Origin of the sequence: Streptomyces sp. NPDC059917, assembly GCF_042730635.1 — a bacterium.
GTDB lineage: Bacteria > Actinomycetota > Actinomycetes > Streptomycetales > Streptomycetaceae > Streptomyces.
This window is the reverse complement of record NZ_JBHWLC010000013.1, coordinates 56,599-112,570: the sequence shown is the minus strand read 5'-3', so window position 1 is coordinate 112,570 and position 55,972 is coordinate 56,599. Positions and strand designations below refer to the sequence as shown.

The window sequence follows — 55,972 nt, the reverse complement described above, 5'->3', positions numbered from 1 at the left end:
GCGTCGCCGCGTGGTCGAGTCGGGGGAAGCGGTACCGGGCCCCCTGCGACCCGGCGGGGATCAGTGCCAGGGGGACCAGGCAACGCTGGCTCAGCAGCCAGTTCCTGATGTGCACGCAGAGCGGGCACTGGGCGTCGTAGAGGACGACGAGCTTCTGTACGGGTGCACTCGGGACGCCGGCGGTGAGCATCGGTCAGGCTCCGGCCGGGGCGGTCCAGCCCTGCGGCGCGACGGGCGGGGTCTGCTGGCGCTCCATGATGCCCCGGCGGCGGATCTTGTTCAGCACCCACACGTTGCCGAGGTGCATGACGCCGAGGACGAGCAGGACGACGCCGAGCTTGACCGAGAGGGCCTCGAAGATCCCGCGGGGCTCGGTGATGGCGTAGTCGGCCTGGAGGTAGAGGGCCACGAAGCCGAGGTTCACGAGGTAGAACCCGACGACCAGCAGGTGGTTGACCGCGTCGGCGAGCTTCTCGTTGCCCTGGAGCACGTCGGCGATGAAGGTGCGGCCGTTGCGGGTGAGGGTGCGGGCCACCCAGACGGTGAGGCCGACGCTGACCAGCAGGTAGATGACATAGGTGAGGACGGTGAGATCCATTGCCCCGGCTCCTTGAACGTGTTCAACTGCTTGACGTTGATGACTGTAGACCGAGTTTTGAACACGTTCAAGCGAATGGCGCGAGGAATCTTCGGCCGGTCGGGGGTCCGCCGACGCCCTACGGGGTTCGGGGTGCCTGACGTACGATCCGCCCATGGGGGAGCTGTTGACGACGGGCACGACCCTGGCCCAGGGCCGTTACCGCATAGAGGGGTTCATCGGCGGCGGCGGGATGGCCCAGGTGTACCGGGCCCGCGACGAGCGGCTCGCGCGCACCGTGGCGCTCAAGGCGATGCGCGGGGACCTGCCGCACGACCCGGGCTGGGCGGCCCGGTTCCGGCGCGAGGCGCAGGCGATGGCCGCGCTCAGCCACCCCAACGTCGTGGCGGTCCACGACACCGGGGAGGAACCCGGCCCCGGCGGGGGCGAACCCGTCCCCTTCATCGTCATGGAACTGGTCCCCGGCCGCAGCCTCGGCGAGCACCTGCGCGAGCGCGGCCCGCTCCCGGCGGCCGAGGCCCTGGACCTCGCCGCCCAGGTGCTCGCGGCCCTGGCCGCCGCCCACGCGCAGGCGCTGGTGCACCGGGACATCAAGCCGGCCAACGTCCTGCTGACCGGCGACGGCACGGCCAAGGTCGCCGACTTCGGCATCGCCTCGACGGCGGAGAGCGCGGACGCGGGCCTGACCCGGACCGGCACGGCCATCGGCACCCCGTCCTACATGTCCCCGGAGCAGGTGGAGGGCAGGCGGGGCGTGGACGGGCGCTCCGACCTCTACTCGCTGGGCGTCGTCCTCTTCCAGATGCTGTCCGGGCGGCTGCCGTTCGAGGCCGAGTCGGGGTACGCCGTCGGCTACCTCCACGTCCACGCCCCGCCGCCGACGCTGGCCGAGGTCGGCATCGAGGTGCCGCGGCCCGTCCAGGGGCTCTTGGACGCGGCGCTGGCGAAGCGGCCGCAGGACCGCTTCCCGGACGCGGCGACCATGCGGGCCGCGGTGCTGGCGGCGGCCCGCGCCCACCCGCCGACGGAGGTGCTGCGGACCTCCGTGCTCGGGGAGCAGGCCCCGGCGCCCGCGCGGTCCGCACCGCCCCGCCCGCTGCCCGCGCTGCCCGCCACGGCCCTGTTCGCGGACCGGCGGGCCCCGTACCCGCCCATGGCCCCGGAAGGCCGCCTACGGGGCGCCCTGCGCTTCCTGCGCGGCATGCCGAAGCCTTCGCGCGGTGCGGTCAAGTTCCTTTGCTTCGCGGCCTCTTACCTGATCGCCTGGCGCTGCGTGGCGATCGTGCAGGCGGGCGGCTGGCCGCCGCTGGTCGTGGTGGCGGTCGGGGTCGGCTGCCTCTGGTACGGCGGCGCGAAACGGGGCGACCGCATCCGGGGGCCGGTCTCCTTCTTCCACGAGCTGCTCACGGCGGTCGGCTGGCTCTTCTACGGGGGCGGCGCGCTGGTCATCGCGGCGACGTCGCTGATGCGGAAGTAGCGGGAGGCGGCCGGAACCGGCGGGCCCTCAGATGCTGAGCGAGCGGGCGTAGTTGAGCTGGTTCATGACCCAGGGGAAGGTGTTCATGTCGACGGCCGGGATCATCGTGGCGTGGTGGCGACCGCCGCTGGTCACCGTCACCTGGATGTAGCCGCTGGTGACCTTCTCCTTCATCAGGAGGAAGAGCAGGCCGAGCAGGCAGAAGACGGCGAAGACGACCGCGAGCACGATGGACGAGGTGGGGATCTTCTCCTCGGTGCGCGAGAAGTCCGTGGCGTTCCACATCGCGCCCTTGAGCGGCATGGTCCCGCTCGGGGTGATGATCTGGTCCCCGGCGACGGTGATGTCCCCGAGGGCGAAGGACGCCATGCCGGGCGCCGCGTACGGGACGCCCTGACCGCCGAGCGTGGGCTGCTGGTAGGGCGGGGCGTCGGGATAGGGCTGGGGGTATCCGTACCCCGGGTTGCCGGGCTCCCACTTGGGCTCGCCCGATCCACCCTGCCCGGGACCGCCTGCGTACGGGTTCGGCTGCTGCTCACTCATACGGCCGATCTTTCCACAGTCCCCGCACGGGGCCCACGGGAATGCGACCCGGCATCAGGCCCCGGTGAGCTCCCCGGTGATCTTCATGCCCCTGGCCGGCCCGTCGGGGATCGTGACGGGGGTGCCGTAGCCGACGCGCGTCCTCGACCGGTACGCGCCCTCGGCCGGGTCGGGCGAGCTGAAGACGGTCACCGTGCCCTCGTTGTCGAAGTCGTCGATGACGAGGTAGACGGGCACGCCGGCCTGGGCGTACCAGCGCTGCTTGCGGATGTGGTCCCGACGGTGGGCCTCCTTGCCGGGGGAGACGACCTCCGCGACGAGCGGGACGCGGGTGGCGTCCACGCCCAGTCCGTCCTCGTCGGGGATCTCGTCCAGGTCGCCAGGGCCCAGGAACAGGTCGGGGATGCAGACCTTCCTGCCGTGGATGACGTTCATGTCTTGGTAGACGTCGAGATCGCTGTCGGCCAGACGGGCCTCCAGGACCCTGCGCAGGCGGTGGATCAGTACGCCGTGGCGGCGACGGCCGGTGGGAGACACCTCGATGGACCCTTCGATGATCTCGGCCCGGTAGCCCTCCGGAAGGTCCATCGCCTTCCAGGCCTGCCAAAGGACCTCATCGAGCCCCGGGTCGTACGGGATCTCATGGGCGAGAGCGGACATGGGAAGCACCTCCTTCTCTCAGTGTGGGTGCGGACAGCGCTTCGGTTCAAGCGACGTCGGGGACCGTACCGCCGTTCGCGTGCCGCCCCGCTCCGATGAAAGGTTCATCCGGACGGTATCCACTCCCGGGGGTGAAACGCGCGAAGGCCCCGCCCCCCGGTGCGAACACCGGGGGGCGGGGCCCTCGTACGAGCACGGACCCGGGGGTCAGAAGCGGCGCGTGATCAGGGCGCGCTTGACTTCCTGGATGGCCTTCGTGACCTCGATGCCGCGGGGGCACGCGTCGGTGCAGTTGAAGGTCGTGCGGCAACGCCACACGCCGTCCTTGTCGTTCAGGATCTCCAGGCGCTGCTCACCGGCCTCGTCGCGCGAGTCGAAGATGAAGCGGTGCGCGTTGACGATCGCCGCCGGGCCGAAGTACTGGCCGTCGTTCCAGAACACCGGGCACGAGGACGTGCACGCGGCGCACAGGATGCACTTGGTGGTGTCGTCGAAGCGCTCGCGGTCCTCGGCGGACTGCAGGCGCTCGCGCGTCGGCTCGTTGCCCTTGGTGACCAGGAACGGCATGACGTCCCGGTACGCCTGGAAGAAGGGCTCCATGTCGACGATGAGGTCCTTCATCACCGTGAGGCCCTTGATGGCCTCGACCGTGATGGGCTTCTCCGGGTTGATGTCCTTGATCAGCGTCTTGCAGGCGAGCCTGTTCTTGCCGTTGATCCGCATCGCGTCGGAGCCGCAGATGCCGTGCGCGCAGGACCGGCGGAAGGTCAGCGTGCCGTCGAGGTCCCACTTGATCTTGTGGAGACCGTCGAGCACGCGCTCCTTCGGGTCGATCTCGACCTGGAAGTCCTGCCAGGTCGACTCCTCCGAGATCTCCGGGTTGAACCGGCGGATCCGGAAGGTGACCGTGATGAACGGGGAGGCCGCGGCCGCCGCTTCCATCTCGTCCGTCTTGGACATGGTCGGGGTGGCCATCAGTACTTACGCTCCATCGGCTGGTAGCGGGTGACGACGACGGGCTTGTAGTCCAGCCGGACCGTGTCCTTGCCGTCGGCGCCGACCTCGCGGTACGCCATGGTGTGGCGCATGAAGTTGACGTCGTCGCGGTTCGGGTAGTCCTCGCGGTAGTGACCGCCGCGGGACTCCTTGCGCGCCAGGGCCGAGACGGCCATGACCTCGGCGAGGTCGAGCAGGTTGCCCAGCTCGATGGCCTCCAGCAGGTCCGTGTTGAACCGCTTGCCCTTGTCCTGGACGGAGACGTTCAGGTACCGCTCGCGCAGCTCCGCGATCTTCTCGACCGCGGTCTTGATCGTCTGCTCGGTGCGGAACACCATCACGCAGGCGTCCATCGTCTCCTGGAGCTCCAGGCGCAGGTCGGCGACCCGCTCCTTGCCCGTGGAGTTGCGCAGCCGCTCGACCTGCTCGACCACGAGCTCCGCCGGGTTCTCCGGCAGGGCGACGTAGTCGTTCTCGGCCGCGTACTTGGCCGCCGCGATGCCCGAGCGCTTGCCGAAGACGTTGATGTCCAGCAGCGAGTTGGTGCCCAGGCGGTTGGCGCCGTGCACGGAGACGCAGGCGACCTCGCCGGCCGCGTACAGGCCCGGGACGACGGTGGTGTTGTCCGAGAGGACCTCACCCTCGACGTTGGTCGGGATGCCGCCCATGGCGTAGTGCGCGGTGGGCTGGATCGGGATCGGGTCCGTGTAGGGCTCGATGCCGAGGTAGGTGCGCGCGAACTCCGTGATGTCGGGCAGCTTGGCGTCCAGCTGCTCCGGCGGGAGGTGCGTCAGGTCCAGGTACACGTGGTCACCGGCCGGACCGCAGCCGCGGCCCTCGCGGATCTCGGTGTAGATGGAGCGCGAGACGACGTCACGGGACGCGAGGTCCTTCATGACCGGCGCGTACTTCTCCATGAAGCGCTCGCCGTCCTTGTTGCGGAGGATGCCGCCCTCACCGCGGGCGCCCTCCGTCAGCAGGATGCCCATGCGCCAGATGCCCGTCGGGTGGAACTGGAAGAACTCCATGTCCTCCAGCGGCAGACCGCGCCGGTAGCAGGCCGCCTGGCCGTCACCGGTGAGGGTGTGCGCGTTGGAGGTCACCTTGAAGAACTTGCCCGTGCCGCCGGAGGCGTAGATGACGGACTTCGCCTGGAAGACGTGGATCTCGCCGGTCGCCAGCTCGTAGGCGACGACGCCGGCCGACTTCTGGACCCCGTCCTCCTCCACGAGGAGCTGGTCCAGGACGTAGAACTCGTTGAAGAACTCCACGCCCTCCTTGACGCAGTTCTGGTACAGCGTCTGGAGGATCATGTGGCCGGTGCGGTCCGCGGCGTAGCAGGACCGGCGGACCGGGGCCTCGCCGTGGTTGCGCGAGTGGCCGCCGAAGCGGCGCTGGTCGATGGTGCCGTCCGGCGTGCGGTTGAACGGCAGGCCCATCTTCTCCAGGTCGAGGACGGCGTCGATGGCCTCCTTCGCCAGGATCTCGGCGGCGTCCTGGTCGACCAGGTAGTCACCGCCCTTGACCGTGTCGAAGGTGTGCCACTCCCAGTTGTCGTCCTCCACGTTGGCGAGCGCGGCGGCCATGCCGCCCTGCGCGGCGCCCGTGTGGGAGCGGGTCGGGTACAGCTTCGTGAGCACCGCGGTGCGGCTGCGCTTCGTCGACTCGATGGCCGCGCGCATGCCCGCGCCACCGGCGCCGACGATGACGGTGTCGTACTTGTGGATCTTCATCAGGAATCGCCTCAGCCCGTGCCGCGGATGTTCGGGTCGAAGGTGAAGATCACCAGCGTGCCCAGAAGGATGGTGAACACCGTGGCGGTGTAGAGCAGGCCCTTCAGCCACAGCCGCGTGTTGGCGCGCTCCGCGTAGTCGTTGATGACGGTACGCAGACCGTTGGCGCCGTGCAGCATCGCCAGCCACAGCATCAACAGGTCCCAGACCTGCCAGAACGGCGAGGCCCAGCGGCCCGCCACGAAGGCGAAGCCGATCTTGGACACGCCGCCGTCCAGCACGAGCTGGATCAGCAGGTGGCCGATGACCAGGACGACGAGCACGATGCCCGAGAGGCGCATGAAGAGCCACGCGACCATCTCGAAGTTGCCGCGGGTCGCGCGCGGGGTCTTGCCGGTGCGCTTGCGCGGGGCCTCGATGTACGGCGCCGGGTTGTCGACGTCGTAGAGGCTCACGCCCTCCACGTCGCTGATGGCCTGGGCGGAAGAAGTGTCAGAAGACATGCGTGTCACTTCCCGAACAGTGTGAGGTAGGCGTGGTGCAGGACGGGGTACACGGCCCCGGCCATCAGCACGACCCAAACGCCCACCACGGACCAGAGCATCTGCTTCTGGTAGCGGGGGCCCTTGGACCAGAAGTCCACGGCGATGACACGGAGACCGTTGAGCGCGTGGAAGAGGATTGCGGCGACGAGGCCGTACTCCAGCAGCGCGACGATCGGTGTCTTGTAGGTAGCCACGACATCGTCGTACGCCTCGGGGGAGACGCGGACGAGAGCGGTGTCGAGGACGTGTACGAACAGGAAGAAGAAGATGAGGACGCCGGTGACTCGATGAGCCACCCAGGACCACATTCCTTCCCGGCCGCGGTACAACGTTCCAGCCGGCACGGAAAACCCTCCGGAAGCGGGGCGGGGGCCAGCCGGCTTCTTTGTCGGTCGGGCCCGGCCGGGTACGGTCCTCCGGCCCCGGACATCGTAGCGACGCTTTGTCGGTTCCCTTGCGCGGGGGCCATCGGTGTGATCAAACAGGCACGGACGGACTATCCCACAGGAGCGAAACGCCCCAATTCAGGCGCGCCATCGGTGGTCCCGAGGTCGGCCCCGCCCGACATGTGCCGGAATCCCACGAGCTGGGCGAGTCGTGAACCCGCGACCCGGCGCAGCTCGTCGGCCGACGTGGCCCGCTCCTCGTCCACCTCGTGCGCCATCCGCCGCCGGATCGCGGCCAGCACCTGGTGCGCGTGCTCCTCGGCCGGATGCCCGTCGAGGCAGATGACGAAGGCGTGGCCGAATTTCCGTTCGTACTCGGCGTGCGCCGCGCCCAGCGCGAGGTGCGCGGCGTACGGGGCGTCGGGGTCCAGCTCCGCCGAGGACTCCTGGGCGAGCGCCTGGGCCAGGTCCGCCTGGCGCAGGTCGTACGCCGCCTCGTCCGCGGCGGCCAGCAGCGCGTCCAGGTCCGGGTACGGCCGGTGCTCGGCCACCCGGTGCGCCCAGCGGTCGCTGCCGCAGCAGCGCAGCAGGGCCTCCCGGGCGGACTCGGCCGACGCCGCGTTGAACCGTGCCAGCGCGCTGCCGCGGACCTGCGCCGGAAGGTGGCTGGACAGCGTGGGGCTCCTCGGGATGCCGGTGGGGTGTCACGCCACGCTATCGACGTGGAGGCCGGGGCGACGTACGCAACCGCGGATTTCACCCGGAAGAGAGCCGAAAGGAGGAGATGGGGCGGGTTGTGCGCAGTTGTGGAGGGGAAGGCGGCCGAGACCGCCACCCCCCACAGGAGAGGCCCCGGCCGCCATCCGTTACGGGCTCGTGCGACAAGCCCGTACCCCTGTCAGCGCCGCAAGTGCGTTTTGTGTCACACCTCGCTTCGCGCACGGTTGGTTGCAGGTTGTACAACGCGTGGACGGGAGCCGCGACACGCCGTAACGTGCTGATTTGCGCCAGACGTACAGGACAGTGAACGGGTTGGGGACTTTGCTGGGGGACGACGCGGAGCTGACCGCCGCGGTGCTCGCGGCACAGGACGGCGACGAGAGCGCGTTCCGTACTGTGTACCGCGCGGTGCACCCGCGCCTGCTGGGGTATGTCCGCACGCTCGTCGGGGACGGCGACGCCGAGGACGTGACCTCCGAGGCCTGGCTGCAGATCTCCCGCGACCTCGACTCCTTCACCGGCGACGCCGACCGCTTCCGCGGCTGGGCCGCGCGCATCGCGCGCAACCGCGCCCTCGACCACATGCGGATGCGCGGCCGACGCCCCGCCATCGGCGGCGACGAGAGCGAACTCACCGGCCGCGCCGCCGACTGCGACACCGCGGGCGAGGCGATGGAAGCCCTCTCCACCGGCCGCACCATGGCCCTGATCGCCCAGCTCCCGCAGGACCAGGCGGAGGCCGTCGTGCTGCGCGTGGTCGTCGGCCTCGACGCCAAGAGCGCGGCCGAGACCCTGGGCAAGCGGCCCGGCGCCGTGCGCACGGCCGCGCACCGCGGGCTCAAGCGGCTCGCCGAGCTGATCGTGAGCGAGAACGACCCCGGCTCGGGCACGGGCACGGGCGCGGGCGGCGGGGCGGGCGGCGGGCGCACCGTGGGCCTCGGGGATAATCGGCCGGGCCGCACCGGTGACGCAAGCGGCGGCGGAGCCTCCGGGGACACCGGTGGCGGCCGGGATCTGGACGCCGTACCCGCCCAGCGGGGCCGGTTCGGGGGACTCGCGGAGCGAACCGGTGTGACGCATTCACGTTGGCGGACGCAGAAGGACATGTGATGGCCGACGATCGCACCAGGTGGCTGGACAAAGCCGCGGCGGACAGACTGCTGCGCGGTGAACCGGTGGACCCGAGCGGCGACTTCCGCACCCGCGCGGACGCCGCCCGGCTGCGCGACGCCCTGGACTCCCTCGCTCCGCGCGCGGCCGCCACCACCGAACTGCCCGGAGAGGCCGCCGCGCTGGCCGCCTTCCGCGCGGCGCGCCCGGACCGTGCGGCGGGCACCGCCGCCGTGGGGGGCGCCCTTGGCGGCACCGCGGCTGCCGCCGCCGGTGCGGAGCCGCTGGTCGCCATCGTTCCCGTACCGACCCCGACCGCGGCCGGGGGTGCGGGCGGGACGCCCCGTGCCCCGCGCCGGGTCGGGGCCTGGCGCCTCGGCCTCGCGGCCGCCGTCGCCAGCGTGGCCATCGGTGGCGTCGCGGCCAGCGCGGCCACCGGCCTCTTCGACCGCGCCCTGCACCTGAACGCCGGTCCCCTGCCCACGGCCGAAATCAGCGTCGAGGCCACCCCGGAGCCGGTCGGCGGCACCGCCCCGCCCAGCGTCGAGGCCCCCCGGTGGTCGCGGCCGTCGGACGCGGGCAGCACCCCGGGCGGCCCGCACACCCCCGGCCCGGAGGGCCGCGCCACCCCGGGCGCCACCGGCGCCGCGGCGAGCGGCGGGAACAACGGCGGAGCGGGCGGTACGGACGGCACGGGCGCCACCACGGGCAACGGTGCGGGCAAGGACAACCGCGAGCACTTCGGGATCACCGAGGGCGGTGGCGCCGGCGAGGGCAAGGACGCCCTGCGCGGGGCGGCCGACCTGTGCCGCGACTTCAATTCCGGGCGGCTCAGCGGCGACCGCGAGAACCGGTTGAACCTGCTGGCCAAGGGCCGGCAAAAGGTCCAGCGCTACTGCGACGAGCTGCTGCGGACCACCCCGGGCACCCCGCCGAAGGGGACCGGCCCGACGGACACGCTGCCCGTTCCCGGCCCCGGACCGGGCCCGGGCACCGGGGACCCGTCGGGTGCGGCGGGCTCGCTGGGCCTGCGCCTGCGCCGCTGAAACGCGTCGCGCACACCTGCTCTGACCTGGCTGTAACACTTTTCGAACCACCGGCGCAGTAACAAGTGAGCCGACTGGTCATCGGCCGCGCATGAGCCGGGGTTCCCCCCGTACCCCTGGGCTCTGCGCAACCTGGCGCGGGCGGGGTTCGTTCCCCCGGCCCTGCCCGCGCCTCTTACTTCCCGTCTCCCGGCCACCGCCCCGCGGTCACCGGCGCCGGTCACCAGTAGACGACGACCTTGTCGCCGACCTTCACCTGGTCGTAGAGCGCCGACAGCTTCGCCTTGTCGCGCACGTTCACGCAGCCGTGCGAGGCACCCGCGTAGCCGCGGGCCGCGAAGTCCGACGAGTAGTGCACGGCCTGGCCCTCGCTGAAGAACATCGAGTACGGCATCGGCGTGTGGTAGATCGTCGAGACCCAGTCCTTCGCCTTCCAGCCCACCGCGAACTCGCCCTCGCGGGTCGGGGTGTTCTCCGAGCCGAAGCGCACGTCCATCGACGAGACGACCTTGCCGTCGATCATCCAGGCCAGGGTGCGGCTCTCCTTGCTGATGCACATCACCCGGCCCTTCATGCAGCGCGGGTCCGGCGCGTCGACCTGGTTCGTCGTCGGCGACATCTCCTCGGCGGTGGGCTTCTTGCTGACGCTCTGGACCTTCTTCCAGGTGGCGTCGTCCACCGAGCCGGACACGGTCAGCTGGTGCTTCGTCTGGAAGGACTTGACCGCCGCGATCGTCTTGGAACCGTAGAAACCGGTGGGGGTCGCGCCGAAGATGCCGAGCTGCTTGAGCCGCGCCTGGAGCTCGCGCACCGTGTCGTCCTCCGTGCCCTCGGCCATCAGGTACTTGACCTGCGAGGCCGGGGAGGCGGAAGCGGAGGGGGAAGCGGACGCCGAAGCGGACGCCGAGGGCGAGCCGTCGCCCGGCTTGTTGTCCTGGGGCGTGGCCGGGGCCGAGGCGGCCGGGCTGGAGGCGGCCGGACCCTTCGATTCCGACTTCCCCGGCCCACAGGCGGTGGCGGTGGCGGCGAGAGCCACCGCGGTGGCCACTCCGAGCGTGCGGATGACGACTCTCTGGCGGTTCAGGCGGTGCATGGCAGGTCCCCCGGTTTCTATGACGTGTAACTAGACGATGCCTCGCGGGCGCGGATAGTTGCGGGCGCTCCCGGGATGTTGCGCCTTTGTGACCGGAGGCCGCTGCGGAGACGTTCTACCAGGCCGGGCCCCCTCCTCGCGGCGGGCAGCGGGGCGTGTACGGGCACTATGTTTCGGCCACCTGGTTCTGAGACACTCCGGACATGTATGGCGTCACAGACCTTCCGACCTACCTCGCCGGCCTCGTCCTGATCATCCTGCTGCCCGGCCCGAATTCCCTGTACGTGCTGTCCGTGGCCGCCCGGCGCGGCATACGCACCGGATACAAGGCCGCCGCCGGGGTGTGGACCGGGGACACCGTGCTGATGACCCTGGCGGCGGTGGGCGCGGCCTCGCTGCTCCAGGCCAGCCCGGTGGTGTTCGGGGTGGTGAAGGTGCTGGGCGCCGGCTACCTGTCGTGGCTGGCGGTGGGGATGCTGCGGGGGGCCTGGGCGATGTGGCGCGCGCGGGGGGCGGAGCCCGCGACGGTTGCCGCCGCTGCCGCGGGGGCTCCCGCCGGTCCGGAGCGGCCGTACCGCCGGGCGCTGCTGATCAGCCTGCTCAACCCGAAGGCCATCCTGTTCCTGATGTCCTTCTTCGTGCAGTTCGTCGACCCCGCGTACCCCTACCGGGGGCTGTCGTTCCTGCTGCTGGGCTCGCTGCTGCAGTTCGGGAGCTTCCTGTACCTGACGCTGCTGATCTTCGGCGGCACGAAGCTCTCGGAGGCGTTCACCCGCCGCCGCCGCCTCTCGGCCGGCGCCACCTCCCTGGCGGGCGTCCTCTTCCTCGGCTTCGCGGCGAAACTGGCGACGAGCTGAAAGCCCCGTCCGGTCGTGCTCAGGCCGCTGGCCAGCCACTGAGGGAGACCGCTGTGCCGCCGCCCAAGTAGTGGCGGAGGGCGTCGGCCGTGGTGTCGACGAAGGCTTCGGGGATCGAGGCGGCGTCGATCCAGCGGACCTGGGAGTGCTTTCGGGGTTCGCGGTTCTCGGGTTCGCCGGTCCATTCGTGGGTCGCGAAGACGACCGTGAGGAAGCCGTTGGGGGCCTCGACGCCCCATGCGCCGTGGATGACGTGGGCGACCTTGAGGGACTCGGGCTTCACCGTGAGGCCCGTCTCCTCGTAGAGCTCGCGGACCGCGGTCTCGGTGATGGGCTCGCCCGGCTCGTTCTTGCCGACGGGGAGGTCCCACATGCCCCGGGCGAACTTGGCGTTCTCGCTCCGCTGGAGCAAGACGACTCGGTGGCGGCCTGGTCGTGGACGATGACCGGCTGCACCGGCCAGGCCATCGAGGCCCCGGCAGGGTCACGGCGTGCGCGTTGACATTGGCCCGGCACGCCGCGATGGCAGTGCAGGTACGTCAGGCGAGGGATTCGCGAGCGCGGCGGGCTAGGTCCGCAGCGCCCGGGACTTTGCGGCGCTGGTAGATCGCCAGGGTGGGACGGATCGAGGTAATCGCTTTACGGGTGCGGTCAGACGTCATGCCCTCCATGAGGCTGAGCGACTGGGCCCAGGCGGCGACGGCTTCGTCTGCACGGGCCTGGGCGGCGAGGCTGTCCGCGAGGTCGGCGTAGGTCAGGGCATGTACGCGCTTGAACTTGACCGGGTCCCAGCGAGTCAGGGCGTCGCGGTGCTGTCGTTCAGTGCCGATGAAGTCCTTCATTTCCGTCAGCGCCTTGGCAGTGTGGCTGGCCACGGTGCCGGCTGCCGGGCCGCTCAGCAGGGAGAAACTGGGCTGTGCGCCGCCCTCCCGAAGGAGGGCGTCCTCAGCAGCGAGCAGAGCGCGGCTGGCAGGAGCCTTCTCGCCGACGGCCGCCCATGCACGGGCATGGGTGATGTGGAGCAGTGCCTCCGTCTGTCCGTCAACATGGCCGAGTCCGCGGGCGAGGGCGCCTTCGACAAGGTCGACACAGTGGCGAGGCTGCTTGAGCTTCAGGGCTTGGTGAGCCAACGAGCGCATCATCCAGGCGGCATGACCGTGCGGATCGGCCTCGTAAGCGAGCTGGTAGCCCACGTGGTAGTAGTGCTGGGCTGCGCCCTCCTGGCCCAGGTCGTGGTGTTTCCACCCGGCCAGGTAGGCGAGTTCGGCGACGGCCCCGAAGGCAGCCCGCCTCAGCAGCTCCGAGGGGAAGCGTCCGCGGAGCATCGGGGCTGCCGTGTCTGCGAGATAGGCGGTGACCGTAGTCAGGCCGTGGCCACCGCCGAGGCGTTCGTCGGCGGCGCTGAAGGCTGCCGTGATCTGCCGTACGACGTCGATGTCGTCGCTACCGACCAGGGAGCGGGCGGTACGGGCGCGGAGCATCCGGGAAGTGGCTTCGTGGTCGTGCAGGAGCGGCATGGCCACGCCGGCCGTGGTGAAGGCGGCGATGGCCAGGAAGCGTCGGCGTTCGACGTCCGCCCGGCCGAGGTCCGTGACGGCGGTGACCGGGTCGGCGTCCGGCCGCGACTGCGCGTCGGTCGATCGGAGGCCGAGCTGGGCCCGGGTGACGACGCGTCCCAGCCGGCGGGAGAGGGCCTCGGCGAGGTACTGGCCAGCTTGGCCGGACGGCGAGCGGGTGCCGTTCACCCAATGGGAGATCGCCGACTTGTTGGTCTGGAGCAGCTCGCCGTTCTCGGCTGCGATGCGGCGGACCTCCCTGGCGAGTGCGTCGTACGTGCACCCGGCGGCGTCGATCGTGTCGCGCAGGCGGGGGTTGGGGGTGCTCGGCGCTCGCACGATCGCCTCCGGTCCGGAGCTGTAAACCGCGTATACCGCTTGGCCTCGGTCACACCGTACCCACTCTGCGTAGCGGGCTGTTCACTTATCGATAGCTGCCCCCACCTTCGGGTCGGCGACCCTCAAGTTCCGTACGCCCCAAGGGGCTCGGGCATCCCCATGCCCGGACCCGGACGATCAGAGACGGAGACACGGTGACCACCATCGACACCATCGGCGCGGCAACCATCACGGTCGAGTTGCCCGACGCCTTCGATCCCCGCTGGAGCCGCTTGCCCGGCATCCGGGTGGACGGTCGACGCATCAGCATCGACCCGGCCGAGTACTTCTTCCGCTTCGAGTCCAACAGCTGGCTCGTCGCCGATTGGGAACTGGTCAAGTCCCGGTTCCTGGACGTGGACGAGACGACCGAGAGCGCGGTCGAACAGCTCGCGCTCGACTTCGTCAAGAAGCACTGCGCGTCCACGTCGGATGCCGCCCGCGTCCTGGCGACGGCGTACGGGGTCTACTCGTACCTCTTCCGCGAGGAGCACCTGGCCGGCCTCGGCCTGCCGCAGATCACCGCCGACCACCTGCGCATGCTGCGCGAGGCGGCCACGCTGATGGCGCTCAACAAGGTCGAGCTGGACGGGCACATCTCCAACGTCGGCCCGTGCTGGTTCTTCCCCGCCGCCACCTCCGTCGTCTTCGACCTCGACGAGGGGACGGGCGGGATGCTGGACGAGGTCTACCACGGTGGCTGGTTCAACGAGCGCCGGCGGATCGAGTCCATCAAGGCCCACGCCGCGCTCGGCGGCCGGCTCGTGCACGGCTGCCAGTCCGTGCCGGACCAGACCGGTGGCGTCGTCGCGCCTTACGGCGCCTCGATGGCGCACTTCCGCGACGAGCTGGCCGAGTTCAAGGCGGGCTGGATCGAGCAGGTCTACGCCCACCGCGTGACCGCAGCCGAGTAACCCCAACCCCGTACGGCGCCGGGGCGGACTGACCCGCTCGCCCGCCTCGGCGCCCACCAGCCCATTGGAGTCACCCCCCCCATGGACCAGAGTCTGACCGCCGCCCTGCTGGACGACCTGTGCACCCTCGTGGGCAAGCCCCTCCCCAAACGCTCCGAGATCCGTGTCTGGGGCATGTCCGGGGTCGAACGCGTCGTGTTCCCCGACGGCACCACGGCCGTCTTCAAGTACGCGAAGGAGCCCTTCGACCGTGAAGCCCAGGCGCTGCGGCTGGCCCACCGGCGCGGGCTCCCGGTTCCTGAACTCCACGCCACCGCGATGCAGGACAAGTGGCTCGGGATGCTCATGGACGACCTCGGTGCCCCGGGACGGGATGCCGATGACCTCGACGGTGTCGCCGCCGCCGTGATGCTCCACGCCGCCCGCCCGGCGGGCGGCCTTCCCCTTCTCGACGGCGAGGGCCTCGCTGCTCTGCCCGGCCGGGCCCTCGATCACCTCCAGCGGCTGCGGCAGTCCGACCGGTGGACGGACTGCGACGACATCGAGACCAGTCTGGGGAAGATCTCTGCTGCGGCTGAGGCCCGCGTCCAGGGGACGACGCTCGGCCCGTTCGGGTGGGTGCACTCGGAGTTCCACCCCACGAGCATCCACATCGGGGAGAACGGATGGCGCCTCCTCGACTTCGCCCGGGCCTTCACCGGACCCGGCCTGATCGACCTCGCCTCCTACCACGGCACCACCGCCGCGCCGAGCCCTGTGCGGTTGCGGGTGTTCTTGGAGCAGTACGTCGCCGCGGGCGGCCACGTGGACACCCTCGCCGCCCGGGGCGGCCTGGCCGCGGAGGCGTGGGCCCTGGGCTGGCACCGGATGTGGGTGGTCGAGTGGTTCATGGAGCAGGCCGTCCGCTGGATCGACGACCCGGCCAGGGACCCCGCGTACATCTCGGTCGTCCGCCGCCACTTGAGCGACGTGGTCCGATTCCTGGAGGTCTAGGTGTTCGCCCAGGTCTCCCCGTGGTACGCCCATGCCGCCCAGCGCCTCGCCGCCGGCCCGGCCCAGGCGCTTCCCGCACCGGCTCGGATGCAGTGGAGCACACACCCGGGTCTCGGCCCGGGCGCCGAGATCCTCGGCCCTGACCTGCGCGGCAAGCTGATTCTGGAACTGGGCTGCGGCTCGGGCCGCAACGTGGCCCACCTCGCCAAGCATCACCGGGCCCGCACCCTCGGTGTCGACCTCGTCGGACTCCAGGTACGCCGTGCCCGCTCCCAGTACGGTCACATCGCCGGCGCCACGTTCGCGGCGGGCCACGCCCTGCACCACCTCCGGGCGACCGGCCGGACCTTCGACGCGATCTACTCCGTCTTCGGGGCGGTCGGCCTCGTCGCCCCTGAGCTGCTGCTCGCCGCCGTTTCCCGACGTCTGGGGCCGGGCGGAGTCCTGGCCTTCTCCGTTCCGCACCCGGCCCGGGCCGGAAGACATCCGTCCACGGACGACCGTCCGCGCGAGGACTACGTCACCATGCCCGATCAGCGACGGCTGCCCATCGCCCGCTGGGAGTTCGACGCCCGCCGCTGGGGTGCCCATCTCGCCCGGAACGGTCTCCGCATCACCGCTGTATGGGAACTCCGCCACCCGAGTCGCGACCCGTGGCCCACCACCCTGCTGATCACCGCCCGCAAACGCTGACCCCGGAGGAACCGATGCCCCGTCCCTACCTGCTCCTGGACATCGACGGCGTCCTCATACCGTTCCCGGCAGGAGACGGCAGCACCCCGGCCACCCATGTCCGCCACACCGTCCTGCCCGCGGGGAGGCGGCCGGCCGAACCCGTGTCCGTCTGGCTCGACCCTAGCCACGGCCCACTGCTCGCCGGCCTCGTGACCAGCGGTCTCGTCACTCCGCTGTGGTGTACGAGTTGGCGCGGGGACGCCACCACGATCATCGGGGCGCTCTTGGGTCTGCCGGTCTTCCCCCACCTCGACCTCCCTCGGCCCCAGATCACCACGAGCCACCCCAACGGCTACCTCTGGAAACGCGATCACGTCGCCCAATGGCTCGGTGGAGCCCCCGTGGCCTGGATCGACGACGACTTCACCGACCTCGACCACATCTGGGCTGCCGAGCGCACAGCCGGCGGCAGCGCCACCCTCCTCGTCCAGCCGGACCCCTACGCGGGCCTCCAGCCGAGCGACGTCGCCGCTGTCCTGGAATGGGCGCGCCTTCGGCTCACTGGCGCACGAGGTGCCGGCGCATGCGGAGGGCGGCGCGGCGCAGGCGGCGGAGGGTGCGGTTCGTGGTGAGGGGGGTCAGGCGGGGCGGGACGGCGCCGCCCGGGAGGGCGAGGGCGGTCAGGCGGCGGCGGGTGAAGTACGGGCGGGTGCGCGGGGTCAGGTGCGCCGCCAGGTACGCCTCGGCTTCCGCGCGCCGCCGCGCCAGCACCTTCGGCTGCATCGTGAAGCCGACCGCCGTGAGGAGGGCCGCGAGGTCGGGGACCGGGGCCGCCGGGTCCGTGAGGTCCGGGACCAGGGCGTCCACCAGCACCAGCGGGATGCGGTTGCTGTTCTGGTACGGGGTGAGGCGGGCCAGGACCCGTTCCGTGCCGGTGCGGGCCACCGGGAGTCCGTACAGGGTGGCGGCCGTGAGCAGGGCGGTGGAGAAGCAGCCCACCACCAGGGCGGGGCGGACGCTCGCGTACAGGGTCTCGGCGAGCAGGGTCGCGGGCAGCACCCGCAGCGTCACGCCGAGCCGGGCCGCCTCCTCCCGCGCCCGCCGGGAGTAGTCGGCCGGGGCGCCGGGGTGCGGCTTGAACAACAGGCGCCGGTGCCCCCGGGCATGGGCGCCCCGCACCATCGCCGCGTGGAGCTCCTCCTCCTCGGCGGCCGTGAGCAGGTCGAGCGCGGACAGGTACTGGCCGAGGAGCAGGGCCGGGGGCTCGGGCTCGCTGTCGGCGTCGGCGTCGGCGTCGGGGGCCGCGCCCGGGTCCGGGTCCGGGGCGGTGAGTTCCGCCAGGACCTTCAGGAAGGCCTCCGTCGGGACCGCACGGGCCGGTACTCCGAACTCGGTGAGCAGCAGGGGCGCCAGCCCCGGTACGAGGTCCAGGTGCAGGACGCGCCGGACCCGCGAGCCGAGCGCGGGGTCGAGCCGGAAGCGGGTCGGGCCGTAGCTCATCAGGCCGTCGGCGTAGACCTCGACGGCCGCGCCGGGGAAGAGTCGGCACAGCGCCTGGGCCGGGGCGACCTGGACGGACTCGACGTACAGCTCGATCCGGTCGTCGCCCAGGCCCCACAGCGCGCGCAACTGCCGCTCCCACAGCGGTGCGTCCTCGGGGCGCGGGGTCCAGACCCCCGGGTGGAAGGGGGCGATCGTCTCGTTCCAGTCGATGACCCCGTCGAAGCGGGCGCGCAGCTCCGCGAAGCCGGGCGTCGCGGCGAGGCCGGGGGAGACCTCGGGGATCGGGGAGTTGTCGCTGGTCAGCAGGATCCGGCGGACCGGCGAGGGCGCGGGCGGGTCGCAGGCTCCGGAGTCGATGGCGGCGGCGAGGGTGGCCGTGCCGTACGCGGTGGACGCGAGGAAGAGCTGGGTGAGGCGCGCTTCCGCGGCCGCGCTCACGCCCCGGACCCCGTCGCCGCGTGCCGCCGGCGCAGCCGCCGCAGCAGGGACGACCGTTCGCCGTCCATCGAATTCAGTACGCCGTCCAGCAGTTCCCGCGGCATTCGCCCGAGCGCGTCGGCGCTCATCGTACGGAGTTTTCTGGCCACGGCCGGTTCGAACCTTTCGATGGATCCGATGTGGTGGGCGATAATTGCGCAATATGTGCGAACGGCTTTTGGTAGGAGGTCCGCAGCCTGTGGATCTTCGGCGGTGTCGGACAGGACCTGATCGAATGCGCGGATGAAATCGAGTTGGCGCTCGTCACCGATCTGCGTCAAGGACGTGGAAACCCCGCGCCGGTAGAAGACCCCGGGCAGCCCGACCGCGGCGAACGACCGCGCGCCGCGGTGCAGCCGCCAGATCCAGGGCCGGTCCTCCGCGGTCCGCAGCCCGTCCGTGAAGTGCAGCAGACCCCGGTCGAGCAGCCGCCGGTGGTACATCCCGGCCCAGGCGTACGGGTAGTCCACCGAGGTGGTCCGCCCGGCGGGCAGGATCGCGGTCCGCGGATCGGCCGCCACACCGTGCGGGCCGCAGGGCGCGGCCTGCACGACCCGCTCCCGGCCGGTCGCCCGGACGTGGTCCGTACGGACGAAGTCGCAGTTCAGGGCCTGGATGGCGGCCAGCGTACGGGCGAGGTGACCGGGGGCGAGCCAGTCGTCGCCGTCCAGGAAGGCGAGGTACTCGCCGCGCGCCGCGTCCAGCCCGGTGTTGCGCGCCGTGGCCAGCCCGCCGTTGTGGTCGCGGCGCAGGTGGACGGCCCCCGGCAGGTCGCGGGCGGCCCGCTCCAGCAGCTCGCCCGTCCCGTCCGTCGAGCAGTCGTCGACGAGGAGGAACTCGATGTCGTCCCGCGCGTTGAGTTCGAGACTTCGCAGGGCGTCCGGCGCGTAGGTCCGCACGTTGTAGAACGGCACGACAACAGAGAGCTTCAGCACCCGGGCGACGTTATGGGGGCGCCCGGCATTCGCCATGGACCGTACGAGGATTTCGTGTGAACGACGCACGGCGGCTGCGTTAACCCGACCGGCTCCGCATTTCCCCGACGGGTTGTTAACCCGCTGTTGCGTGCTCGTTGGGCCGGTCAGGAGAATTCCCGCATAGCTTCACGGTCGTGCCAGTAAGCCAGCGGGTCGCCGTTCTCGCCGATTCCGATACGCGATGGAAATGGGGCGCGCTCACCGCCCGCAGACTCGTGCCCGACCCCCCGGGGGAGACCGGATCGGGCCGGCACCACCTCACCGGATACCTGTTGCGCGGCCGGGCCACGCCCACCGCCCGCCAGCTCGGCGAAGTGGGCGCCCGGGCCGACCGGCTGACCGAGGTGACCTGCGCCGAGTTCCTCGACGAACTGCGCCGCGAACGCTACGACGTGGTCGTCCTCGCCCTCGTCGGCGGCGCCGTCCAGGCCGTCCTGCACGGCGTGCGCGCCCTGTGGCCCGAGCCGGCGGCGCGCCCCGTGCTCGTCACCGGATACGTGGGCGTCGTCTACGAGAAGCTCGCCGACGGGCTGCTGCTGCGCCACGGCGCCGACCTGGTCCTCGCCAACTCCCGGCACGACGCGCAGCGCTTCCGCGCCGTGTACGAGGGGGTGGGCGCCGACGCCGGAGCCGTCACCGAGACCGCCCTGCCCTTCCTCGGCGGCGCGCCGTACGAGCCCGCGGGCGGCGGCCGCGCCCGCACCGTGGTCTTCGCCGCCCAGCCCTCCGTGCCCGAGAGCCGCGCCGACCGTACGTACCTGCTCGCCCGGGCCGCCGGGCACGCCCGGGCCCACCCCGACCGGGAGGTCCTGATCAAGCTGCGCAGCCGCCCCGGGGAGCACACCACGCACCTGGAGGAACTCCCGTACCAGCGGCTCGTGGACCGGCTCCCCGCCGCACTGCCCGCCAACTGCCGCCTGGTGTACGGGAACATGGGGGAGGTCCTGGACCGCACCGACCTGCTGGTGACCGTGTCCTCGACCGCCGCCCTGGAGTCCCTGCACCGGGGGATCCCCACGGCCGTCCTCACCGACCTCGGCGTCCGCGAGGGCCTCGGCAACCACCACTTCACCGGCTCCGGCTGCCTCACCTCCTGGGACCGGCTCGACGCCGGGCTGCTGCCGACCGCGGATCCCGGATGGCTCGCCGACCAGGGGGTGCTGGCCGACGCCGGGGCCTTCGACGCGGCCCGCGCCCGGGTCGCGGAACTGGCCGCGCGGCCGCTGCTGGCGCCGCCGGACCCGTACTACACGCTCACCACCGCACCCGGGTACCTGCCCGGGCTGCTGGCCCGGCACCACCTCGCGCCCGACGGCACCCCGCAGCCCGGCTCGCCGCGGCCCGCCGCGGGAGAGTCCCGGCTGCGCGGCTGGCTGCGCGGGCGGCTGCGGGAGGCGGCGCGGGGCGCGTACCGGCACGGGGTGCAGCGGGTGGCCCCGGCGATCCGCAGGGTGGGGGAGCTGTGAGGGTACTGGCCGTGATCCCGGCCCGGGGCGGCTCCAAGGGGGTGCCCGGCAAGAACCTCGCGGAGGTGGCCGGAGTGCCCCTGGTCGGCCGGGCGGTGCGCGCCGCGCTGGCCGCGCCCACCGTCACCGACGTGGTGGTCTCCACCGACTCCGACGCGGTCGCCGAGGCGGCGCGGGCGGCGGGGGCCGACGCCCTGCGCCGGCCGACGGCGCTCGCCGGGGACGCCGCGAGCAGCGAGAGCGCCGTGCTGCACGCCCTGGAGTCGTTCGAGGAGCTGCACTCCGTCACCGTGGACGTGGTCCTCCTGGTCCAGTGCACGAGCCCCTTCCTCACCGCCTCCGACGTGGAGGGCGTCGCCGCCGCGGTGGCGGGCGGGACCGCGGACTCGGCGCTCACGGTGGCGCCCTTCCACGGCTTCCTCTGGCGCGCCCCGGACCAGAGCGCCCCGGACCGGGAAGCCCCGGACCGGAGCGACCCGGACGGGGAAGCCCCGGACCGGAGCGACCCGGACCAGAGCGACCCGGACCGGGAAGCCCCGGACCGGCACGTCGCGGGCGCCGTCACCGGGGTCAACCACGACCCCGCCGTCCGACCGCGCCGCCAGGACCGGCCCCGGGACCTGCTGGAGACCGGCGCGGCGTACGCCATGGACGCGGCCGGCTTCCGGGCCGCCCGGCACCGCTTCTTCGGCCGGGTCCTCCCGGTGCCCACCGACCCGTCCCGGGTCCTGGAGGTCGACGACCCCCACGACCTGGCCCGCGCCCGCGCCCTGGCCCCCCTGCTGGACGACCCGCCACCACCCCGCACCCGCAAGCGCACCCGTACGCGCACCCGCACCGAAGGGCGTCACCTGACATGAGCGTCACCCCCAACCCCCGCCTGCGCCGGATCGGATCGCGCACCGCCGGTCCCGGTCGCCCCGTCTACGTCGTCGGTGAGATCGGCATCAACCACAACGGCGACCTGGACACGGCCCTCGCGCTCGTCGACGCCGCCGCCGACGCGGGGTGCGACGCCGTCAAGTTCCAGAAGCGGACCCCCGAGATCTGCACCCCGCGCGAGCAGTGGGACGTCGAACGCGACACCCCCTGGGGCCGGATGAAGTACATCGACTACCGCCACCGGGTGGAGTTCGGCGAGGCCGAGTACCGCGCCGTCGACGCCCACTGCGCCGAGCGCGGCATCGACTGGTTCGCCTCCCCGTGGGACACGGAGGCCGTCGCCTTCCTGGAGGGCTTCGGCGTGCCCGCCCACAAGGTGGCCTCGGCCTCCCTCACCGACGACGAGCTGCTGAGGGCCGTACGCGCCACCGGCAAGACGGTCGTGCTCTCCACGGGCATGTCCACGCCGCGCCAGATACGGCACGCGGTGGAAGTGCTCGGCAGCGACAACATCCTTCTGTGCCACGCCACTTCGACCTACCCGGCCAAGGCCGAGGAGCTGAACCTGCGGGTGATCGGCACCTTGCGGGAGGAGTACCCGAACGTCCCGATCGGCTACTCCGGCCACGAGACGGGCCTGCAGACCACGCTGGCCGCCGTCGCCCTCGGCGCCTCCTTCGTCGAGCGGCACATCACCCTCGACCGGGCGATGTGGGGCTCGGACCAGGCGGCCTCCGTCGAGCCGGGCGGCCTGCAGCGGCTGGTCCGCGACATCCGCACCATCGAGGCCGCGCTCGGTGACGGGATCAAGCGGGTCTACCCCTCCGAGCTCGCCCCGATGAAGAAGCTCCGCCGGGTCCAGGGCGCCCTGGCCGGGGTCTGACCCCCCAGCCCCTCCCCGGCGCCCCGACACCCCCGGCGCCTCCGACGAAGGAGCACCCGATGACCCCCACCGCCGCCACCCTCGCCCTGGTCGAGAGCCCGGTCCAGCTCCTGAACGCGCTGGAGTGGGCCCACGCGAGAGGCGCCGACGACGCGGCCCGCGGCCCGCTGCTCGGCTCCGTCCCGCGCCAGCCGGCCCACCGCGAGGCCCACCGGGAGCCGGGCGGGGGCGCGGGCGGCGGCCCGGGCGCCGCGGCGCCGCTGCGGATCGTCGTACTGCCGCCCACCGACCCCATGTCCCGCGGACAGCTGCGCCGGATGGCCGGGCTGGCCCGCGACGAGGGCCACGAGGTGCGCTGGCAGGAGGCCCGGGGCGGCAAGCTGGCCCCCTTCAAGGCGCTCGTCGCGCTGGTGCGCGAGGTGCGGGCCGCCCGCCGCGTCGTCATCGGCGACCCCTTCTCCCGCTACGTCCAGCTGCTGCTCACCCTGGTCCGCGCCGACGAGCTGGTCGTCGTCGACGACGGGACCGCCACCATGGAGTTCATCGACCGCGCCGCCCGCGGCGAACGGCTGGTGCGCTGGCACCGGGCGGGCGGCGGCGGCCTGCCGGGCCGGATCCGCGAGCTGGCGTACGCGCCGGTCTCCGGGACCGCGCGGCGCCGGTTCACCGCCGTGCGCGAGGGGCGCCGCGTCGAGGTGTTCACCTCGATGCCCGTCACCGCGCCGCCGGGCATGGGGCTGCGGCTCAACGACTTCGGCTGGACCCGCTCGCGCTTCGGCCCGCCCCGGCTGACCAAGGGCACCGACCTGGTGGGCACCTCGCTGGTCGAGACGGGCGTGGTGGACCCGGACCGCTATCTGGCGGCCGTACGGGCGCTGGCCCGCGAGCACGGCGCCACCCGCTACTTCGCGCACCGCAGGGAGTCGCCGGACAAGCTGCGGGCGCTGAGCGAGGCGACCGGGCTGGAGATCGTCCGTCCGGACCTGCCGCTGGAGCTGATCGCCCGCCGGGGGCCGGTCGGCCGGACCGTCGTCAGCTTCCCCTCGACGGTCGTGCACACCCTGCCGTACGCGCTCGCGGGCACCGGGGTCACCGTCGCGGTCCGGGAGATCGATCCGGCCTGGCTCACCCGCGACGCCTCCCCGCGGGCCCGCGGCTTCCTCGCCGGGGTCGCCGGGACCGCCCGTGATGTGCGCAGACTGCCCGCCCACACCGCCCAGACGGCTCGATGAGCGGCGGAGTTTACCCCCGGGGGTATGCGCTCATGCGCCCGGAGGCCGGGTTTTCTTCGCCTAACGGGTTGAACTTTTCCTGATCTCCGGCCAGTTGACCCGTCCGTGCGCCTACCCTTCAACGGGTGAACCAGTTGATGTCCCGCGAGTCACTGACCGCCCTGCCCGGCGAGCCCGCCCAGCCCGAGCTGCCCGGTACGCTGCCGGACCACCTGCGTGCCGAACTGATCGCGTTCCGCCGGGACTTGCACATGCATCCCGAACTCGGGCACCAGGAGTTCCGCACGACCGCCGCGCTCAAGGCGAGGTTGGAGAAAGCGGGCCTGCGACCACGGGTACTGGACTCCGGTACCGGGCTCATCTGTGACGTCGGGAGCTGGGACGGGGTGGTGCCGATGCTCGCCATCCGCGCGGACATCGACGCCCTGCCCATTCCGGACGCCAAGACCCACGTGTCCTACCGCTCCACCGTCCCCGACCGCGCGCACGCCTGCGGCCACGACGTGCACACCGCCGTCGTGCTCGGCACCGGCCTGGTCCTGGCCGAGCTGGACCGGCAGGGGCTGCTGCCCCGGCCCGTGCGGCTGCTCTTCCAGCCCGCCGAGGAGGTGCTGCCGGGCGGTGCCACCGAGGCCATCGACTCCGGCGCGCTGGACGGCGTGGGCAAGATGATCGCGGTGCACTGCGACCCGCGCGTGGACGCCGGCCGGATCGGCCTGCGGGCCGGCCCGATCACCTCGGCCTGCGACCGCCTGGAGGTCACCCTGGAGGGGGCCGGCGGGCACACCGCCCGGCCGCACCTGACCACCGACCTGGTGACGGCGGCGGCCCGGATCGCGATCGACGTGCCCGCGCTGCTGTCCCGCCGGATGGACGCCCGGAGCGGGATGGCCGTCACCTGGGGCCGGATCGAGGCCGGGCACGCCTGCAACGTCATCCCGATGCGCGCCGAGCTGTCCGGGACCGTGCGCTGCCTGGACCTGGCCGCCTGGCACGAGGCGCCGGAGCAGGTGCACGCGGCGATCGACGAGATCGCGACGATGCACCGGGCCAAGTCGACGATCAACCACGTCCGCGGGGTGCCGCCGGTCGTCAACGATCCGGCCGTCGTCGAGCTGCTGCGCGAGTCGATGGCGGCCCGGCGCGGTGCGGACTCGATCGAGGACACCGAGCAGAGCCTGGGCGGCGAGGACTTCTCCTGGTACCTGGAGCACGTGCCGGGCGCGATGGCCCGGCTCGGCGTGCGCGCGCCGGGGGACACCGCCAAGCGCGACCTGCACCGCGGCGACTTCGACGTGGACGAGTCCGCGATCGCCGTCGGGGTCGAGTTCTTCACCGCCGCCGCACTCCTCGACGGGCGTCGCGCAAGGCCGATCAGGTAAAGGTCCGTACAACACCCGAGGAGCTGCGGGTGGCCGCGTCCAGCCCTTGATACACAAGGGCTGGACGCCTGTCCGGTTACCAATCGGTCACTGTCCGGTTCGCGACGATCCGATAACGACTCATGTACGGGTCTTTAACTGACATCTACGCGCGTTACGATCGCGGCGAAACCAGCGCCGGTCCCGGCGCTTCGGTCAGGTTTTGAAGGAGCCTCCCCTTGCGCCGGATCACCAGGATCGCCACCGTGGGCATCGCCTCCGCGGCGCTCGCCCTCTCGGCCACCGCCTGTGGCGGTAAGAAGTCCTCGGACACCGGATCTTCCTCCGACAAGAAGGAAGCTTCCGTCGCCATCGCGTACGACGTCGGCGGCCGCGGCGACCAGTCGTTCAACGACGCCGCCTACGCGGGCCTCCAGCAGGCCGAGAAGGACCTGAAGGTCAAGGGCGCCGAGGCGGAGCCCACCGACGGCGAGGGCGAGGCCGACAAGGTCCAGCGCCTCACCGAGCTGGCCCGCAAGGGCAACAACCCGGTCATCGGCGTCGGCTTCTCCTACGCCCCGGCCATCAAGAAGGTCGCGCCGAAGTTCCCGAAGACCACCTTCGGCATCATCGACGACACCTCGGTGACCGGCCCGAACATCGCCAACCTGGTGTTCAACGAGGAGCAGGGCTCCTACCTGGCCGGCGTCGCCGCCGCCAAGGTCTCCAAGACCGGCACGGTCGCCTTCATCGGTGGTGTCGAGGTCCCGCTGATCAAGAAGTTCGAGGCGGGCTTCACCCAGGGCGTCAAGGACACCAACCCGAACGCCAAGGTGCTCTCGCACTACCTGACGCAGCCCCCGAACTTCGACGGCTTCTCCAAGCCCGACCTCGGCAAGGCCACGGCGCAGGGTCAGCTCGACGCGGGCGCGGACGTCGTCTACGCCGCCGCCGGTCTGGCCGGCTCGGGTGCCATCGAGGCCACCGCAGCCAAGGGCAAGTGGGCCATCGGCGTCGACTCGGACCAGTACAACCAGGCGGGTCTGGTCAAGTACAAGGACCACATCCTGACCTCGGTCACCAAGCAGGTCCAGCTCTCCGTCTTCAACCTCATCAAGTCGGTCGAGGACGGCAAGCCGCAGACGGGCGAGATCCGCTACGGCCTGGACAAGGACGGCGTCGGCCTGGCCGACTCCAACCCCGAGTACAAGAAGATGACCGACGTCATCGCCGCGGTGAACCAGGCGAAGGCCGACATCATCGCGAAGAAGATCACGGTCAAGACCACTCCGTAACGTCTTGACTGACGGGTCGACATGGTTTCCGGGGTCCGGGCAGCGGTCTCTACCGCTCCCGGGCCCCGAGCCGTCTCCCTCGGTTCTTGATCGCTTTTTCTGGCCACTTGGCCGCAAGTTTTCACTTCCGACAGTGCTACGCGCGTAGAGGCATCGTGGACGCGATACCTTCTCTCCTCCGCTCTGTCCCCCCTGCCGCCACGGCATTTCCAGCTCCTTCCGCGCCAAGGAGAGTGCGTCATCAACGCGTCCAGCCCCCCTCTCGCCGTAGAACTGCACGGCATTACCAAGCGCTTCCCCGGCGTCGTCGCCAACAAGGACATCGCGATCAGCGTCCGCAAGGGCACGGTCCACGCCTTGATCGGTGAGAACGGCGCCGGCAAGTCGACCCTGATGAAGATCCTCTACGGCATGCAGAAGCCGGACGAGGGCACCATCGCGATCGACGGGGAGCAGGTCACCTTCTCCAGCCCCGGCGACGCCATCGCCCGCGGCATCGGCATGGTGCACCAGCACTTCATGCTCGCCGACAACCTCACCGTCCTGGAGAACGTCGTCCTCGGCGGCGAGAAGCTCTACGGCATCGGCGCGAAGGCGCGCAAGAAGATCAAGGAGATCTCCGACGCGTACGGCCTGGGCGTGCGCCCGGACGCCCTCGTCGAGGACCTCGGCGTCGCCGACCGGCAGCGCGTGGAGATCCTCAAGGTCCTCTACCGGGGCGCCAAGATCCTCATCCTCGACGAGCCGACCGCGGTGCTCGTCCCGCAGGAAGTGGACGCGCTCTTCGACAACCTGCGCGAGCTCAAGGCCGAGGGCCTGACCGTCATCTTCATCTCGCACAAGCTGGGCGAGGTCCTGAAGGTCGCCGACGACATCACCGTCATCCGGCGCGGCACGACGGTCGGCACCGCCGACCCGCACGACCCCAAGACCACGCCCAAGCTCCTCGCCGAGCTGATGGTCGGCTCCGAACTCCCCTCGCCCGAGACGCGCGAGTCGACGGTGACGACGACGCCGATGCTCCAGGTCGCGGGTCTGAGCCTGGCCGCCACCGACCCGGACGGCATCGTCCGCGAGGTGCTCTCCGGCATCGACCTCACCATCCACAAGGGCGAGGTCCTCGGCATCGCGGGCGTCGAGGGCAACGGCCAGACGGAACTCATCGAAGCCCTCATGGGCATGAGCATCCCCGACGGCGGCACCATCACGCTCGACGGCAAGGACATCTCCACCCTCGCGACGCGCAAGCGCCGCGAAGGCGGCATCGGTTACATCCCCGAGGACCGCCACCGGCACGGCCTGCTGCTGGAGTCCTCCCTGTGGGAGAACCGCATCCTGGGTCACGTCACCGAGGAGCCCAACTCCAAGCACGGCATCCTCGACCCGAAGGCCGTCCGCAAGGACACCGAGCGGATCGTGCGCGAGTACGACGTGCGCACCCCCGGCATCGACGTCACCGCGGCCTCGCTCTCCGGCGGCAACCAGCAGAAGCTGATCGTCGGCCGCGAGATGAGCCACAACCCGAAGTTCCTGATCGCCGCCCACCCCACCCGTGGCGTGGACGTCGGCGCCCAGGCGCAGATCTGGGACGCGATCCGCGAAGCCCGGCGCGAGGGCCTGGCCGTGCTGCTGATCTCGGCCGACCTGGACGAGCTGATCGGCCTGTCCGACACCCTGCGCGTGATCTACCGCGGCCGCCTGGTCGCGGACGCCGACCCGGCGACCGTCACCCCGGAAGAACTCGGCACCGCCATGACGGGCGCCGCGACCGGGCACCTGGAAGCAACCGACAACCACTCCGCCGCCGGTGCCGACGCTGGTACCGCATCCCCGGAGGACGAGGCCCGATGAAGAAATTCGACAAGGACCGGCTGCTCCTCGCGATCGCCGGACCCGCACTCGCGCTGGTGGCGGCCTTCGTGCTGACCGTGGTCGTGCTGGCGGCGACGGGCGTGGACCCGATCGACCCGCTGCGCATCATGGTGGAGAACGCCGGTTACGAGGACGTCCAGATCCTCATCCTGAACCAGGCGGGCACCTTCTACCTGGCGGCGCTCGCGGTGGCCATCGGCTTCCGGATGAACCTCTTCAACATCGGCGTCGACGGCCAGTACCGCCTCGCCGCGATGGTCTCCGCCGTGGTGGGCACCGCGGTGACCCTGCCGGGTCCGCTGCACATCCTGCTCATCGTGGTCGTCGCCATGCTGACCGGTGCCTTCTGGTCCGGCATCGCGGGCGTGCTGAAGGCCAAGCGCGGCGTGAGCGAGGTCGTCTCCACGATCATGCTCAACGCCATCGCGACCAGCCTCATCGCCTGGCTGATCCTGCCGAAGAACTTCGGCGTCCAGCCCGCGGGCTCCAACGACCTGACGACCGGTGAAATCGCCGAGTCCGGCTGGTTCCCGTCGGTGAGCATCGGCGACGGCCTGGAGATCTACGGCTTCACCTTCGTGGCCTTCGCCCTCGGCATCGTCTACTGGTTCGCGCTCAACCGCACCCGCTTCGGCTTCGACCTGCGCGCCACCGGCGCCAGCGAGTCCGCCGCCCAGGCGTCCGGCGTGGACGCCAAGAAGATGATCATCACCTCGATGCTGATCTCGGGCGCCGTCGCGGGCCTGTCCGGCATGCCGCAGCTGCTGGGCGAGACCCACACGTACAACCTGTCCTTCCCGCTGGGCATCGGCTTCACCGGCATCACCATCGCGCTGCTGGGCCGCAACAACCCGGTCGGCATCCTCTTCGCCTCCTTCCTGATGGCCTTCATCGACAAGGCCTCGGCCGGGCTCGACATCGCCGGGTACTCGAAGGAGATCGGCACGATCATGAAGGGCCTGATCGTGATCGCCGTCGTCGTCGCCTACGAGCTCGTCCGCCGCTACGGCATCCGCCGCCAGCAGCAGAAGGTCGGCGAGGAACTGGCCGCGGGCCACGCCATCAAGACCGAGAAGGAGGTCGCGGCGTGAGCACCAGCACCGTTTCCGCGACGAACGCGGCCCCCAAGAAGCAGGCCGGCCGCAAGAAGCTCACCCTGCCCTGGATCATGCTGATCATCGCGGGCGGCCTCGCGCTGATCTCGCTGGTCCGCGTGATCAGCGGGGCCCAGGACCTGACCTCCGTCGGCCAGGTCTCCGGCGCCCTCTCCCTCGCCGTGCCGATCGGCCTCGCCGGTCTCGGCGGCCTGTGGGCCGAGCGCGCGGGCGTCGTCAACATCGGCCTCGAGGGCATGATGATCCTCGGCACCTGGTTCGGTGCCTGGGCCGGCTACCAGTGGGGCCCCTGGACCGGCGTGGTCGTCGGCATCGCGGGCGGCGCCCTCGGCGGCCTGCTGCACGCGGTCATCACGGTCACCTTCAACGTGAACCACATCGTCTCCGGTGTGGCCATCAACATCCTGGCCCTCGGCTTCACCCAGTACCTGTCGAACTTCACGTTCGACAAGGTGCCGGGCGGCTCCTCCAAGCAGTCGCCGCGCGTCGAGGAGATCTACCAGATCACCGTGCCGGGGCTGTCCGACTGGCTGACCACCCTCCAGGGCAAGCACTGGTTCTTCCTCTCGGACCTCGCCGGCGTCCTGGGCGGCCTGGTGACGAACCTGTCGCTGCTGACCGTCGTGGCGCTGCTGCTGATCCCGGGCACCTGGTGGGTGCTGTGGCGCACCGCCTTCGGCTTGCGCCTGCGCTCCTGCGGCGAGAACCCGGTGGCCGCCGAGTCCCTCGGCGTCAACGTGTACAAGTACAAGTACATCGCCGTGATCGTCTCGGGCGCCCTCGCGGGCCTCGGCGGCGTGTTCCTCTCCGAGGTCGCCAGCCCGATCTACCAGGAGGGCCAGACCGGCGGCCGCGGTTACATCGGTCTCGCCGCGATGATCTTCGGCAACTGGATGCCCGGCGGCATGGCGCTCGGCGCGGGCCTCTTCGGCTTCACCGACAGCCTCAAGCTGCGCGGCGGCGCCGAGAACGTGCACGCGATGCTGCTGCTGATCGCGATCCTGCTCGTGCTGGCCGCGGCCTGGCAGCTGTACAAGAAGAAGTACGTCCCGGCGCTCGTCTCGGCCGTCTGCGCCGTGGGCCTCTTCCTCTGGTACGTGACCACCGACGCGGTGCCGAGCCAGTTCGTGGACGCGGCCCCGTACCTCACCACCCTGCTGGTGCTCGCGCTCTCCGCGCAGCGCCTGCGGATGCCCAAGGCGGACGGCATGCCCTACCGCAAGGGCCAGGGCAAGTGACGACCGTGACCGAGCCCGACTGGGACGCCCTGCGCGAGGCCGCCCGGGACGCCATGTCCCGGGCGTACGCCCCCTACTCGGGCTTCCCGGTCGGCGTCGCGGCCCTCGTCGACGACGGCCGCACCATCACCGGCTGCAACGTCGAGAACGCCAGCTACGGCCTCGGCCTGTGCGCCGAGTGCGGGCTGGTCTCCGCCCTGCAGGCCACCGGTGGCGGCCGCCTGACGCACTTCACCTGTGTCGACGGCAAGGGCGAGGTCCTGGTGCCCTGCGGGCGCTGTCGCCAGCTCCTGTACGAGTTCGGCGGGCCCGAGCTCCAGGTGGAGACGCCCGAGGGTGTCCTGCCGCTGGCGGCCATGCTGCCGCAGGCCTTCGGGCCCGACCACCTGAGATAGCCGTGCGGACGGCCCTTCGCCCTTCGGGGCGGAGGGCCGTCCTGCTTCCCCACACCTCCCTCACCCCTCATCTCTCTATGCGCGTAGAAGGAAGTCATCCCATGGACGTCATCTCCGTCATCCGGACCAAGCGTGACCGCGGCGAGCTGAGCCCCGAGCAGATCGACTGGGTCATCGACGCGTACACGCGCGGTGTCGTCGCCGACGAGCAGATGTCGGCCCTGGCGATGGCCATCCTGCTCAACGGCATGAACCGGGCCGAGATCGCCCGCTGGACCGCCGCGATGATCGCGAGCGGCGAGCGCATGAACTTCGACTCGCTCTCCCGCCCGACCGCCGACAAGCACTCCACCGGCGGCGTCGGCGACAAGATCACCCTGCCGCTGGCCCCGCTCGTCGCCGCCTGCGGCGCGGCCGTACCGCAGCTCTCCGGGCGCGGCCTCGGCCACACCGGCGGCACCCTGGACAAGCTGGAGTCCATCCCCGGCTGGCGCGCGCTGCTCTCCAACGAGGAGATGCTGCACGTCCTGGACACCACCGGCGCGGTCATCTGCGCGGCGGGCGACGGGCTGGCCCCGGCCGACAAGAAGCTGTACGCGCTGCGCGACGTCACCGGCACCGTCGAGGCGATCCCGCTGATCGCGTCCTCGATCATGTCCAAGAAGATCGCCGAGGGCACGGGCTCGCTGGTGCTCGACGTGAAGGTCGGCTCCGGCGCCTTCATGAAGAACATCGAGGACGCGCGCGAGCTGGCCTCGACGATGGTCGGCCTCGGCACCGACCACGGGGTCAAGACGGTCGCGCTGCTGACCGACATGTCCACCCCGCTCGGCCTGACCGCGGGCAACGCCCTGGAGATCCGCGAGTCGGTCGAGGTGCTCGCCGGCGGCGGCCCCTCCGACGTGGTCGAGCTGACCCTGGCGCTGGCCCGCGAGATGCTGGCGGCCGCCGGCATCCAGGGCGCGGACCCGGCGAAGGCACTGGCCGACGGGTCGGCCATGGACGTGTGGCGCCGGATGATCGCGGCCCAGGGCGGCGACCCGGACGCGGCCCTGCCGGTGGCCCGCGAGCAGCACGTCATCACGGCCCCGGCCTCCGGCGTGCTGACCCGCACGGACGCGTACGCGGTCGGCGTGGGCGCCTGGCGCCTGGGCGCGGGCCGCGCCCGCAAGGAGGACCCGGTGCAGGCGGGCGCGGGCATCGAGCTGCACGCGAAGCCGGGCGACGCCGTCGTGGCGGGCCAGCCCCTGATGACGCTGCACACGGACACCCCGGAGAAGTTCGAGTACGCCGTCGCGGCCCTCGAGGGTTCCTTCGACATCGCCCCGGCGGGCACGTCCTTCACGGCGAACCCGATCGTGCTGGACCGCATCGCGTAGCGCTCCCGCGCTCGCGCGCGACCCCGATCCCCGCCCCCGCCGATGAGTTCCGGCGGGGGCGGGGGTCATTGAGGCGTGGAGACGAAACGGTTCGTGGTGCCCGGGCCCGGGATGACGGTGGCGGAGGCCGAGGAGGCCCTTGGGCGGCTCGCCGGTGGGGCGGGGGTGGTGTGGGACGTCAGCGCCGTCACCGAGCCCGGCCTGGCGGCCGTGGAGGCCCTCGCACGGCTCGCGCTGGCCGCGCGCCGCGGCGGGGCCCCGCTGACCGTCACGGGGGCCGGAGCGGGGCTCCTGGCCCTGCTCCGGCTGACCGGGCTGGCGGGGTCAGTCGAGGTGCTCGGGGAGCCCGAAGAGGGGGAACCAGCGCGCGGTGTCCAAGAAGGCGTTGAGGCCGACGATCCGGCCCTCTGAGACCTCCAGGACCTGCAGCGCCCAGGGGGCGTGCCCCCGGCCGTCCGCCGCCGGCCGGTACTGGCCGAAGGCGGGCATGCCGTTGGCCGTGGTGGGCAGCAGCCGCGAGCCGCGGCAGCCGATGCCCTGGTTCAGGTGCCAGGCGGCGATGTCCTCGTGCCCCTGGAGCCACAGGTCGAACGGCGGCATCGACAGGACGGCGTCCTCGTGGAGCAGGGTGGTCAGCCGCGCGATGTCGTAGGCCTCGAAGGCGGCGAGGTACCGCTCCAGCAGCTTCGCCTGGTCGGCGTCGAGCGGGTCCGCCGCTTCGCTCGGGCGGATCCGACCGGCGGCCAGGGTGGCCCGCGCGCGCTGGAGGGCGCTGTTGACCGAGGCCACGCTGGTCTCCAGCAGGGTGGCGACCTCGTCCGCCTTCCAGGCCAGCACCTCGCGCAGGATCAGCACCGCCCGCTGCTTGGCCGGCAGGTGCTGCAGGGCCGCGACGAAGGCGAGCCGGACGGACTCCTTGGCCAGCGCCAGCTCGGCCGGGTCGGCGGTCTGGGGGATCACCCGCGCGTCCGGCACGGGCTCCAACCAGGTCACCTCGGGGCGCTCGCTCAGGACGGCGGAGGCCTGGTGCTGCGGGGCCGTGAGGTCCATCGGGCGGGCCCGCTTCTTCCCCGCGGCCAGCAGGTCCAGGCAGACGTTGGTGGCGATGCGGTAGAGCCAGGACCGCAGCGAGGAGCGGCCCTCGAACTTGTCGTAGCTGCGCCAGGCCCGGACGTACGTGTCCTGCACCGCGTCCTCGGCGTCGAAGGCCGAGCCGAGCATCCGGTAGCAGTACCCGGTCAGCTCGGTCCGGTGGCGGTCCATCGCCGAGTCCAGCTCCGACCGCGTGGCGAGGTCACTCATGATCGTCGAACCCCCAAGTAGATCCCGATACTTGGGACGCTACCCGAGGTGTCCGACAACGGCACCGCAGGACCCGGCGCGGCCCCGCGCGCTCCCACGGGGGCGCTACGCCGGGACCGCCGGTTGGACGGCGGGGTGGAGCCCCGGGTGGATCGGCGAGTGGGTCACCGCGGGGCCGGGCAGGGGGCGCCGGGCGGGCAGCGGGGTGGTGCTGACACGAGCCGTGAACAGCTCCTGGCCCTCCTGGTGGATGGCCACCCGGACGCGGCCGGTGCCCTGCTCCGGTTCCGCTTCGACCCAGCACGGGGCGTCGAGCTCGGCGAAGCGGGTGAACTTGGTGTCCATGGCCGCGGCCATGGCCCGGGCGGGCCCCGCGACGACGTGGGCGGCCTGGCGGGCGGCCTCCAGCATGAGCGCGCCGGGGACGTGGTCGACCGGGTGGTCGAAGAGCACCGGGTGGTCGGTGTCCACGCGCAGCTGCCAGCGGTGCGGGGAGGTGGTGGCGGCCAGGACGACGTTCTCCCGCAGCTCGTGGCCCACCAGCTTCGGCGAGACGGGCAGCGGCACCGGCACGGCGGCGGCGAGGGCGGTGTCCACGTCGGCGTAGTCGGCCCGCAGCCTGCGGTAGATGGCGGGGGCGTGGCTGCTGAAGCGGGTCTGGGCGCTGCCGAGCCAGACGCCGTCGCGCCGGGCCTCCACGTGCAGGGACAGGGCGCCGAGCTTGCCGCGGCGCTGGACGACGTCGTGGCAGTTGACGTAGAGGGTGACCTCGGCGGGCCGCAGCCGGGCCTGCAGCGCGGCCGCGCCGGGGGCTATCGCGTAGCGGAAGTACTCCCAGATCAGGTGGTGCCCGAAGGGGACGGTGTACGCGGCGTGCGAGAGCAGCGGGAAGATCTGCCGCACGGTCTCGGCGAAGAGGAGCGGGTCGTGCAGGCCGTTCTGGGAGCGGTAGAAGCTGTGGGCGCGCGGCCACTGCGCGGTGATGGTGAAGGAGTCCTGGGCGTCCCGGTGCCAGCCGGTCAGCAGGACCTCCGCCAGGGCTGCCTTGTGGACGTACTCGCGGGGGACCGTGGTGGTGACGGTGGCCGGCGGTTCGGCCGGCCCGCCGAAGGGGAGCTGCGTGATGGCGCCGGACTGGTAGCGGGCGTACTCGAACTCCATGTGAATCCCCCAGAGATGGCCGTACGAGAACCGGTGTGGAGCAGACGTGGTGCAGATGCGTCGCGAAAGCGGGGCAGGTGCGTGGCTGTACCGGAGCAGGGCCGGCCGAGAGCCCCTGGGACGAGGTCCGGGGTGGCCGGCACGGATTAAACTAGAGAGTGCTCGTTTTGTTTGTCGAGCGGGAACGGGTGGAAAGTCGAGAGTGGCTTGAACTGGCTGCCGGAGGATGCGTTCATCGGGGGGAGGTCTCACCCCAGCCCTCCGGCCCGCTGGCATAACATAGAGGGCGTTCGTTTTTTTCGCGAGGGGTGCTCGCACCATCCGACCCAGGCGCAAGTGGAGTGATCGTGTCGCAGGCCAGGCAAGCCCGAGCCATCCGGACCCGAGAGAAGATCCTCCGGGCTGCCGCCGAAGTGTTCGACGAACACGGCTTCTCCGGCGCCAGCATGAACAAGATCGTGCGCACGGCGGACACCACCATGGGGGCGATGTACTTCCACTTCGCCTCCAAGGAGGAGATCGCGAAGGCGGTGATGGCCGAGCAGGCCACCGACCTGTCCTTCACCGAGGGTGAGGACGGCCTCCAGCGGCTGATCTACATCAACCTCGAAGTGGCCCATCAGATGCGCACCAATGTGCTGTTCCGGGCCGGTGTGCGGCTCGCGGTGGAGCAGGGCGAGTTCGGCATGAGGGACGCGGCCCCGTACCGGCTGTGGATCGACCTCTTCCGCGGGCAGCTCGAAGCGGCCCGGCGGCGGGGGGAGTTGCTGCCCGGCGTGGACGTCGAGGACTTCGCCGAGGTGCTCGTCGGCGCCTACACGGGAACCCAGTTGATGTCGAACATCACCACCGGCCGGGAGAACCTCATAGGGCGCATCAGCGCCCTGTGGGGATACCTGCTGCCCTCCATCGCGGCCCCCGCGGTGATCTCCGGTCTGGACCTGACGGGCGCCGCGCGCGCCGAGGGGTCGGGCGTGGCCAAGGTCTGAGCGGGCCCGTGACCCCCGGGAGCCGGCCGCCCCGAGCGGCCGGAGCCGGTGCCGGACCCGTCCATCCGGGGGTGTTTTCAGGCCACCGAGGGATCCTTGCCGGGTGACAAGGGCCCCGGGGCCCTGCTGTCAGACCCGGAGGAACCGGAAGTACGGGAGATTCCGGACCACAGCACCTCCCACACTTCGGCCAGCCGGCCCCGTACGCTCCACGCGTTTCCCGCGGGCGACTCGTACTGCCGCTGCGCGGACACCTCCAGGCTGGAGACGAGGCAGGCGACGAGCACCCCGACGATTTCGGGGTCGGCGCCCGGTCCGTGCTCCAACTCGCCCCCGCGGTGGGCCCGGGCGAGCAGCGCGCGCACGGCCGGGGTCCAGGAGTCGTACCAGTCGGCCGTCACCGGCAGCTCGCGCGAGAGCCGCGCGGCGGCCCGGACGACGGGTTGTTTTTCCAGCAGACGCGCGAGCGTCTGTGTCACCTCGGTGAGCGCCTCCAGCGCCGAACCCCCCGGACCGGTGGATCCCGCGGCCTCCGCGACGGCGTCGGCGGTCAGGTCGTGACCCCGCTCGCACACCGCCTCCGCCAGGTCGTTCTTCGCCGGGAAGTGGAAGGTCAGGGCGCCGATGGTGGCCATCGCCGACCTGCTGATCCGGGTGAGCGAGGTGCCCGCGTAACCCCTTCGGGCGAACTCGTCGCCCGCCGCCTCGATGAGGAGGTTGCGGGTCCGGCCCGCCCTCTCCTGCTTCGTACCCGCACGTTCGTGGTGTGTCGTCATGGCTGGTCCCTTGGTGGACGGTGTCCGGCGTCGTTCCGGCCCCCCGGCCGTGCCCTGCCTACGTAGCATCCCAGAAAAACAAAGCGAGTACTCTCTATGGTGTAGAAAAAAGAGCGAGCGTTCTCTACGCTTACCGGGGAGTGAGGAGGAGATGCACGATGACTCGTAACGCACCGCGGCTCGTGGACCCGAAACTCGCCGAACTGGGAAACTTCCTCGCCGAGCGCCGGGCCGAGGTCACCCCCCAGCAGGTCGGACTCCCCGGCGGAGCGGCCCGCCGGGTGCCAGGACTGCGCCGCGAGGAGGTCGCGATGCTCGCCGGCATCGGGGCCTCCTGGTACGCCTGGATCGAACAGGGCCGCGCCAAGAACGTCTCCCCGGAGATCCTCGGCGCCATCGCCCGGGTGCTCCGGCTCGACGAGGCCCAGCGCCTCTACGCCATGCGGCTGGCCGGCTACGCGGCCGTCGGCCGCCCCCAACGCTGCGCCGACGACGACCTGCCGCTGCTGCTCCAGGTCGTCGACGGCTTCCTCCCCAGCCCCGCCTACGTGCTGGACCACTGCTGGGACGTCACCGCGGCCAACGCCACCGCGGCCCGACTGCTCGGTCTCGGCGGCGAACGCTCCAACTACCTGCGCACGCTCTTCCTCGACCCCGCCGCCCGCGAGCGCTTCCCCCAGTGGGACCAGGAGGCCGCCGCGGCCGTCGCCGCCTTCCGCGCCCAGGGCGGCGAGCTGCTCGCCGATGCCCGACTCGGCGCGCTGGTGCGCGAACTCACCGAACACAGCCCGGTGTTCGCCGCCCTCTGGGCCCGCCACCGGGTCGCCGACCGGGCCGACGGAGCCCAGCGGCTGCGCCACCCCGACCTGGGCGAGCTGGAGTTCACCAAGGTCTCGCTGTGCGTCAACGGCCGGGCCGGACTCCAACTGGTCCTGCTCAGCCCGCAGTACGGAACCGCCGAGTTAACCGAGCAATGGGCCGCCTCCGGGCGGTCCGACGCGCTGACCCGCCCCCTGGGCGGGCGCGGCGCCACCGTCTGAGAAGAGGACCGATCCGCCATGACGACCGCCACCCGGTGGAACACCCCGGCCACCGCGCCGCGCACCCTGCGCTTCGGCGAGCACACCGTCACCTGGCTGCCCGACGGGTACGTACAGCTCGACCCCCGCCGCTGGCTCCCCGACACCACGGACGCGGACTGGGCCGGCGAGAACGCCGAACTCCTGGACCCCGAAGGCTTCCTGGCGGCCTCCATCGGCGCCCTCCTGATCCGGCACGGCGACCGGGCGATGCTCGTGGACGCGGGCTTCGGCCCCCACGACATCCCCGCCGCGCACACCCACCCCGCGCTCGGCGCCCTCGTCGGCGGACGACTCCCCGCGGCCCTCGAAGCCGTCGGCGTGGACCCCGCCGCCGTCGAACTGATCGCCTTCAGCCACCTCCACGACGACCACTTCGGCTGGGCCTTCCGCCCGGGTCAGGGCCTGGCCTCCCCCTTCGTCAACGCGACCTTCGCCGCCTCGGCCGCCGAATGGGCCAACTGGGCCCAGCCCACGGCCGGTTCGCCCCGGGTGCGGACCGTCGGGGACGGCGAGGAGATCTTCCCCGGGGTCACCGCCCGGCTGACCCCCGGACACACCGCCGGACACACCTCCTACGTCCTGTCCTCGGGCGAGCGCCGACTGATCGCCTTCGGCGACGTCTTCCACACCCCCGCCCAGTTCCCCCGCCCCGACTGGCGGGTGTCGATGGACGCGCTGCCCGAGCGCGGGGTCGACGCCCGGCGCGCCCTGCTCGCCGAGCTGGCCCGCCCCGGCACCACCGCCTTCGCCAACCACTTCTCCGACGTGGTCTTCGGGCGGCTCGGCGATAATTCCGGTACCCCTTGCTGGGAACCTTTGGCAGAATTTTCCTGAAAATCCGCGCGGCACTTGCAGATCTTCCGTCCCGGCTCCAGAATTCATGGAGCCGGGGCTTTCTGCGCGTGCCAGCCGGCTCTTCGCCCTGCCCCGCCTATTGGTGTTGGCAACAGGTGTCGTGCTCATAGCAGCAAGAGAGGCTGGGAAACAGCCCGGGCTGCTGAAATGATTTCTGCATGAGCCAGAGAATCGCCATTGTCGGCGCCTACGGATCTGGAAAGACCCTCCTCTCCGAGGCCCTCTCCGAAGTGACCGGACTTCCCTACACCCAGGGCACCGCCATGCGGGAGCCCATCGGTGGGGAGGGAAAGCACATCTGGAACTGGACCGAGGGTGAGCTGCTCCAGCTGACCGTGAAGCGCTACGCCGAGCGCACCCTCAACGAAGCGGCCCACCCGGCCGGCTTCATCAGTGACGGATCGATCATCCACGAGTGGGTGTTCGCCAAGCTCCGCCTGGTCCTGGGCCCGAACCCGGGCACCGAGCAGTCGGTGGACAGCCGCTTCCGCAGCGAGGTCACCGCGGCCTACGAGGACGTCGCGGACCACATCGGCAAGCTCGCCGTGCGGCACGCGAAGACCGCGTACGACGTCTTCTACCACCTGCCGATCGAATTCCCGCTGGACGAGGACAACCGTCCCATCAACGACATCTTCCGCACGCTGTCGGACGAGGTCCTGCTGCCCGCCCTCGCGGACACCGGAATTCCGATCCACACGATCACCGGAACTCCCGCCGAGCGGCTCCAGCAGATCATCGAGATCAGCGGCCTGCCGACCGTCGTGGACATCGACAAGGCGCTCGCGTCCGTCCAGAAGTAATACCGCTCGAAATGCGCACCCGCGCGCGAAAGCGGACACGCTCCCTCGGAAAGTAGCTCCACTCGGCTCCACACAGCTCCACTCACCCCAGGCGCCACCAGAGAAAGGTCACCGAAAATGCAGCTCGAGGTTCCCAAGTGGGGCGACAAGCCCGATCTCAAACTGGCGATATCCGGCACCTACTCGTCCGGCAAGTCGACCACCACGGAAGCCCTCTCCATCGCGACCGGCATCCCCCGGACGCACGCCAAGACCTCCCGTGAGCTGCTCGTCGACCTCGTCCCGGGCAAGACGGTGATGGAGCTCAACGCCATGGAGCTGGTCAAGCTGGGCCTGCGCCGCTACGAGGAGCGCCTCGTCAACGAGGCCGGCACCGGCGCGTTCATTTCCGACGGCGGCGTCTTCCACGAGTGGGTGTACTTCGAGGCCCGCATGCGGGTCGGCATCAACCCCGGCATGCCGTGGTGGTTCCAGACCATCAAGAAGTCCCTGGGCGTGGTCTCCAAGGGCTTCTACCAGAAGTACACGGACACCCTCGGCGACATACAGAAGGACCGTGCCAAGCGGTCCTACGACGCCTACGTCCACCTGCCCGTCGAGTTCGACATGGACCGCGACGGCCACCGCCCCGTCTCCGAGGAGTTCCGTCGGCTCTCCGACGACCTGCTCATCGGCGCGCTGGACGAGATCAAGATCCCGTACCGCGTCGTGGGCGGCCCGATCCCGCAGCGCATCGAGAAGATCGTCGAGATCTTCGAGCTGCCGATCGTCGTCCCGATCAAGGAGGCCATCGAGGAGGCGGAGCGCCGCGTGGCCGCCGACATCTCGGACCTCCAGAGCAACCTCGCGTACATGGAAGCCATGCGGAAGAAGTCCTTCGGCAAGCGGCTCGCGTACGCCTTCCGTTACTGATCCACCCGTCCTTGACCGTCCGACCGGAAGGAAATGGCGTGCCCACCAGCGTGCAGGCCAAGCCGCGTCGTCTCGGAGCGATTCTCGGCCTGTTGGCCTTCGCCCAGATGATCATCGCGATCGACTACAACATCATGTTCGTGGCCCTGCCCGACATCGGCAGCGACCTCGGATTCTCCGCCCAGAACCTGCAGTGGGTGATCTCGGCCTACTCGGTCGCCTTCGGCGGCTTCCTGCTGCTCGGCGGTCGCGCCACCGACCTCTTCGGTCGCAAGAACATGTTCCTCTTCGGCCTCTTCCTCTACGCGGCCTCCTCGATCGCCGGTGGCCTGGCCACCGACTCGTGGCTGCTGGTCGCGGCCCGCGTGGTCCAGGGCCTCGGCGGCGCGTTCCTCGCACCCGCCACCCTCTCCCTGGTCACGACCCTCTTCGCCGAGGGCACCGAACGCAACCGGGCCCTCGCGGTCTGGGGCGGCGCGGGCGGCTTCGGCATGGTGCTCGGCGCCATCCTCGGCGGCATCCTGACCGACGCCTTCGGCTGGCAGGCCGTCATGTGGGTCAACGTCCTGTGCGCCGGTGCGGCGATGGCCTACGGCATCACCGCCCTGCCCGCCACGGCGAAGACCAACGCCAGCGGCTTCGACCTCCCCGGCGCCGTCACCGGCACCGTGGCCTCCACGCTGCTGGTCTTCACCCTGGTCAACGGCCCCGAGGTGGGCTGGGGTTCGGCCACCACCATCGGCAGCCTGATCGCCGCGGTGGTCATGTTCGCCCTCTTCCTCACCATCGAGTCGAAGACCCGTGCCCCGATGATGCCGCTGCGGCTCTTCAGCAACCGCAACGTCTCCGTCGGCACCACGATCACCTTCCTCTTCATGGCGACCTTCGGTGCCTACGCCTACTTCCTCACCCAGTACTGGCAGGTCGTCCAGGGCTACAGCGCCTGGGCCACCGGCTTCGCCTTCCTGCTCCCCTCCGGCTGCGTCCTGATCGGAACCGTGGCCGCCGGAAAGCTGATGAACTCCTACGGCGCCCGCAAGTCCCTGCTGATCGCCCTCACGGTCGGCCTGGTGGGTACCGTCGCCCTCGCCCTGACGCTGACCCAGGACAGCTCGTACGCGGTCATCGCCGTACCGCTGGTCGTCCTCTCCCTCGGCCAGGGCGTCATCTTCACCGCCATGTTCGCCGCCTCCACCACCGGCGTCGCGAACGAGGACCAGGGCATCGGTTCGGGCGTCGCCCAGACCGGCCAGCAGATCGGCGGCGCCGTCGGCCTCGCGGTCCTCATCGCCATCGCGGCCTCCGCCGCGGGCGGCGACGGGGCCACCGACCCGGCCCTGCTCACCGACGGCATCCTCGCCGCGACCTGGGCCACCGCCGCGGGCATCGCGCTGACCTTCCTGGCCACGCTCGCCCTCAAGAAGCCCTCCGCCACGCAGGTGGCCGAGGCAGCTGCCGCGCCGACCGAACAGGTCACCGCGGGAGACCCGATCACGGTGACGGCACCCGTCACCGAGCGCGTCTGACGCACCCACCCCCGCTGCGTCCGGCGCCCCGCGCGCGGCTCCCTCCTCCCAACTTCCCCCGTGGGGGAGGGGGCCGCCCGCACGGACCGCTCCACCGCACCCGCACCACCGCACGGAAGAGATCGCGAACCGAGGCCCACGCACCGCACCATCCCGGCCGGAAGTGGAGAGACGCAGTGAACGGCTACCGCACCGCATTCTTCGACGTGGACGGCACTCTCACGACCGCCCCCAGCATGTTCCGCTTCCTGCGCCACTACCTCGCCGCGCTGGGCAACCCGCCCTACGAGTACACCAGCCGCCGCCGCGAACTGAAGGCGATGAACCAGGTCGGCTGCCCCCGTACGGTCACCAACCGCGCCTACTTCGCCAACCTCGAGGGCGCCTTCGCCTCCGAGGTCTCCTTCCGCGCCGAGGACTGGTTCCGCGACGAACTGCGCTCCGGCACCTTCTTCCACGAACACGGGGTCGCCGCCCTGCGGCGCCACCAGGACGACGGCACCCGGATCGTCCTGGTCTCCGGCTCCTTCCCCGCCGTCCTCGACCCGATCGCCGAGCACCTCGGCGCCGACGAGGTCTGGTGCACCGAACCCGACATCGCCTGGGGCCGGTACACGGGCCGGCTCACCCGGCCCCCGATGCTCGCCGAGGCCAAGGCCGAGGTGGTCCGGGCCGTCGCCGCCCGCCACCGCACTACTCCGGCCGAGTGCATCGCGTACGGGGACCACATGTCCGACCTGCCGATGCTCAGGGCCGTCGGGTCCGCGGTGGTCGTCGGCGGCGACAAGGTGCTGCGCACCCACGCACGTATCCACGGGTGGTCCCTGCTGCCCGCCGCGCCGGTCCCCCCGGCGCTCGACCTGCCGCAGTGGCACAGCGACCGGCACACGGCCGCTCACGACGAGGTGAAAGAGGTGGAAAGCGTATGACGTCATGGTTCTTCGACCGGATGCGGAGCTTCGGTGAGGCCGATGCCATCGTCTTCAACGGTGTGAGTTACAGCTACGCCCAGCTGGCCAGGCTGACCGGCGAGTGGGAGAGATTCCTCGACCGGGGCGGCGTCCACGCCGGCCAGGTCGTGGCCCTGGAAGGGGTCAGCAGCGTCGAGGCCTGTGCGGGTCTCCTCGCCCTGATCGAGCGCGGCGCGATCATCGTCCCGATGACCCCGCTGCCGCCCGCCAAGCGGGCCGAGTTCCACGAGGTCGCCGAGGTGGAGACGGTCATCACGATCGACTCCCAGCAGTGGCGCCGCAGCATCGAGATCACCGGCCGCTCCTCCGAGCACGAGCTGTACGACCAGCTCCGCACGGACGGCGTCCCCGGACTGGTCCTCTTCAGCTCCGGCACCACCGGTCGCAGCAAGGCCAGCGTCCTCGACTTCTCCAAGGTCCTGTCCAAGTACGGCCCCCCGACCCGCCCCCGGCGCACCCTCGGGTTCCTCAACCTGGACCACATCGGCGGCATCAACACCCTGCTGCACACCCTCAGCCAGGGCGGCGCCCTGGTCACGATCGACGAGCGGACCCCGGACAAGGTCTGCGCGGCCATCGAGTCCAACGCCATCCAGATCCTGCCCACCACCCCGACCTTCCTCAACATGTTGCTGATCTCCCGGGCCTACGAGCGTCACGACCTGACCTCGCTCCAGCTGGTCAGCTACGGCACCGAGCCCATGCCGGAAGGCACCCTGACCCGGCTGGGCCAGGCCCTGCCGCAGATCCGGCTCAAGCAGACCTACGGCCTGTCCGAGCTGGGCATCATGCCCACCAAGTCCCGCGACGACGGCAGCCTGTGGGTCAAGCTGGGCGGCGAGGGGTTCTCGTACCGCATCGAGGACGGGATCCTGTGGATCCGCTCCGACATGGCGATGCTCGGCTACCTCAACGCGCCGGCGCCCTTCGACGACGACGGCTTCTTCAACACCCAGGACGCCGTGGAGACGGACGGGGACTACGTCCGGATCCTGGGCCGCAAGTCCGAACTCATCAACGTCGCGGGGGAGAAGGTCTACCCCAGCGAGGTCGAGAACGTCCTGCTGGAGCTGGACTACGTCGCCGACGCCGTCGTCTCGGGCCGCCCGAGCCACGTCACCGGACAGGTCGTCAAGGCCATCGTCCGCCTCGTCGCACCGGTCGAGGACGAGCGGGCGACCGCCCGGCGCATCCGCGAGTACTGCGCCCAGCGCCTGGAGGCCTTCAAGGTCCCGGTGGTGGTCGAGGTGACCACGGCGGACACGCACTCCGACCGGTTCAAGAAGATCCGGAGCGCCGTGTGAGCACGCAGCCCACCGACGAGCCCGGGGACGGGCGGGTCGCCGTCGTCAGCGGCGGCAGCCGGGGCCTGGGCCGGGCGCTGACGGAGCGGCTGCTCGCCGCGGGCTGGCGGGTCGCCACCTTCAGCCGCAAGCCCAACGAGTTCACCGAGGAGAAGGCCGCGGCCCTGCCCGAGACCTTCCTGTGGCAGTCGGTGGACCTCCACGAGTCCGCGCAGATCCGGCAGTTCACCAAGGCGGTCCGCGAGCGCTTCGGCCGGGTCGACCTCCTCGTGAACAACGCGGGAGTGCTCCACCAGGAGCTCTTCCTCACCATCGCCCCCCAGCGGGTCGACGACCTGCTGGCGGCGAACCTGACCGCCCCCGTGCACCTCACCCAGGCGTGCGCCCGGCTGATGATGCGCGGCGGCGGATCCATCGTGAACATCTCGTCCATCAACGCCATCCGCGGCTACCGCGGGGTCGCCGTCTACGCGGCGGCCAAGGCGGGCCTGGAGGGGTTCGGCCGGGCACTCGCCCGGGAGCTGGGGCCCGTGGGCATCAGGGTCAACACCGTGACCCCCGGGTTCTTCGACAGCGAGCTGACCTCGGACGTCACCGAGCGGAACCGGGAAAAGATCCAGCACCGGACTCCGCTGGGCCGGCTCGGCAGCGCGGAGGAGATCGCCGACGCGGTCCTCTACCTCGCCTCTTCACAAGCACGTTTCATCACCGGTCAGTCATTGGTCATCGACGGAGGAATCACATGCTGAACGAGCAGAACATCCAGCAGATCATCGAGCGCGAGATCCAGTCCGTGGTCCTCAGCTCGGAGGAGGAAGAGGTATCGCTGGACGACGAGCTGCTCAAGTCCGGGGTGAACTCGCTGATGCTCGCCCAGCTGCTGATCCAGCTGGAGACCGAGCTGGGCGTCGACCCGTTCGCCGCGGACCTGTCCATCACGGAGATACGGACGCTGCGCGAGCTGGTCGGCGCGTACGAGGCGGCCCTCGAGCGTGCGGCCTCGGCCGGTGCGACGGCGGGTGCGTGACGTGTCCGCCACGACCCAGACGGAAACCTCCCAGAAGCTGTTCCTGAAAGCGGTCGACGACTACCTCGGCCCCGCCGAGGGCCGGTTCTTCTCCCGCGGCTACCAGCGGGCCGACTACCTCGTCCGCGACCTCGTCTCCACCCCGGTCACCATCGAACGGCCGGGCATCCGGGCCACCGTGGACGTCAGCTACCCCGCGGACTGGTCCCGCAAGAAGAACGGCACGGACCTGCGCCCCCACCTCAGCACGGTGGACGCACTGGTCCTGGGCGTGCAGCTCGCCGAGCTGCACCTGGTCCACGCCTACGGACTGACCGGCGACGCCCGCGGCACCATGCGGCTGCGCAAGGTGGTCCTGCGGGCCGGCGGAGCGCCGCAGGAGGACCTGCTGCGGATCCCCGCCTCCTCGCGCCTGGTGCGCACCGACGACGTCCCCGGGGTTCCGGGGCGGCGGCTGTCCGTCCACGACGGCGCGGTCGGCGAGCTGCGGGTGCGCTGCGAGATCGAGCACGACGAGGGCGTGCGGGCCGAGACGGAGGCCGCCTTCCACAGCCTGGACGAGGGCCTCGGCGAGGGCGCGCGGCGCTTCTACGGCGACGGCTTCAAGCGCCGGCGCCACGTCATCCGTGACGTGGTGGTCGACATGGAGGAGCTGGGCGCCACCGCCGGGGTGCACTTCGTCCCGGGTGCCAACGAGGGCCCGGGCGGGCCCGGAGCCCTCGGCGTCGACGCGGCGACCGAACCCTCGGTCTCGCTCGTGGACGCCTTCGTGGTCAACCTCCAGCTGGTCCAGGTGCTCATGTACGAGCTGGACCAGGTGAACCGGGCCGCGAGCAACACCCTGTGGATGATGCAGACCGTGCTCACCGCGGCGGACACGGCCCTGCCGTTGCCGATCCGCGGCGACGAGGCGCAGACCGCCTCGGCACGGCTGACGGCGAAGCGGCTGCTGCCGCTGCGCGGCGGGGTGTGGCGCAGCGTGGACATCGAGGCGGGTCTCGGCGGAGTCGGCGTGCGCGCCTCGTTCGCGCACGAACTCCCGGCCGAGGCCGCGGCCTCGGCCAGCTGAGCGGCCCCGCGGGCGGCTGACCGGTCCCCTCGGCCGGTCGGCCGCCCCGGCCCCCGGGCGCGGGGGCGCCGCCGACCCGGACCCCCGCGCCCCACCCCGGCCACCGAACCGAACACCACCAAAGGAGACACCGATGCGGCTGTCCGTGTCTGGTACCTATTCCGCGGGGAAGACCTCCACGGCCACCGCCCTCGCCTCCTACACCGGTCTCGCCTTCGCCCCCGCCCGGCCCATCCGGGAGATACTGCCCGACGCCGTGCCCGGCAAGGCGCTCGCCGAGGTGACGCCCGCCGAGTACCTCCAGCTCGCCGTGCGCCGGCACGTCGGCCGGGTGCAGAACGAGGCGCGGCTCGGGGCGCGGGGCGCCGGATTCGTGTCCGACGGCTCCTCGCTCCAGGAGTGGATCTACGCGGCCGCCCGCGTCCGCTTCGGGATGGACCCCGCCGCTCCCGCCGCCACCGCCCCGGCCACCGCGGCCATGGGCTTCTTCGCCGAGGCCGTCGACCAGCTCGGCCACGCGATGCGCCAGCACGTGAAGGAGACCTACGACGGCTTCGTGCACCTGCGGGCCACCGCCGCGGCGGTCAAGCCCGGCGGGCACCGCCGGATGCACCCCGACTTCCGCGCGTTCTGCGACGACATGCTGCTGCGGGCGCTGACGGACCTCGACGTCGACTACCACGTGGTCGAGGGCACCCGCCCGGAGCGGCTGGAGAAGATCGTCGCCCTGTTCGGGCTGCCCGTCGTGCGCTCCGCCGACGAGGCGATCGAGCTGGCGGCCCGCGCCTACGAGGCCATCGACTGGCGGCTGGAGGGCGAGCGCGCGCAGAGCGCCGCCTCCCAGGTCGCCGCGGCCGCGGGAGGGGCCAAGTGAGCGCCTCGACCACCGGGACCACCTCGACCGCCGGGGCCGCACCCTACGCGCGGCGCTGGCTGATGCTGCCCGTCGTGCTGGCCGCGCTCTTCATGGCCCAGTTCGACCTCTACGTCGTCAACGTCGCCGCCCCCACCCTCCAGCGGGAGCTGGGCGCCGGACCGGTCGCCCTCGAACTCATCGTCGCCGGCTACGCCTTCACCTACGCCAGCGGCCTGATCACCGGCGGCCGGCTCGGCGACCTCTTCGGCTCCCGCGTGATGTTCCTCGGCGGGGCCCTCGCCTTCACCCTCGCCTCGCTGCTCTGCGGGATCGCCCAGAGCCCCGGCCAGCTCGTCACGGCCCGGCTGCTCCAAGGCGTGACCGGCGCGGCCATGGTGCCGCAGGTGCTCGCGCTGATCACCGGGGTGTTCAGCCCGGCCGAACGCCCGCGCGCGCTGGCCTGGTTCGGCTTCACCGTCGGCGTCGGCGCGGTCGCCGGGCAGGTGCTCGGCGGGATGCTGCTCCAGGCGGGCTCCGACGGGATCGGCTGGCGCGCGATCTTCCTGGTCAACGTGCCCGCCGGGCTGCTGACCTTCCTGCTCGCCCGCCGGCTGGTGCCGAAGCGGGCCGCCGGGGCCCGGGCGCGCGGCGGGCTCGACCCCGTCGGGGCCGTCGGGATCCCGGCCGGGCTCGCGCTGGCGCTCGTACCGATGATGCTCGGCGGGGCCAAGGGCTGGCCGCTGTGGACCTGGCTGTGCCTGGCCGCCGCCGTGCCCGTGCTGCTGGCGACCTTCGGGTGGGAGCGGGCCCTGGCCCGCCGGGGCGGGCGGCCGTTGCTCGACCTCTCGCTCTTCAAGATCCGCTCCTTCCACCGCGGTCTGGTGGTCAGCGGGGCGGTCTTCGGAGCGTTCTTCAGCTTCATGTTCGCGCTGACGCTGGTGCTCCAGTCCGGCCTCGGGCTGAGCCCGCTGGCCGCCGGATTCGCCTTCGCCCCGCTCGGACTCGCCTTCGCCGGGGCCTCCATGGCCGCGCGCCGCATCCCGCCCGCGCGGGCCGCCCGTACGGTCCTGGGCGGCACGCTGGTCGCCGCCGCCGGACTGGTCGTGCTGCTGGGCGAACTCACCTGGGCCGCCGACCGGATCAGCGCCCTGCGGCTGCTGCTGCCGATGGTCCTCATCGGCCTCGGCAACGGGCTCGCCGTGCCCGCGCTGACCGGCGCCGTGCTCACCGGAGTGGGGCCCGGCCAGGCCGGGTCCGCCGCCGGGGTGCTCACCACGGCCCAGCAGTTCGCCAGCGCCGCCGGTGTGGCCCTGCTCGGCTCCGTCTTCTTCTCGGTGCTCGGCTCCGGGGAGGGACCCAGCGCGTACGCGATCGCCCTGCGCTGGGTCGCCGGGATCGGGCTGGTCCTGGTGCTGGTCGCGGCCGCCGCGAGCCGGGCGCTGCCCCGGCCGGAGGAGGACGGGCCCGAGGGACAGGACGTCAAGGACCCGTCGAAGATTCTGGGGAAGGTGTGACATGCCGGGGACGGCCCTGAGTGTGGAGGAGCGCAAGGCCAAGGCCGCGCAGCTCTTCGAACGGATCATCACGCACGGCGAGCTCGACCTCGCCGACGACCTCTTCCACGAGGACTTCAGCTGGCCGCAGTTCGGCCTGCACGGCCCGGAGGGCGTGCGCACCTGGGTGCGGGCCTTTCGGACCTCCTTCCCCGACATGGTGGACACCGTCGTCGAGCAGTGGGCCGAGGGGGACACCGTCATCTCCCGGGTGGAGTGCACCGCCACCCAGCTCGGCGCCTTCCGCGGGCTGCCGCCCAGCGGCCGCAAGGCCACCTTCGCGGCGCTGGGCATCGACCGGTTCCGCGGGGACAAGATCATCGAGCGGTCGGCGCACTTCGACCTCGCCGACCTGATGCGCAAGTACGGCCACACGGAACTGCAAGTACCCGCGCAGGACGCGCCGTGAGGCCCGCGCCGTTCGACTACGTCCGCCCCGCCAGCGCGGCGGAGGCCGTGTGGGCGCTGGCCGCGGCCCACGAGGCCGGGCGAGACGCCCGGGTGCTCGCGGGCGGCCAGTCGCTCGTCCCGCTGCTCAACCGCCGTGCGCTGCGGCCCGACCTGATCGTCGACCTCGGCCGGGTGCCCGCGCTCACCGGCATCCAGACCGGTCGGCGCGGCATCCGCATCGGCGCCCTCACCCCGCACGCCACCGTCGAGCGCAGCACCGACCCCGAGCTGAACCGGCGGCTGCCGGTGCTCCCCGAGGCGGCCGCGCTGATCGGGCAGGTGCCGGTGCGGGTGCGCGGGACCGTCGGCGGCAGCCTCGCGCACGCCGACCCCGGCGCCGAGTGGTGCCTGCTCGCGGTGCTGCTGAGCGCCGAGCTGACCCTGCTGGGGCCGGGCGGCACGCGGGTGGTGGGCGCCGACGCCTTCCTGCGGGGGCGCCACCGCACCGCTCTGCGCCCGGGGGAGATCCTGGTCGAGGTGCGCTTCCCGGTCGCGGAACCGGCCGCGGCGCTCGTCGAGTACGCCCTCCAGCCCGGCCGGATCCCGGAAGTGGCCGCCGCCGCGGCCCTGGTCCTGGACGCCGACGGGCGGATCGGCTCCGCCCGCCTCGCCCTGGCGGGACCGCTGGAACGCCCGATGCGGATCCCGGCCGCCGAGGCCCTGCTGATCGGGGCCCGCCCCGGCCAGGAGAGCTTCGCGGTGGCCGCCGCCAAGGCCGTGCGGATCACCGGGGCCACCGGTGACCTGGGCACCCTGGCCGGCGTACTGGCCCGCCGGGCGCTCGCCGAGTCCGCCGCGCGGGCCGCCGTACTGGCCCCGCTGCGCCGCGACAGACTGGAGCTGATGCCGGTATGACCCCCTCGGCCTCGGGATCCGTCTCCGCCCCGACCCCCCTCACCCCCGCCGCCCGCGCCGTGCCCGTGGCGCTGACCGTCAACGGCGAGCGCCGCGCCCTGGACGTCGAGGCCCGGCGCAGCCTGGCCGACGTGCTGCGCCGTGACCTGCGGCTCACCGGCACCCAGGTGGGCTGCGAGACCGGGGTGTGCGGTTCCTGCACGGTGCTGCTCGACGACGAGCCGGTGCGCTCCTGCGCGGTGCTCGCCGTGCAGGCCGACGGCGGCTGCGTGGAGACCGTCGAGTCCCTCGCCGCACCCGACGGTGAACTCAGCGCGATCCAGGCCGCGTTCCGCGACAACTTCGCGGTCCAGTGCGGCTTCTGCACCCCCGGGTTCCTGATGCTCGCGACGGCGCTGCTGCGCCGCGACCCCGAACCGGACCGCGGTGCGGTGCGGGCCTGCGTCTCGGCGAACCTGTGCCGCTGCACCGGCTACCAGTCGATCGTGGACGCGGTGTCGGCCGCCGCGGGTGCGGCCCGCGCCGAGGAGACGCCGTGAGCACCGGCGGCGCCGTCGGGCGGTCCGTGCCCCGCCTGGAGGACGACCGGCTGCTGCGCGGCCGCGGCCGCTTCCACGACGCGGTGGCGCGCCCCGGCCAGCTGTGGCTGCGCGTCGTGCGCTCCCCCCTCGCGCACGCCCGGATCCTGGGCGCGGACACCGCGCGGGCCGCCGCCCTGCCCGGGGTGGTGGCCGTGCTCACCGCCGCCGACCTGCCGCCGGACCTGCGCATACCGGTGCGCCAACCGCACCCCGGGATGGACTTCACCGCCTACCTCCAGCCGCCGCTCGCCACCGGGTACGTCCGGTACGCGGGGGAGCCGGTGGCCGTCGTCCTCGCCGAGGACCCCTACGTCGCCGAGGACGCCGCCGAGCTGGTCGCCCTGGACCTGGCGGAACTGCCCCCGGCGCTGGACGCCCGTACGGCCGCGGCCGGGCCCGCGCCCGTGTCCCTGGCCGGGGCGCCCCCGGCCCGGGTCGGCACCGTCGACTTCACCTACGGGGACGTGGACGCGGCCTTCGCCGCGGCCGCCCACGTGGTCCGCGCCGACCTGCGCACCGGCCGGCACAGCGGCACCCCGCTGGAGCCGCGCGGCCTGTTCGCCGAGCTGGAGGACCCGGGCGGACCGGACGAGCGGATCGTCGTACGGGGCGCGGCGAAGATCCCGCACATCAACCGGCGGGTCCTGGCCTCCCTCCTCGGCGTCCCCGAACACCGCATCCACATGCGGGAGACGGACGCGGGCGGCAGCTTCGGCATCCGCGGCGAGTTCTATCCCGAGGACTTCCTCGTGCCCTTCCTGTGCCTGCGCACCGGGCGCCCGGTCAAGTGGTCCGAGGACCGGGCCGAGCACATGAGCGCCGCCAACCACGCGCGCGAGCAGGAGCACCGGATCGAGCTGGCCCTCGACGCGGACGGGCTGCTGCTCGGACTGCGCGACGAGGCCTGGCTGGACAACGGCGCGTACGTGCGCACCCACGGCGCGGTCGTCGCGGCGCTCACCGCGTCGATGATCTCCGGCGCCTACCGGATCCCCGCGTGCGGCTCGCGCGTGCACATCGTCACCACCAACAAGACCCCGATCGGCACCTACCGGGCGCCCGGCCGCTTCCAGCACAACTTCGTGCGCGAGCACGCCCTGGACCTGGCCGCCACCCAACTGGGCATCGATCCGGTCGAGTTGCGGCGGCGCAACCTGCTCACCGGCGCCGAACTCCCGCACCGGCGGCCGATGCAGGTCTTCGGCTCGCCCATGGTCCTGGACGGCAAGGACCACCTGGAGCACTTCGACAAGGCGCTCGCCGCGGTCGGCTACGCCCGCTGGCGCGAGGAGGCGCGGGCGGCCCGGGCCGCGGGACGGCTCGTGGGCACCGGCTGCGCGGTCATCCTGGAGAAGGCCGGGCTCGGCTACGACAGCGCGGTCGTCGACATCGGCGTGACCGGCGCGGTGCGGGTCGCGATGGGCGGCGCCAACGTCGGGCAGGGCATCGAGACCGTGATGGCGCAGATCGCCGCCGACGAACTCGGCGTGCCGCCGGCCGCGGTGCGGGTCGTGCTCTCCGACACCGACGTCCTGCCCGACGGCGGCGGCACCTTCGGCAGCCGCTCCACGGTCGTCGGCGGCGAGGCCGTGCGCCGCGCGGCGGCGGCGGTGCGCGAGAAGGCGGTCCGGGTGGCCGCGGGCCTGCTGGAGGTCCCGCCGCACTCCGTGCACCCCGTGCCCGGCGGGCTCGGCTCGAGCGACTGCGCGGCCGAGATCGGCTGGCCCGCGCTGGCCGCGGCGGCCTTCACCCCGCGGTGGATCCGCACCGGCGAGGAGGTCGGCCTGATCGGCCGGGCGACGTACGCCGCGGACGGCATGACGTACCCCTACGGCGCCCACTTCGCGCAGGCCGAGGTCGACCCGGGCACCGGCGCGGTGCGGCTGCTGCGGTACGCGATGACCTACGAGATCGGGCGCGCGGTGCACCCCGAGGCGGTGCGCGGCCAGCTCGTCGGCGGCGCCGTCCAGGGGATCGGCGGCGCGCTGTCCGAGGAGTTCCGCTACGACGCGCGCGGCCGCCCGCTGTCCCTGACCCTGGACGACTACCTGTGGCCGCGCGCCGCCGATCTCCCCGAGATCCAGGTGGAGATCTACGAGGACGCACCCGCCCCGGGCAACCCACTGGGCCTGCGCGGAGCCGGCGAGGGGGGCACCGCGGGCAGCGGGGCCGTCGTCGCGGGCGCCGTACGGGACGCCCTGGGACTGCCCGGCGACGTCGGCGCCCTCCCGCTGCACCCCGCGCGGGTGCGCTCCCTGATGTCCCACCCCCTGATGTCCCACCCCTGATGTCCCCGCACCACCCACCCCGCACCACGACTCGAAGGAGGAGCTGTGACAGCGAACCAAGCGGTTCTCGACTGGCTCAATACCGAACCCGACTGGGACGCACCGGGCGAGGTCCCGGGCGCCCCGGTCTCCGACGGCCCTGTCTCCGTGGACGTGACCGCACCCTCGGCGGCCACGCTCGCGGCAGCGACGGCGGCCGAGCGGATGGAACTGGTCACCGACTACGTGCGCCGGGAGGTCGCCCGTTCCGTGGGCGTCACCCCGGCCGCGCTGGACACCGAGCGGACGCTGGTCAGCGTGGGCATCGGCTCGATGCTGGGGCTGGAGCTCCAGTACCGGCTGAAGTCCTCGCTCGGCGTCGCGCCCGAACTGACGGAGCTGCTCATGGCCAAGGACACGCACGCGCTGGCGGCCATGGTCGTCGCGCTGCTCGGGTCCGGCGGATGACCGCGAAGCTGGCGCCGCCGGCCGGCGCTGATGTCTGGTTGCTGCGGCAGCCGAAGCCGGACGACATCACCGGCGTGCTGGAGATGACCGAACTGGACGAGAACGAACTCCAGCGGGCCCGCGCCTGTCGCCGCCAGTCCGGCGGCTACCTGTACGCGGCGGCGCACATCGCGCTGCGCCGGGTACTCGCCACGTACGTGGGAGAGCCGGCCGGGTCGCTGGAGTTCGGCCGCGGTCCCTGCCCGTGCTGCGACAAGCAGCACGGGCGGCCGATCCTCCTGCGACCCGCCTCCGACCTGCACTTCTCGCTGTCGCACAGCAGCGGGATCGTGCTGATCGGGGTGGCTTCCGTACCGATCGGCGTCGACGTCGAGAAGGTACCGACGGCCGAGACGGCCCGGGTGTGCACCGCCGCGTTGCACGCGGACGAGCGCGCCGAGCTGGCCGAGGTCCCGGAATGCGCGGGCACCTCCGCCTTCGGGCGGCTGTGGACCCGCAAGGAGGCCTACCTCAAGGGGCTGGGCACCGGCCTCGGCCGGGACCTGTCCCTGGACTACCTGGGGTGGGAGACCGATCGGCACCCGAAGGGCTGGTCCGTGGTCGACGTACCGGCGGGCCCCCGCCACACGGCGGCGGCCGCGATCGGCTACGACGGCGCCCCGGCGGGCCCGGTGACCCTGCGCTGGCTCCCGATGGAGAGCCTGTTCAGCGGTACCCGGGCCAACCTGGCGAACCGCGACTCGGTCCTCGCGGAGCTGGCCGCCTGAGCCCGCCCCGCCTGCGGGCCGCGCACACGCGTCCCCCGACCGGGAAGCCGTCCCGGCCGGGGGATCCGTGCGCCCGGCCCGTCCCAGGAGCCCCGCCCCCTCGTGCTCGGGGGGCGGGGCTCCTGCTCGTGGGGCCGCTCCCGGGGGCGCGCGGAGGTGACAAAGTCGTTGCGGGGGTGCCGGGGGGTCGCAAAACATAGAGAACACTCGCTATTCTTTATTTCGCTGGCCAACCGACCCGACCCGCCTCGCCGGAGGGAGCTGCCCGCCATGCCGACCGCCGACTTACTCGCCCGGCGTCTCTTCCACTGCCTGCCCCGCACCGATCAGCGCCGTTGGGCCGGTGCCTACCTGTCCGGGCTGCTGGGTACGCCCGGAAAGAAGTCCGTGCGGAACATGGCACGGTCCACCGCCGCGCTCGGAGCCGCCTCGCAGTCGCTGCACCAGGTCGTCAACGCCAGTACCTGGGACTGGAATCCGGTCCGTCGGGAGCTGGCCGCCTGGTGCGGGGAGCAGGCCGGGGTGCGGGCGCTGCGCATGGTGCCCGTGGTCATTCCCAAGCGCGGGCAGTGCTCCGCCGGAGTGCACCGCCGCTTCGACCCCGCGGGCGGCCGCACCCTGAGCTGCCAGCTCGCGCTCGGGCTCTTCCTCGTCACCGACCACGGCAGCGTTCCGGTCGACTGGCGGCTGGTGCTGCCCGGCCGCTGGAGCGAGGACGACGAGCTGTGCGAGCGGGCCCGGATACCGGCCGCCGCCCGCACCTCCCCGGCCGCCCCCGCCGCCCACCCCGGGCTCGGCCTCGACCAGGCCGCCGAGGCCGCCGCCGCGCACGCGGCCGCCGCCGGCGTGCCCGTCGTCGCCGAGGCCGCCACCGAGGCGCCCCTCGACGCGGTGCGGCTCATCGCCGGCCTCGCCGGACGCAGCCTGGGCTTCGCCGTCTCCGTACCGCTCGGCACGCCCGTCCTGTGCGGTCCGCCCGGCGACCGCGCGCCCCACACCACCACCGTCGCCCGGCTTGCCGCCCGCCTCGGCCCCGCCTCCTCCCCGCTCGCGGGCGGGCGGCTGCGCCGGGCGCCCGCGCTCATCCGCGTCCCCGGGGTGGCCCGACCGCTGGCGCTGCTCACCGAATGGGACCCGGCCACCCCGGAACGGCCGGTGAAGCACTGGATCGCCGACCCCGACGGCCGCACCCTGGCCGCCACCCGGTTCTCCCTGTCGGCCGCCGCCTCGCTGTCGCTGGCCACCTCGATGGACGTGCTGGAGGAGTGCGGACTGCTCGACTTCGAGGGGCGCTCCTTCCCCGGGTGGCACCGGCACATGACCCTCGTCTCGGCCGCCGCCGCCCACCGCCTGCTGGGCGGACCGCAGCGCGCGGCCGCCCGCCCCGTGCGGACCCCCGCCCCCGAGCCCGCCCCCACCCGCGTGCCCACCCGCGTCGCCGCCCAAGTCCGCACCCGGGCCCACGCGTTCAGCGGCTGACCGTGCTCCGCGCCCCGTGCCCGAGGATGCCACCCAAGGAGTCGAAATGACCGTCGATACGGCGGCAGCCCCCGTCCGCGCGATCAAGCTGCCCGCCCTCACCACCCTGCCCGTCGTCACGGCGCTGCCCGTCGTCACCGCGCTGCGCCCGATCACGCTGCCCGCCCCGGCCTCGGCCCTGATGACCGGCTGCGTGCCCGTGCACGCGCTGCTGGACGCCGAGTCCCCGCGGCTGGCCGGGGTGGACCAGGACCACGTACGGCTGCTCGCGGGCCTGGAGACGGAGCTGCCGCCGATCGTCGTCCACCGCTCCACCCTGCGGGTGATAGACGGCATGCACCGGCTCCACGCGGCCCGGCTGCGCGGCCGCGAGTCCATCGCCGTCCGCTGGTTCGACGGCACCCGCCCCGAGGCCTTCCTGCTGGCCGTCGAGGCGAACAACCGGCACGGGCTGCCGCTGACCCTCTCCGACCGCCGCGAGTCCGCCCGCCGCATCCTGCGCGCCTGGCCCGAATGGTCGGACCGGGCGGTCGCCGCCAAGGTCGGGCTGTCCGGCAAGACGGT

General features: G+C 72.1%; 56 protein-coding genes and 2 pseudogenes (2 of these 58 running past the window's edge). 41 read left to right on the top strand and 17 right to left on the bottom strand.

The genetic code is table 11. The annotated features are described in order from the left end of the window. Window positions 1-190, bottom strand: the start of a protein-coding gene (locus tag ACFWAR_RS10800; RefSeq protein ID WP_385775314.1) for a thiol-disulfide oxidoreductase DCC family protein. It extends 242 nt beyond the left edge of the window; the window shows 190 of its 432 coding nt (coding positions 1-190); its start codon is at window positions 188-190; its stop codon lies off the left edge, out of view. 3 nt (window positions 191-193) lie between these two features. Next, the gene (locus tag ACFWAR_RS10795) at window positions 194-598 is read right to left on the bottom strand and encodes a hypothetical protein (RefSeq protein ID WP_385775312.1); all 405 of its coding nucleotides are present in this window, start codon (window positions 596-598) and stop codon (window positions 194-196) included. A 154-nt stretch (window positions 599-752) separates the two neighbouring features. Between ACFWAR_RS10795 and ACFWAR_RS10790 the strand changes: the two genes are divergently transcribed. Then, on the top strand, window positions 753-2,075 hold the full coding sequence (locus ACFWAR_RS10790; protein WP_385775310.1) for a serine/threonine-protein kinase: 1,323 nt from the start codon (window positions 753-755) through the stop codon (window positions 2,073-2,075). A 27-nt stretch (window positions 2,076-2,102) separates the two neighbouring features. Here ACFWAR_RS10790 and ACFWAR_RS10785 read toward each other — a convergent pair whose 3' ends face one another. The 7 genes from ACFWAR_RS10785 to ACFWAR_RS10755 form a co-directional block, all read right to left on the bottom strand. Continuing rightward, window positions 2,103-2,618, bottom strand: coding sequence for a hypothetical protein (locus ACFWAR_RS10785; protein WP_385775308.1), 516 nt, complete (start codon window positions 2,616-2,618; stop codon window positions 2,103-2,105). A gap of 54 nt (window positions 2,619-2,672) precedes the next feature. Continuing rightward, on the bottom strand, window positions 2,673-3,278 hold the full coding sequence (locus ACFWAR_RS10780; protein ID WP_385775306.1) for a Uma2 family endonuclease: 606 nt from the start codon (window positions 3,276-3,278) through the stop codon (window positions 2,673-2,675). A 207-nt stretch (window positions 3,279-3,485) separates the two neighbouring features. Next, complete coding sequence (locus ACFWAR_RS10775; RefSeq protein ID WP_351046800.1) at window positions 3,486-4,253, bottom strand: succinate dehydrogenase iron-sulfur subunit; 768 nt, start codon at window positions 4,251-4,253, stop codon at window positions 3,486-3,488. Then, window positions 4,253-6,007, bottom strand: a complete 1,755-nt coding sequence (gene sdhA, locus ACFWAR_RS10770; protein WP_385775304.1) for a succinate dehydrogenase flavoprotein subunit — start codon at window positions 6,005-6,007, stop codon at window positions 4,253-4,255. Before sdhA ends, ACFWAR_RS10775 begins: the two co-directional genes overlap by 1 nt. Before the next feature lie 11 nt (window positions 6,008-6,018). After that, window positions 6,019-6,510: a succinate dehydrogenase hydrophobic membrane anchor subunit gene (locus ACFWAR_RS10765; RefSeq protein WP_385775302.1), complete on the bottom strand. Its 492-nt coding sequence runs from the start codon at window positions 6,508-6,510 to the stop codon at window positions 6,019-6,021. A 5-nt stretch (window positions 6,511-6,515) separates the two neighbouring features. Next, entirely contained in the window at window positions 6,516-6,896 is a 381-nt protein-coding gene (sdhC, locus tag ACFWAR_RS10760; RefSeq protein WP_385775300.1) for a succinate dehydrogenase, cytochrome b556 subunit, read from the bottom strand. Between the two features lie 152 nt (window positions 6,897-7,048). Next, window positions 7,049-7,630 (bottom strand): 2-oxo-4-hydroxy-4-carboxy-5-ureidoimidazoline decarboxylase, encoded by a 582-nt coding sequence (locus ACFWAR_RS10755; RefSeq protein ID WP_385775377.1) that lies wholly within the window; start codon window positions 7,628-7,630, stop codon window positions 7,049-7,051. Between the two features lie 349 nt (window positions 7,631-7,979). Between ACFWAR_RS10755 and ACFWAR_RS10750 the strand changes: the two genes are divergently transcribed. Both ACFWAR_RS10750 and ACFWAR_RS10745 read left to right on the top strand, forming a co-directional pair. Then, window positions 7,980-8,768, top strand: coding sequence for an RNA polymerase sigma factor (locus ACFWAR_RS10750; protein ID WP_385775375.1), 789 nt, complete (start codon window positions 7,980-7,982; stop codon window positions 8,766-8,768). After that, complete coding sequence (locus ACFWAR_RS10745; protein ID WP_385775298.1) at window positions 8,768-9,814, top strand: hypothetical protein; 1,047 nt, start codon at window positions 8,768-8,770, stop codon at window positions 9,812-9,814. Before ACFWAR_RS10750 ends, ACFWAR_RS10745 begins: the two co-directional genes overlap by 1 nt. Window positions 9,815-10,034: 220 nt before the next feature. Here the strand turns inward: ACFWAR_RS10745 and ACFWAR_RS10740 are convergent, their stop codons facing one another. After that, a complete protein-coding gene (locus ACFWAR_RS10740; RefSeq protein ID WP_385775296.1) occupies window positions 10,035-10,907 on the bottom strand; it encodes a L,D-transpeptidase family protein in 873 nt (290 codons plus the stop codon). Between the two features lie 203 nt (window positions 10,908-11,110). On the opposite strand from ACFWAR_RS10740, the gene leuE reads away from it, so the two are divergent. Beyond that, entirely contained in the window at window positions 11,111-11,764 is a 654-nt protein-coding gene (gene leuE / locus ACFWAR_RS10735; protein WP_385775293.1) for a leucine efflux protein LeuE, read from the top strand. Between the two features lie 19 nt (window positions 11,765-11,783). Here leuE and ACFWAR_RS10730 read toward each other — a convergent pair. Further along, window positions 11,784-12,232 (bottom strand): annotated as a pseudogene (locus tag ACFWAR_RS10730) (NUDIX domain-containing protein). A gap of 71 nt (window positions 12,233-12,303) precedes the next feature. Then, entirely contained in the window at window positions 12,304-13,659 is a 1,356-nt protein-coding gene (locus tag ACFWAR_RS10725) for a tetratricopeptide repeat protein (protein ID WP_385775291.1), read from the bottom strand. Between the two features lie 194 nt (window positions 13,660-13,853). Here ACFWAR_RS10725 and ACFWAR_RS10720 point away from each other — a divergent pair, with 194 nt between their 5' ends. The 4 genes from ACFWAR_RS10720 to ACFWAR_RS10705 all read left to right on the top strand — a co-directional run bounded on the left by ACFWAR_RS10720 (window position 13,854) and on the right by ACFWAR_RS10705 (window position 16,912). Further along, complete coding sequence (locus ACFWAR_RS10720) at window positions 13,854-14,612, top strand: hypothetical protein (protein WP_385775289.1); 759 nt, start codon at window positions 13,854-13,856, stop codon at window positions 14,610-14,612. A gap of 81 nt (window positions 14,613-14,693) precedes the next feature. After that, entirely contained in the window at window positions 14,694-15,605 is a 912-nt protein-coding gene (locus tag ACFWAR_RS10715; protein WP_385775287.1) for a phosphotransferase family protein, read from the top strand. Next, a complete protein-coding gene (locus ACFWAR_RS10710) occupies window positions 15,606-16,298 on the top strand; it encodes a class I SAM-dependent methyltransferase (protein ID WP_385775285.1) in 693 nt (230 codons plus the stop codon). A 14-nt stretch (window positions 16,299-16,312) separates the two neighbouring features. Next, on the top strand, window positions 16,313-16,912 hold the full coding sequence (locus ACFWAR_RS10705; RefSeq protein WP_385775283.1) for a hypothetical protein: 600 nt from the start codon (window positions 16,313-16,315) through the stop codon (window positions 16,910-16,912). Here the strand turns inward: ACFWAR_RS10705 and ACFWAR_RS10700 are convergent. Together ACFWAR_RS10700 and ACFWAR_RS10695 are read right to left on the bottom strand one after the other, a co-directional pair. Then, complete coding sequence (locus ACFWAR_RS10700) at window positions 16,839-18,221, bottom strand: polysialyltransferase family glycosyltransferase (RefSeq protein ID WP_385775281.1); 1,383 nt, start codon at window positions 18,219-18,221, stop codon at window positions 16,839-16,841. The two genes, ACFWAR_RS10705 and ACFWAR_RS10700, sit on opposite strands and share 74 nt — an antisense overlap. Then, window positions 18,218-19,195 (bottom strand): glycosyltransferase family 2 protein, encoded by a 978-nt coding sequence (locus ACFWAR_RS10695; RefSeq protein ID WP_385775279.1) that lies wholly within the window; start codon window positions 19,193-19,195, stop codon window positions 18,218-18,220. The genes ACFWAR_RS10700 and ACFWAR_RS10695 overlap by 4 nt, the downstream gene beginning before the upstream one ends. A gap of 176 nt (window positions 19,196-19,371) precedes the next feature. Between ACFWAR_RS10695 and ACFWAR_RS10690 the strand changes: the two genes are divergently transcribed. The 12 genes and pseudogenes from ACFWAR_RS10690 (at window position 19,372) to ACFWAR_RS10635 (ending at window position 32,766) form a co-directional block, all read left to right on the top strand. Beyond that, complete coding sequence (locus tag ACFWAR_RS10690; protein ID WP_385775277.1) at window positions 19,372-20,703, top strand: DUF6716 putative glycosyltransferase; 1,332 nt, start codon at window positions 19,372-19,374, stop codon at window positions 20,701-20,703. Beyond that, window positions 20,700-21,503: pseudogene (locus ACFWAR_RS10685) on the top strand (cytidylyltransferase domain-containing protein); the annotation flags it as partial. The gene ACFWAR_RS10690 and the pseudogene ACFWAR_RS10685, both read left to right, overlap by 4 nt. 56 nt (window positions 21,504-21,559) lie before the next feature. Continuing rightward, entirely contained in the window at window positions 21,560-22,468 is a 909-nt protein-coding gene (locus ACFWAR_RS10680; protein WP_385775275.1) for an N-acetylneuraminate synthase family protein, read from the top strand. 59 nt (window positions 22,469-22,527) lie between these two features. Then, window positions 22,528-23,700 carry a hypothetical protein gene (locus ACFWAR_RS10675; RefSeq protein ID WP_385775273.1) on the top strand — a complete coding sequence of 391 codons (1,173 nt, stop codon included), beginning with the start codon at window positions 22,528-22,530 and terminating at the stop codon, window positions 23,698-23,700. Between the two features lie 137 nt (window positions 23,701-23,837). Next, entirely contained in the window at window positions 23,838-25,082 is a 1,245-nt protein-coding gene (locus tag ACFWAR_RS10670) for an amidohydrolase (protein WP_385775372.1), read from the top strand. A 218-nt stretch (window positions 25,083-25,300) separates the two neighbouring features. After that, window positions 25,301-26,356, top strand: coding sequence for a BMP family protein (locus ACFWAR_RS10665; protein ID WP_385775271.1), 1,056 nt, complete (start codon window positions 25,301-25,303; stop codon window positions 26,354-26,356). A 273-nt stretch (window positions 26,357-26,629) separates the two neighbouring features. Beyond that, entirely contained in the window at window positions 26,630-28,207 is a 1,578-nt protein-coding gene (locus tag ACFWAR_RS10660; RefSeq protein ID WP_385775370.1) for an ABC transporter ATP-binding protein, read from the top strand. Further along, on the top strand, window positions 28,204-29,319 hold the full coding sequence (locus ACFWAR_RS10655; RefSeq protein WP_385775269.1) for an ABC transporter permease: 1,116 nt from the start codon (window positions 28,204-28,206) through the stop codon (window positions 29,317-29,319). Before ACFWAR_RS10660 ends, ACFWAR_RS10655 begins: the two co-directional genes overlap by 4 nt. Further along, window positions 29,316-30,581 carry an ABC transporter permease gene (locus tag ACFWAR_RS10650; RefSeq protein ID WP_385775267.1) on the top strand — a complete coding sequence of 422 codons (1,266 nt, stop codon included), beginning with the start codon at window positions 29,316-29,318 and terminating at the stop codon, window positions 30,579-30,581. The genes ACFWAR_RS10655 and ACFWAR_RS10650 overlap by 4 nt, the downstream gene beginning before the upstream one ends. A 5-nt stretch (window positions 30,582-30,586) precedes the next feature. Beyond that, window positions 30,587-30,976, top strand: coding sequence for a cytidine deaminase (locus tag ACFWAR_RS10645; RefSeq protein ID WP_385775368.1), 390 nt, complete (start codon window positions 30,587-30,589; stop codon window positions 30,974-30,976). Between the two features lie 101 nt (window positions 30,977-31,077). Further along, complete coding sequence (locus tag ACFWAR_RS10640) at window positions 31,078-32,355, top strand: thymidine phosphorylase (RefSeq protein WP_385775265.1); 1,278 nt, start codon at window positions 31,078-31,080, stop codon at window positions 32,353-32,355. 75 nt (window positions 32,356-32,430) lie between these two features. After that, a complete protein-coding gene (locus ACFWAR_RS10635; protein ID WP_385775263.1) occupies window positions 32,431-32,766 on the top strand; it encodes an STAS domain-containing protein in 336 nt (111 codons plus the stop codon). Here the strand turns inward: ACFWAR_RS10635 and ACFWAR_RS10630 are convergent. Next, window positions 32,680-33,657: a sigma-70 family RNA polymerase sigma factor gene (locus ACFWAR_RS10630; RefSeq protein ID WP_385775261.1), complete on the bottom strand. Its 978-nt coding sequence runs from the start codon at window positions 33,655-33,657 to the stop codon at window positions 32,680-32,682. The two genes, ACFWAR_RS10635 and ACFWAR_RS10630, sit on opposite strands and share 87 nt — an antisense overlap. 105 nt (window positions 33,658-33,762) lie before the next feature. Continuing rightward, window positions 33,763-34,818 (bottom strand): ScbA/BarX family gamma-butyrolactone biosynthesis protein, encoded by a 1,056-nt coding sequence (locus tag ACFWAR_RS10625; protein ID WP_385775259.1) that lies wholly within the window; start codon window positions 34,816-34,818, stop codon window positions 33,763-33,765. Between the two features lie 308 nt (window positions 34,819-35,126). Between ACFWAR_RS10625 and ACFWAR_RS10620 the strand changes: the two genes are divergently transcribed. Next, the gene (locus ACFWAR_RS10620; protein ID WP_385775257.1) at window positions 35,127-35,807 is read left to right on the top strand and encodes a ScbR family autoregulator-binding transcription factor; all 681 of its coding nucleotides are present in this window, start codon (window positions 35,127-35,129) and stop codon (window positions 35,805-35,807) included. 77 nt (window positions 35,808-35,884) lie between these two features. On the opposite strand, the gene ACFWAR_RS10615 is transcribed toward ACFWAR_RS10620, so the two are convergent. After that, window positions 35,885-36,583: a TetR family transcriptional regulator gene (locus tag ACFWAR_RS10615; protein ID WP_385775255.1), complete on the bottom strand. Its 699-nt coding sequence runs from the start codon at window positions 36,581-36,583 to the stop codon at window positions 35,885-35,887. A gap of 158 nt (window positions 36,584-36,741) precedes the next feature. Between ACFWAR_RS10615 and ACFWAR_RS10610 the strand changes: the two genes are divergently transcribed. From ACFWAR_RS10610 to ACFWAR_RS10515, 20 genes are all read left to right on the top strand, one after another. After that, entirely contained in the window at window positions 36,742-37,623 is an 882-nt protein-coding gene (locus ACFWAR_RS10610) for a helix-turn-helix domain-containing protein (RefSeq protein ID WP_385775253.1), read from the top strand. 18 nt (window positions 37,624-37,641) lie between these two features. Further along, window positions 37,642-38,499 carry an MBL fold metallo-hydrolase gene (locus ACFWAR_RS10605; RefSeq protein ID WP_385775251.1) on the top strand — a complete coding sequence of 286 codons (858 nt, stop codon included), beginning with the start codon at window positions 37,642-37,644 and terminating at the stop codon, window positions 38,497-38,499. Window positions 38,500-38,678: 179 nt separating this feature from the next. Further along, window positions 38,679-39,323, top strand: coding sequence for an AAA family ATPase (locus tag ACFWAR_RS10600; protein WP_385775249.1), 645 nt, complete (start codon window positions 38,679-38,681; stop codon window positions 39,321-39,323). 117 nt (window positions 39,324-39,440) lie between these two features. Beyond that, entirely contained in the window at window positions 39,441-40,235 is a 795-nt protein-coding gene (locus ACFWAR_RS10595; RefSeq protein ID WP_385775246.1) for an AAA family ATPase, read from the top strand. 38 nt (window positions 40,236-40,273) lie between these two features. Then, window positions 40,274-41,761, top strand: coding sequence for an MFS transporter (locus tag ACFWAR_RS10590; protein ID WP_385775244.1), 1,488 nt, complete (start codon window positions 40,274-40,276; stop codon window positions 41,759-41,761). Between the two features lie 176 nt (window positions 41,762-41,937). Then, window positions 41,938-42,690: an HAD family hydrolase gene (locus tag ACFWAR_RS10585; RefSeq protein ID WP_385775242.1), complete on the top strand. Its 753-nt coding sequence runs from the start codon at window positions 41,938-41,940 to the stop codon at window positions 42,688-42,690. Next, the gene (locus tag ACFWAR_RS10580) at window positions 42,687-44,036 is read left to right on the top strand and encodes a class I adenylate-forming enzyme family protein (RefSeq protein ID WP_385775240.1); all 1,350 of its coding nucleotides are present in this window, start codon (window positions 42,687-42,689) and stop codon (window positions 44,034-44,036) included. The genes ACFWAR_RS10585 and ACFWAR_RS10580 overlap by 4 nt, the downstream gene beginning before the upstream one ends. Continuing rightward, window positions 44,033-44,785 (top strand): SDR family NAD(P)-dependent oxidoreductase, encoded by a 753-nt coding sequence (locus tag ACFWAR_RS10575; protein ID WP_385775238.1) that lies wholly within the window; start codon window positions 44,033-44,035, stop codon window positions 44,783-44,785. The genes ACFWAR_RS10580 and ACFWAR_RS10575 overlap by 4 nt, the downstream gene beginning before the upstream one ends. Then, window positions 44,779-45,063: an acyl carrier protein gene (locus tag ACFWAR_RS10570; protein WP_330332185.1), complete on the top strand. Its 285-nt coding sequence runs from the start codon at window positions 44,779-44,781 to the stop codon at window positions 45,061-45,063. Before ACFWAR_RS10575 ends, ACFWAR_RS10570 begins: the two co-directional genes overlap by 7 nt. Before the next feature lies 1 nt (window position 45,064). Beyond that, complete coding sequence (locus ACFWAR_RS10565; RefSeq protein WP_385775235.1) at window positions 45,065-46,132, top strand: AvrD family protein; 1,068 nt, start codon at window positions 45,065-45,067, stop codon at window positions 46,130-46,132. A gap of 133 nt (window positions 46,133-46,265) precedes the next feature. Next, the gene (locus ACFWAR_RS10560; protein WP_385775233.1) at window positions 46,266-47,006 is read left to right on the top strand and encodes an AAA family ATPase; all 741 of its coding nucleotides are present in this window, start codon (window positions 46,266-46,268) and stop codon (window positions 47,004-47,006) included. Beyond that, window positions 47,003-48,502, top strand: coding sequence for an MFS transporter (locus ACFWAR_RS10555; protein ID WP_385775231.1), 1,500 nt, complete (start codon window positions 47,003-47,005; stop codon window positions 48,500-48,502). The genes ACFWAR_RS10560 and ACFWAR_RS10555 overlap by 4 nt, the downstream gene beginning before the upstream one ends. A 1-nt stretch (window position 48,503) precedes the next feature. After that, window positions 48,504-48,950: an ester cyclase gene (locus tag ACFWAR_RS10550; protein ID WP_385775229.1), complete on the top strand. Its 447-nt coding sequence runs from the start codon at window positions 48,504-48,506 to the stop codon at window positions 48,948-48,950. After that, on the top strand, window positions 48,947-49,846 hold the full coding sequence (locus ACFWAR_RS10545) for an FAD binding domain-containing protein (RefSeq protein ID WP_385775227.1): 900 nt from the start codon (window positions 48,947-48,949) through the stop codon (window positions 49,844-49,846). The genes ACFWAR_RS10550 and ACFWAR_RS10545 overlap by 4 nt, the downstream gene beginning before the upstream one ends. Then, entirely contained in the window at window positions 49,843-50,385 is a 543-nt protein-coding gene (locus ACFWAR_RS10540; RefSeq protein WP_385775225.1) for a (2Fe-2S)-binding protein, read from the top strand. Before ACFWAR_RS10545 ends, ACFWAR_RS10540 begins: the two co-directional genes overlap by 4 nt. Continuing rightward, window positions 50,382-52,715, top strand: a complete 2,334-nt coding sequence (locus ACFWAR_RS10535; RefSeq protein WP_385775223.1) for a xanthine dehydrogenase family protein molybdopterin-binding subunit — start codon at window positions 50,382-50,384, stop codon at window positions 52,713-52,715. Before ACFWAR_RS10540 ends, ACFWAR_RS10535 begins: the two co-directional genes overlap by 4 nt. 45 nt (window positions 52,716-52,760) lie before the next feature. Continuing rightward, window positions 52,761-53,162 carry an acyl carrier protein gene (locus tag ACFWAR_RS10530; RefSeq protein ID WP_385775221.1) on the top strand — a complete coding sequence of 134 codons (402 nt, stop codon included), beginning with the start codon at window positions 52,761-52,763 and terminating at the stop codon, window positions 53,160-53,162. Then, on the top strand, window positions 53,159-53,929 hold the full coding sequence (locus tag ACFWAR_RS10525; RefSeq protein ID WP_354379825.1) for a 4'-phosphopantetheinyl transferase superfamily protein: 771 nt from the start codon (window positions 53,159-53,161) through the stop codon (window positions 53,927-53,929). Before ACFWAR_RS10530 ends, ACFWAR_RS10525 begins: the two co-directional genes overlap by 4 nt. 270 nt (window positions 53,930-54,199) lie before the next feature. Then, window positions 54,200-55,408: a transposase gene (locus ACFWAR_RS10520; RefSeq protein ID WP_385775218.1), complete on the top strand. Its 1,209-nt coding sequence runs from the start codon at window positions 54,200-54,202 to the stop codon at window positions 55,406-55,408. A 46-nt stretch (window positions 55,409-55,454) separates the two neighbouring features. Continuing rightward, window positions 55,455-55,972: the beginning of a ParB/RepB/Spo0J family partition protein gene (locus ACFWAR_RS10515; protein WP_385775216.1), read on the top strand. Its footprint extends 622 nt past the window's final position; 518 of the gene's 1,140 nt are visible here — the first part of the coding sequence; the start codon lies at window positions 55,455-55,457; the stop codon falls past the right edge of the window.

What these genes read in the sequence shown, in the direction of transcription:
- ACFWAR_RS10795 (WP_385775312.1), bottom strand. Translation starts at nt 598, where the DNA reads ATGGATCTCACCGTCCTCACCTATGTCATCTACCTGCTGGTCAGCGTC.
- ACFWAR_RS10790 (WP_385775310.1), top strand. Translation starts at nt 753, where the DNA reads ATGGGGGAGCTGTTGACGACGGGCACGACCCTGGCCCAGGGCCGTTAC.
- ACFWAR_RS10785 (WP_385775308.1), bottom strand. Translation starts at nt 2,618, where the DNA reads ATGAGTGAGCAGCAGCCGAACCCGTACGCAGGCGGTCCCGGGCAGGGT.
- ACFWAR_RS10780 (WP_385775306.1), bottom strand. Translation starts at nt 3,278, where the DNA reads ATGTCCGCTCTCGCCCATGAGATCCCGTACGACCCGGGGCTCGATGAG.
- ACFWAR_RS10775 (WP_351046800.1), bottom strand. Translation starts at nt 4,253, where the DNA reads ATGGCCACCCCGACCATGTCCAAGACGGACGAGATGGAAGCGGCGGCC.
- sdhA (WP_385775304.1), bottom strand. Translation starts at nt 6,007, where the DNA reads ATGAAGATCCACAAGTACGACACCGTCATCGTCGGCGCCGGTGGCGCG.
- ACFWAR_RS10765 (WP_385775302.1), bottom strand. Translation starts at nt 6,510, where the DNA reads ATGTCTTCTGACACTTCTTCCGCCCAGGCCATCAGCGACGTGGAGGGC.
- ACFWAR_RS10745 (WP_385775298.1), top strand. Translation starts at nt 8,768, where the DNA reads ATGGCCGACGATCGCACCAGGTGGCTGGACAAAGCCGCGGCGGACAGA.
- ACFWAR_RS10740 (WP_385775296.1), bottom strand. Translation starts at nt 10,907, where the DNA reads ATGCACCGCCTGAACCGCCAGAGAGTCGTCATCCGCACGCTCGGAGTG.
- leuE (WP_385775293.1), top strand. Translation starts at nt 11,111, where the DNA reads ATGTATGGCGTCACAGACCTTCCGACCTACCTCGCCGGCCTCGTCCTG.
- ACFWAR_RS10715 (WP_385775287.1), top strand. Translation starts at nt 14,694, where the DNA reads ATGGACCAGAGTCTGACCGCCGCCCTGCTGGACGACCTGTGCACCCTC.
- ACFWAR_RS10705 (WP_385775283.1), top strand. Translation starts at nt 16,313, where the DNA reads ATGCCCCGTCCCTACCTGCTCCTGGACATCGACGGCGTCCTCATACCG.
- ACFWAR_RS10680 (WP_385775275.1), top strand. Translation starts at nt 21,560, where the DNA reads ATGAGCGTCACCCCCAACCCCCGCCTGCGCCGGATCGGATCGCGCACC.
- ACFWAR_RS10675 (WP_385775273.1), top strand. Translation starts at nt 22,528, where the DNA reads ATGACCCCCACCGCCGCCACCCTCGCCCTGGTCGAGAGCCCGGTCCAG.
- ACFWAR_RS10670 (WP_385775372.1), top strand. Translation starts at nt 23,838, where the DNA reads ATGTCCCGCGAGTCACTGACCGCCCTGCCCGGCGAGCCCGCCCAGCCC.
- ACFWAR_RS10655 (WP_385775269.1), top strand. Translation starts at nt 28,204, where the DNA reads ATGAAGAAATTCGACAAGGACCGGCTGCTCCTCGCGATCGCCGGACCC.
- ACFWAR_RS10640 (WP_385775265.1), top strand. Translation starts at nt 31,078, where the DNA reads ATGGACGTCATCTCCGTCATCCGGACCAAGCGTGACCGCGGCGAGCTG.
- ACFWAR_RS10630 (WP_385775261.1), bottom strand. Translation starts at nt 33,657, where the DNA reads ATGAGTGACCTCGCCACGCGGTCGGAGCTGGACTCGGCGATGGACCGC.
- ACFWAR_RS10625 (WP_385775259.1), bottom strand. Translation starts at nt 34,818, where the DNA reads ATGGAGTTCGAGTACGCCCGCTACCAGTCCGGCGCCATCACGCAGCTC.
- ACFWAR_RS10615 (WP_385775255.1), bottom strand. Translation starts at nt 36,583, where the DNA reads ATGACGACACACCACGAACGTGCGGGTACGAAGCAGGAGAGGGCGGGC.
- ACFWAR_RS10610 (WP_385775253.1), top strand. Translation starts at nt 36,742, where the DNA reads ATGACTCGTAACGCACCGCGGCTCGTGGACCCGAAACTCGCCGAACTG.
- ACFWAR_RS10605 (WP_385775251.1), top strand. Translation starts at nt 37,642, where the DNA reads ATGACGACCGCCACCCGGTGGAACACCCCGGCCACCGCGCCGCGCACC.
- ACFWAR_RS10600 (WP_385775249.1), top strand. Translation starts at nt 38,679, where the DNA reads ATGAGCCAGAGAATCGCCATTGTCGGCGCCTACGGATCTGGAAAGACC.
- ACFWAR_RS10595 (WP_385775246.1), top strand. Translation starts at nt 39,441, where the DNA reads ATGCAGCTCGAGGTTCCCAAGTGGGGCGACAAGCCCGATCTCAAACTG.
- ACFWAR_RS10580 (WP_385775240.1), top strand. Translation starts at nt 42,687, where the DNA reads ATGACGTCATGGTTCTTCGACCGGATGCGGAGCTTCGGTGAGGCCGAT.
- ACFWAR_RS10570 (WP_330332185.1), top strand. Translation starts at nt 44,779, where the DNA reads ATGCTGAACGAGCAGAACATCCAGCAGATCATCGAGCGCGAGATCCAG.
- ACFWAR_RS10560 (WP_385775233.1), top strand. Translation starts at nt 46,266, where the DNA reads ATGCGGCTGTCCGTGTCTGGTACCTATTCCGCGGGGAAGACCTCCACG.
- ACFWAR_RS10550 (WP_385775229.1), top strand. Translation starts at nt 48,504, where the DNA reads ATGCCGGGGACGGCCCTGAGTGTGGAGGAGCGCAAGGCCAAGGCCGCG.
- ACFWAR_RS10540 (WP_385775225.1), top strand. Translation starts at nt 49,843, where the DNA reads ATGACCCCCTCGGCCTCGGGATCCGTCTCCGCCCCGACCCCCCTCACC.
- ACFWAR_RS10525 (WP_354379825.1), top strand. Translation starts at nt 53,159, where the DNA reads ATGACCGCGAAGCTGGCGCCGCCGGCCGGCGCTGATGTCTGGTTGCTG.
- ACFWAR_RS10520 (WP_385775218.1), top strand. Translation starts at nt 54,200, where the DNA reads ATGCCGACCGCCGACTTACTCGCCCGGCGTCTCTTCCACTGCCTGCCC.